This window comes from Edaphobacillus lindanitolerans, assembly GCF_900156305.1.
In the GTDB taxonomy this organism is placed as follows: Bacteria; Bacillota; Bacilli; order Bacillales_A; family Planococcaceae; genus Bhargavaea; species Bhargavaea lindanitolerans.
Genome location: NZ_FTPL01000001.1, coordinates 575,679 through 632,396, shown reverse-complemented (window position 1 = coordinate 632,396; position 56,718 = coordinate 575,679). Strand labels below are relative to the sequence as shown.

Below are 56,718 nucleotides of genomic sequence, written 5' to 3'. Positions count from 1 at the left end.
ATACAAATCACCTTTCAATCCGAGATGACAGATCTATTTTTGAAACCGTTTTTATACCGTCAGTATAAGTCTATTGTAACGGTTATACTCGAGTTCTACAATTTTTTCGGAAGACCGATTCTTTTTTTCTTGCAATGATTGGACTGTCGGTATAAAATGAATTTCATGTTTGATTCGTGACCCGTAACAACGGATCAATCTTGGAAACGGAGGAACGTAAAATTGAATCAGCAAGCACTACAAAATAAAATCCCGTACGGAATGGTTGCCATCCTGTTCCTCGGGGCTTTCGTCTCATTTTTGAACAATACGCTGCTCAACGTTGCACTGCCGGTCATCATGGAAGAGTTCAAGGTGAACCCGGCGCAGGTACAGTGGCTTACCACCGGATACATGCTCGTCAACGGGATCCTGATCCCTGCGAGTGCATTCTTTATCCAGAGATTCACCAACCGGAACCTGTTCCTGACCGCGATGACCCTCTTCACGATCGGGACGCTGACCGCGGCGCTCGCCCCGAGCTTCGGTTTCCTGGTGGCGGCACGCATGATCCAGGCGTCCGGTTCCGCGATGATGATGCCGCTGCTCATGAACATCATGCTCGTTCTCTTCCCGATCGAAAAGCGCGGGACGGCCATGGGCTTCTTCGGTCTCGTCATGATCACGGCGCCGGCGCTCGGGCCGACGCTTTCGGGCTACATCGTTGAGCACTACTCCTGGCGCGTGCTTTTCTGGATGGTGCTTCCATTTGCCATCCTGGTCATCCTCGCTGCCGCGCTCAAGCTCCGGAACATCATGGAGACGCGCGATGTGTCCCTGGACCTGTTCTCGCTCGTCCTGTCGAGCATCGGCTTCGGCGGACTGCTCTACGGCTTCAGCATGGCGGGGGACAAGGGCTGGGGGAGCCCGCATGTGTATCTCACCATCCTGGTCGGCGCTGTTGCGCTTGTCGCCTTCATACTCCGCCAGAACAGCATGCAGGCACCGCTCCTGAATTTCAAGATCTATAAATTCCCGATGTTCGCGCTGTCGTCCGCGATCATGGTCGTCGTCTCGATCGCCATGTTCTCCGGTATGCTCCTGACACCGCTCTACGTCCAGAACGTCCGCGGCATTTCGCCGTTCCATTCGGGACTCCTCATGCTTCCGGGCGCTGTCGTCATGGGGATCATGTCGCCGATCACCGGCCGCCTGTTTGATAAGTACGGACCGCGCCTGCTGGCGATCAGCGGCCTGCTCATCACGACGGTCACGACCTTCCTGCTGAGCCGCCTGGCGATTGACTCGACTTACTTCTATATCATGGCCGTTTATACGGTCCGGATGCTCGGGATGTCGATGGTCAACATGCCGATCATGACAAACGGCCTGAACCAGCTGCCGCAGATCATGAATCCGCACGGGACCGCGATGAACAATACACTCCAGCAAGTTTCCGGGGCCATCGGTTCCGCGTTCCTGATCACGATCATGAACAAACGCACAGAATCGGAAGCCGAATCACTCGCCGCCGATGCGTTGAAGCATGTGTCCCCCGACACCACCCCTGACCAGATTGCCGCCCTCAAAGCGGAAATCGGCCAGCAGGCGCTGCTGCACGGGATCAACTTCTCCTATTTCGTCTGTGCCATCATTGTCGTTATTGCTCTTGTCATGACATTCTTTGTCAAACGGGTTCTTCCGCCGACAAGTCAGCAACAGGAAGCGCAGAGCAAAAATCCGGATTCCGGACCCCAAAAAAACGCAACCGCGACCGAGTGAACCCGGTCAGCCCGCAAGCCAATCGGCCTGCGGGCTTTTTTATGCTGTGAAGTTTCTAACAGAAAGTTCATAATTTTATTGAAGGATTTCACGATCGCTTGTCGAAATAGTCACAATGAAAGCGGTTTCAAGAGAAAGGGGAAATGTGAGGATGAAACTTGAGAATTACATCAACGGTTCCTTCCAGGAAGCAGCCGGCGGGGAATATGCGGCTGTCCTGAATCCTGCAAACGGCGAAACACTGTGTGAAGTCCGCCTGTCCGGCCGGGAGGACGTCGACCGGGCTGTCGAGGCGGCAAAAAAGGCACAGAAACAGTGGGCACTCGTCCCCGCTCCAAAGCGTGCGGACTACTTATATGAAATCGGCCGTCTCATGAAGGAGCGCAAAGAGCATCTGTCGCAGGTGCTGACGAAAGAGATGGGCAAGGTGATCGAAGAAGCCCGCGGTGAGGTCCAGGAAGGGATCGACATGGCCTATTACATGGCAGGCGAGGGACGCCGCCTGTTCGGCGAGACGGTGCCGAGCGAACTGCAGGACAAGTTCGCGATGAGCGTCCGTGCGCCGATCGGGGTCGTCGGATTGATCACTCCGTGGAATTTCCCGGTTGCCATCGCCACGTGGAAATCGTTCCCTGCGATCGTGGCGGGCAATACGTTCATCTGGAAGCCGGCAACCGAGACGCCGATGATGGCCTATGAAATGGCGAAGATCTTCGAGGAAGCGGGTCTTCCGGCCGGTGTTGCGAACATCGTGTTCGGCAGCGGATCGGATGTCGGCACAGCGATGATCGAGCATCCGGACGTCCGGGTGATCTCGTTCACCGGCTCGACTGAAACAGGCCGCCATGTGGCCGAGCTCGGCGGACGCCACCTCAAAAAGGTATCGCTTGAGATGGGCGGAAAGAATGCGGTCATCGTCATGGATGATGCGGATCTCAGCCTGGCAGTCGAAGGGATCCTCTGGAGTGCGTTCGGCACGGCCGGACAGCGGTGCACGGCATGCAGCCGGGTGATCGTGCATAAAGATGTGAAGCCGGAACTTGAACAGCGGCTGCTGGAAGCGATGAAGGACCTGACGATCGGCGACGGGCTGGACGAGTCGGTGAAAGTCGGGCCGGTCATCAACAAAAAGGCACTCGAGAAAATTGACGGCTATGTCAAAATCGGCCGGGAAGAAGGGGCGCGACTGCTTGCCGGCGGCAATATTCTCGACGGAGCGGAACTGGCGGACGGCTGCTATTACCAGCCGACGCTCTTTACAGACGTGAAGTGGGACAGCCGCATCGCACAGGAAGAAATCTTCGGTCCGGTCATCTCGCTCATTGAAGTCGGCAGCCTGGACGAAGCGATCGAAGTGAACAACAGCGTCACTTACGGTCTTTCGAGCTCCATCTTCACACAGGACGTCAACCGGGTGTTCCGCGCCCAGCGGGATCTCGACACGGGGATCGTCTACGTGAACGCAGGGACGACCGGTGCGGAGATCCACCTGCCGTTCGGCGGCACGAAGGGGACGGGCAACGGCCACCGGGATTCCGGCGTGGCGGCGCTCGACGTGTTCACCGAATGGAAGAGCATCTACGTCGACTACAGCGGAAAGCTGCAGCGGGCACAGATCGATACAGACTAACACTTGTGGTATCAAATCGGAAAGAACCGAATCTGAAAGGGGAGAAAAAGAGATGAAAGTAGTCGTACTCGGAGCAGGATTGATGGGAAAAGAAGCAGCGCGGGACCTGGTGAAAAGCGAGAAAGTCGAGAAAGTGTGGCTGGCGGACCTGCATGTCGCCCAAGCGGAAGAATTCGCTGGGCGGCTCCAATCGGACAAGCTGGAGATTCTGCAGCTCGACGCAACCGATGATGCCCGGCTCAAGGAAGTGATGTCGCTCGGCGACGTCGTCATCAATGCACTGTTTTACACATTCAACGAAAAAGTCGCCCGTACCGCAATCGAAGCAGGCGTCCACTCGGTCGACCTCGGCGGGCATATCGGCGGGGCAACGGATGCGGTCCTCGACTTGTCCGAAGCGGCGGAGAAGAAGGGCATCACCCTGATTCCGGATCTCGGAGTCGCACCCGGCATGATCAATATCCTGACAGGCTACGGTGCGGGGAAGCTTGACCAGGCGGAGTCCGTGAAGCTGTATGTCGGCGGAATCCCGGTCGATCCCGAACCTCCGCTCAACTACAGCATCGTCTTTTCCCTGGAAGGCGTGTTCGACCACTACACGGATCCGTCCCATGTGATCCGGGAAGGAAAGTGGCAGGAAGTGCCGTCGCTGAGCGAACTCGAATCGATCACCTTTGACGGCTACGGCGAAATGGAGGCATTCCATACATCGGGCGGGACATCAACCCTGTCAAAGTCGTTCCCGGATCTCGACACGCTAGAATACAAGACAATCCGCTACAAAGGCCATGCCGAGAAGTTCGGGCTCCTCGTCGACCTCGGCCTGCTCGGGCGGGATGCGGAAGTGACGGTCGGGGGACAGACCGTGAAAGTCCGTGATGTGATGAGGGAACATCTGTCGCCGCAGCTCAAGCTCGGAGACAAGAAAGACGCCGTTCTGCTCCGTGTGATCGTCCGGGGCAAGAAAGATGGCCATGATGCCTGTTATGAATATGACCTGATCACGGAAAAGGATCCTGAAACGAACGTGACCGCGATGGCGCGGGCAACTGCCAACACCATCTCTGTTGTGGCCCAGATGATCGGAGACGGGACGATCACAAAACGAGGCGTGCATCCGCCGGAACTCATCGTGCCGGGCGGCCCGTACATCGAGGAAATGAAAAAACGCGGCGTGAACATCGCCGAGATTTCTTCCGAGGAAGCCGCGACGGTCTGAGCGCCTGCGGCAAAGTGAAAGGGGGAACTGAGGTTGGATTTCGGATTTTCTGAAGAACAGGAGCTGCTGAGAAAAACTGCACGGCAGTTCACGGATGACGAGATCATCCCGCATATCGCAAAATGGGACACCGAAGGCGGGTTTGATCCGAACCTGTGGAAGCGGCTCGCCGACATGGGCTTCATGGGCGTCTGCATCCCGGAGGAATATGGCGGCAGCGGAATGGACTACAATTCCCTCGCCGTTCTCTGTGAGGAACTGGAGCGGGGAGACACCGCGTTCCGGACGGCCGTGTCGGTGCACATCGGCCTGAACTCGATGTCGCTGCTCCAGTGGGGAAATGAAGAACAAAAGCAGAAGTATCTCGTGCCGCAGGCGAAGGGTGAAAAGATCGGCGCTTTCGGACTCACCGAGCCGGGCGCCGGATCTGACGTCGCCGCCATGTCGACAACCGCCGTCCGCGACGGGGACCATTATGTGCTCAACGGCCAGAAAACGTGGATCTCGCTTTGTGACGTGGCCGATCATTTCCTCGTATTTGCGTACACGGACAAATCCAAAAAGCATCACGGCATCACCGCATTCATCGTCGAGCGCACGATGCCCGGCTTTTCCTCCAAGGCGATCAAAGGGAAATACGGCATCCGGGCGGGCAATACCGGAGAGCTGTTCTTTGAAGACGTGCGCGTGCCGGCGGAAAACCGGCTCGGAGAAGAAGGCGAAGGCTTCAAGATCGCCATGGCCTCTCTTGACAACGGCCGCTTCACGGTGGCGGCCGGCGCCGTCGGCCTCATCCAGGCCTGCCTGGAAGCGAGCGTGAAATACTGCCACGAGCGGGAAACATTCGGAAAGCCGATCGGCAGGCACCAGCTCGTCCAGCAGATGATCGCCAACATGGAAGCGGGCTACCAGATGAGCCGACTGCTCGTCTACCGCGCCGGCGAACTGAAGAATCAAGGCATCCGCAACACCCGCGAGACGTCCCTCGCCAAATGGCAGGCGTGCGACTTTGCAAATAAAGCCGCCGACGATGCCTTCCAGATCCACGGGGCCTACGGCTACTCGGACGACTATCCGGTCGCACGTTTCCTGAGGAACTCCAAAGCGCCGGTCATTTATGAAGGCACGCGGGAGATCCACACGGTCATGCAGGCGGAATATGTGCTCGGCTACCGTGAAGACAAGAAGCTCAGCAAGATGCTGCCGGCATGGACGCCGGATGCATGAGTGACGGGGCTCTCCGAATCTGGAGGCCCCGTTCTCTTATTAAAACCGGCGGGCCTGGAAGGCCAAACTCTCCTTAAAACCGCCTTATCCGCCATCCAACTGTCCCGGACAAAAAAAGCCTGCCCTAATAGGGCAGGCTTTGTATTTGATTCAGAAGAAGTAAAGCCCGATCGAAATGACAATGCCGCTCAGCAAAAGGACAAACACGCAATACCCCATGATGTCCTTCGCCTTCAGACCGGCGATCGCGAGTGCAGGAAGTGCCCAGAACGGCTGGATCATGTTCGTCCAGGCATCGCCCCATGCGATGCTCATCGCGGTCTTGGCGTAGTCGGCGCCCATCGACTGGGCTGCGTCGAGCATGATCGGTGCCTGGACCGCCCACTGGCCGCCGCCGCTCGGGACGAAGAAGTTGACGATGCCCGCCGCGTAGAATGTGAATAAGTTGAATGTGTGTTCGTTGGAGATCGACACGAACGCATCCGAAATGACGGCAGCGAGCCCGGAAGCGGTCATCATGCCCATGATGCCGGCATAGAACGGGAACTGGATAATGATTCCGCCGGTCGTTTTCACGGCATTCGCCACCGCTCCGAGGAACCGTCTCGGTGTGCCGTGGAAGATGATGCCGAGGATAAGGAAAATCAGGTTGACGACATTCAGGTTCAGGTCAAACCCGTTGCGCACGAAGTGGTTGGCGAGATAGACGACGCCGAGCGCACCGATGAGCATCGATAGGAGCACGCTGTCTTCCATCCGGGATGCCGGTGTTTTCTCTTCCGGAATCTCGACGTCGATCGGGTCTTCCAGCTTTGCGGGATCCACGGTGACCGCATCTTCCGGTTTCGGCATCATCCAGCGGTTCAGAAGCGGGATCGTGATGAAGAGGATGCCGACAATGAACAGGTTATACCCGGAGAAGATGGTCTGCGATGCCGGCACGATGCCCATGATCGATTCGAACGGATGGTCTGCAGTTGCGATCGACAGCGGAATCGATCCCCCGAGGCCTCCGTGCCAGACGACGAATCCGGAGTAGGCACTGGCAACGAGCAACCGGTAGTCGACGCTCGTCACTTTCTTTGCGATCTCCTTGGCGAACAGTGCCCCGATGACTAGTCCGAAGCCCCAGTTGATCCAGCTGGCAATGATTGAAATGACGGTCACGAGGATGATGGCGGAACCCGGGGATTTCGCCATTCCGGCGAGTGAGCTCAAGAGCCGCTTGAATACCGGGCTGTTGGCGAGCACATGGCCCGCCACGAGGACGATCACCATCTGCATCGTGAAGGAAAGGAGTCCCCAGAAGCCGTCACCCCAGTGTACGACCATATCGAGCGGTCCGGAGTCGGTGAGTCCGAGTCCGAGAAGGAAGACGATGAGTGTCAGTACGGCAACAAATATGTACGGATCGGGCAGAAATCGCTCCATGAGTGCATTGGAGAATCTGGTAAGCGTTTTCATTTTTTGTAACCCCCTTTACTTTTTTCAGAAAACATTTCCCCATTAACCAATGTAACGGAACGGCGGGACGGGCGCCATCCCCTTTTCAGAATTTATTCGTCAAAAGGACTTTGCATGAATGAAACTCTTTTGGCGGAAGCGCGGACTAATGGAAAAGGGAGGGGTATTGTATGAACCGAAGTAAAAAGGCGGCATGGATTGCGGGGGGATGCGCCGCCGTGCTCATCGCCGTGCTGGCAATCGGTGCACGGATGGAGCATACGGTCGGCGTGAGTGCCTCGCCGGTCGCGCTGAGCGGAGAGCCTTGGCAAGTCGTGTTCGGCGAGCCGCTGGACGGACGGGCAGGCAAAAACGGAAACTTGAGAATCACGGGGGAAAGCGGAATTCCGGTGGATGCGGACATGACCATCGAGGGGAATCGGCTCGGCGTTGCCGGACTCAAGGAGGGGACATATACGCTCCACGTAAAGCGGTCTGCTTTTGCTGGACTGTTCGGCGGGAAGCCTGCCGTAAAAAGCGTCAAGTTCAATGTGCGGGATGTCATCGAACCAGTTGCATCGCTTGCTGAACTGGAAGATCATTTCCGCAGGATATCTGCGAGCCGCGAGAAACAGGGTTTGTTCGGAATGACGATTGAGTCGTCTTCTTCGGAGGATAAGGCGGCTGAATCGAGCGGTGGCGGGATGGACGGCCACTCGGAGACGAACACCCAGGTTGAGGGGGTGGATGAGGGGGATATCGTCAAGACCGACGGTGAATACTTATATGCGGCAACCGGCGGGGAAGGCGTGCGGATCACGGACATCCGGAATCCGGAGAAGCCGGTTCAGATCGCCGAACTGCCGGGCAGCCAGGAATTCATGCCGATGGAGCTGTATCTGGACGGTGACACGCTCGCCGTGATCGGCCACCGGTATTTTGACCTGCCGATCCCGAAAAGCTTCGAGGGCGGCGAGAAATCCGCGGGGAGCATCATGCCGGCCGGCGGGACGGCAGTCACCGTCCGCCTGTATGACGTGGGCAATCCGGCAAAGCCGAAGCTGCTGCAGGAAGCGGGTTCGGAGGGCTGGTATCTCAGCTCGCGACTGACCAACGGCATTCTGTACATCGTCACCAATGTCCAGCAGATGGGATGGGCGATCGAGGAAGGCCGTGATGTCCGCCCGTTCACTTATGATACCGGAAAAGAGCGGAGCCTCAGCCCGATGGAAACCGGGGATATCACCATCCTGCCGGGTACCGACGGGGATGCCTACAGTGTGATCACATCGATCAGCCTCGAAGGAGACAAGGCCGGTTCCGTCAAGACGAAGGCCTATCTTGGCAGCGGAAGCGGGCTTTATATGTCGAAGGAGCATCTGTACATCACTTCCTCCACATTTGGCCCCTGGCTGATGAGAGGGGACGGAACGGACCTGTCCTCCACGTCCATCTTCAAGTTCGGACTGGACGGGACCGACGTCCGGTTCCTCGCATCCGGAGAAGTGTCCGGAAGGCCGCTCAATCAGTTTTCGATGGATGAGCACAAGGGGTACTTCCGGATCGCCGTCACGGAGGGGGATATGTGGGATGAACAGCGCCCATCCGAATCGGCGATCCATGTGTTCGACGCGAAGATGAAGGAAACCGGATCGGTGGGCGGGCTGGCGCGCGGAGAACGGATTTATTCTGCACGCTTCATGGGCGACCGCGGCTATGTCGTCACGTTCCGGGAAACGGACCCGCTGTTTGCGCTGGACCTGAGCGATCCGGCCGCACCGAAAGTGCTCGGCGAGCTCAAGATTCCAGGGTTCAGCAACTATCTCCATCCGCTTGGAAAAGACCATCTGATCGGGTTCGGCGAGCATACGATCGTTACAGGCGGCACCGACGGCAAGGAACCGGTGGTGCGCACCGCGGGCATGAAGATTTCCCTGTTCGACGTCTCGGACATGGCCAATCCGAAAGAACAGGCGACCGAAATCATCGGCGGCTCGGGCACCCACTCCGACATCCAATATGACCATAAGGTGCTGTTTGAACATAAAGGACGCAATCTCTACGGATTTCCGGTCATGATCTATGAAGAGAAGGGGAAGGAAGGCGAGCTCTCCTATGAAGGCGGAGGCGCACTCATCTATGAAATCACTCCGGAGGGCGGCATCGTCAAAAAGGGGGACCTGACGGAGAAGTCATACAACGACATGGGGTATGAAGACTATGACTCGATCATCCAGCGCATTGTCTGGTCGGGGAATGCCGCCTTTGCGGTCACGGCAAAAGACGTCACCGCCTACTCGCTTGACGGCTTCGACGAACTGGGTTCGACGGGGAAGTGATTGCCGGCCTGACGGCATCGGCAGGACGAGTGGGCGGCTGCCGGAAATCCGGGTCTGGATGCATTCACCCCTCTGGATGAGACGGGGGCCACGGGCTGTTATTGCCACTGAGTTTAGAATCGCCTGAACCTTGCCGGTCTTATTGAGTTTTGGACAGCTTTCGGATACGATGAGAAAAATGCACACAGGACGGACGGCGATGGGTTCATGATCATTGATTCAACAGAGGAGCTGACAGTCGAATGCTGTCTGCTGGCGGGGAGACTGATGATGGAGGCGGGAGCGGAGACGTATCGCGTCGATGATACGATGGCCAGGATGGCCGCTTCCCAGGGCCTGACCGGAGCCGATTCGTTCACGACATCGACCGGCATCATTTTCTCTCCCGGCGGCAACCGCCACGTGAAGCTCGCGAGCATCCGGAAGAGGGCGACGGACCTCGAAAAGATCGCACGGGTCAATTCGGTCTCGCGCGGCCTTTCCTCGGGGGAGATTCCCCTCAAGGAAGCCTATCATGAATTAAAGCGGATCGAACGGGGAGACTTCATGTTCCCGTTCTGGCTGCAGCTGCTCGCGGCGGCGGTTGCGAGCGGGAGTTTCCTCATCCTGTTCGGGGGGCACTGGCTCGACATTCCGGCCGCATTCATCGCCGGAGGCCTCGGCTTCTTCGTATCCGAAACGTTCCACGAGAAAACACGGGTCAAGTTCTTCTCGGAGTTCACCGCTTCCGCTGTCGTCGGCCTGTTGTCCCTGGCGGCGGTCCGGACCGGATTCGGCGGGCAGCTTGATGTGATCATCATTGCGGCGGTCATGCCGCTCGTCCCGGGTCTCCTGATCACGAACGCCGTCCGCGATCTTATGGCCGGGCACTTCATGGCGGGGCTGGCGAAAGGGGCGGAGGCCTTCCTCACCGCATTTGCAATCGGGGCCGGCATTGCGCTTGTCCTGAGTTTCCGGGGGGTGGCGGCATGATCTGGGCGATCAACGGCATCTGCAGCTTCATCGCCTCCGCCATGTTCGGCATCATCTTCAATTCACCGAGGAACCGGCTTCTTCACTGCGGCTTCGTCGGCCTTGTCGGCTGGCTTGCCTATCTGGCGGCCCGCGACCTGCTTCTTGGAGGGGACACGGTCAAGGCGTCATTCATCGGGGCATTTGCCGTGGCAGTGGTGGCGCACCTGTTCGCAAAGAGATACCGGACCCCCATGATCATCTTCAGTGTCGCCGGCATCATCCCGCTCGTTCCGGGCGGGACGGCGTACAACGCGATGCGGAACGTGATGGAGACGCACTACGACGTGGCGACCGTCCATGCGATGGAGGCGTTCATGATTTCAGGCTCAATCGCGATGGGGCTCGTGTTTGCGGAAGTCATCATCCAGCTGGTGTTCAAAAGAAGAGCGCGGGCAGTCTGACAGAAAAAGCGCCGCTGCATGGGATCCTGTCCATGCAGCGGCGCTTGTTTCAGTTGTTTTTGCTTAGTGCCTGTTCTCTGAGCAGGGCGGTCAGCTGCTCGGCCGGCATCGGACGGCCGGTATGGTAGCCCTGGACCGCATCGCATCCGCTGTCCGCGAGCGCTTTGTAGACTTCTTCATGTTCGACCCCTTCGGCGACTACGAAGAGGCCGAGCGAATGCCCGAACCGGACAAGCCCGTCCACGATCCTGCCGACTTTGTCGTTCGTCGGGAAGGATGCAATGAATTCCTCGCCGAGCTTGATCTTCTGGATCGGGACGGTCTGCATATACCGGAACGAGGCATAGCCGGTCCCGAAGTCATCGAGCGCAAACGAGATCCCGTCGTCATGGAGCAGTTTCAGCTGGTGCATGATTTCACCTTCCGCCTCGGCTTCAAATGCGAACTTCTCGGTGATCTCCAGTTCGAGGAGAGAGGGCGGACAGGAAGTGCGCTCGAGGATATCCCGGATCTTGGTGACCATGTCCCCGGCCCGGAATTCACGGACCGAGGTGTTGCAGCTGACGGTGACACCGAGCCCTTCCTGTTTCCAGGAGGCGGCCTGCCGGGCGGCAACCTCGATCACATGGGCACCGAGTGCGGAAATCAGGCCGGCATCCTCCGCCACCGGGATCAGTTCCGAAGGCGTCACATTCCCGAGGTCCCGGTCTTCCCAGCGCACGAGCGCTTCTGCCGCGATGATCCTGCCGGTCGTCATGTCCAGCTGAGGCTGGAAGAATGCCTGGATGGCCCCATCCTCCAGTGCGGCCGGCAACTTTTGTTCGATGCGGAGCCTCCGGGCGACTGTCCGCTGTTCGGGTTTTGACAGGGAGGTGATCAGTCCGCCTCCGTCCCGCATCGCCCGGTGCCGGGCAATGGACGAGGCGCTGAGGAGATGCTTGAATGACTGCTGGTCATCGGGGAACTTGGCGATGCCGCCGCTCACCTTCACCGGAATGCCGGTGATGTCCGACTGGATCGGATGCTCATCGAGGAACTGCAGGAAACCTTCGGCAAACCAGCTTCCGAGCGGAGTCAGGATGGCGAATTCATTCATCCCGATCCGTGCGAACCGGCTGTTGCGGAAATATACTTTCATGCCGTGGACAAACTCATCGAGAATCCGTTTCTCCGCTTCCTTGTCTCCGGGGTCGAAAAGAGAATGGAAGTTTTCGATCGCCAGATAGACAAAGGTGAAGTGGCGGTTCTTATGGATGAGCTGCTCGGCTTCTTCGGTCAGTTTATGACGGTTCATGAGTCCTGTATCGGGATCCGTGTAGGCGATGGACTCGAGTTTCTCCCGCAATGCCCGTTCTTCCGTCCTGTCCGCCTCAATCATGAGGGTGTACAGATGCCGGGATCCGGAAAATACCGGTATGGCGGTGAGGGAGACCCAGTACGGCTCTCCGGCTTTCGTCACCTGCAGGATATCCCCCTGCCAGGGACGTCCGGCGCGCAGCCGTCTCCAGACTTTCAGTACATCGGCTTTGCCTTCCTTCGTATCGGGGAACATGATCTTGAACGGCTTGCCGAGCACCCGCTTCGGTGTCCACCCGCTCTTTTCCAGGAAGCGTGTATTTGTTCCGAGCACCAGGCCTTCGGAATCGATCTTGTAAATCATGAATTTCTTGTCAAGGCCGTCCAAAAGGCTGTCGAATGCACTCTGATCCTGGTCGGCGGTCATTCTGGTGTCAACCTGTCTGTTGTTGTCCAATCTACAAACCTCCCGTACAAGTTGGATCGATGGATCATAATGGTTCATATATGACCTCTAGTATACGGCAAAACCGAATGGGGTCGTAAGGGTCAAAGTACCCCAATTCGTCGGGAATCGGCAGAATGCCTGCGTCTTTGACGAATTCAGACAACTCCGGACAGGTGCTTTGTGTAGAATGAAGAGAGAATTTGTCTTTTTGGGCCGGACGGATCTGCATACAAAGACCGAAGGGGGGAGTGCCGGATGAACCGTCTGAAAGGGATCGGTATGATCGTTTCCGGAGCCGCCCTCTGGGGAGCGACGGGCCCGATGATGGAGTGGCTGCTTGCAGAGAAGCCGATCGAGGTGGCGCCGTTCATCGTGGTCCGGCTGCTCGTCGCAGGGGTCGCCTTGCTCTTCATGCTGAACCGGCAGGGGAAACGGGTCACGCTCGTCTGGAGGCAGAAGGCGTGGGCGCGGCAGCTCGTCATTTTTGGGATCATCGGGATGCTCGGTGTCCAGTTCACTTTTCTCAAGACGATCGAGGCAAGCAATGCGGTCATCGCGACGCTGCTCCAATTCCTCGCCCCGATATTCGTCATCCTGTTCGTCACCTACAGCCAGCGCAGATGGCCGCCGGTCTATCAGATGCTCGGCATCTTCGTCACACTCGGCGGGCTTGTTCTCCTTCTGACGAACGGCTCCTTCTCGGCGCTCCAGGTGACAAACGGAGCCATCGCCTGGGGCGTGACGCTCGGCTTCACGTTTGCGTTCTATACGCTGTATCCGGCCAGGCTCATGCATGAGTACGGCGTCATCCAGACGGTCGCCTGGGCGATGGTCATCGGCGGGTCGGCATTGTTCATGTTCCAGCCTGCCGCCGTGTTCCGGATGCTGCCGGAGCTGCTGGATCCGACCGTCGCGGTCATGCTGCTGCTCATCATCGTCTTTGCGACGGCCGGATTCATCCTGCTGCTCGGAAGCACAAGATTCATTTCGCCTGTGGAGACGAGCATTCTGTCCAGTTTCGAACCGCTCACCGCGATGATCGTGTCGATGTTCTGGTTCGGCCAGATGCTCGGGAAGTGGCAGCTTGGCGGTGCGCTTGTCATGCTGGTCGGAGTTGTCTGGCTGTCGGTCGCGGGCAGCAAGGCGGCCGAAGTGGAGGCGGACCCGCCGAAAGTGGCGTAGCACAAAACGGTCCATGGAATCAATCAAGCCGGTCCCGGGGAGGCTGTCCCGGAACCGGCTTTTCTGAATTTATTCCTTGATCTCGGTTAATTCAATCGGTCCTTCCGCGCTCACGGAAACCCCGTCCGGGACAGTCAGCAGATAAACCGGCGACTCCCAGGAGCTCCACGACCCGGAACTTCCGCCTGCCAACAGCGGAACCGTCAGGAAAGACGCATCTATGCGGGAAATATCCACAGACTGATAATCTCCCAGAGCCAGCTCTCCGGCATTCTGATCCAGAACCGGGGGTTTCGGAGCAGTGGCGGCCGATAAGTCATAGCCGTCCATGAGCAATTGTGCGCGGTACGCGGTGACGGTCAGTTCGCCGGGAGTGCCTCTTCGAACGACAATCGACGCCATGGAATCCCAGCCTCTGCCGCTTGGGTTTCGGAGTGTCAGTTCGTTCCCTCTATACGGAAACGTTTTCTCAAAGGCGATTTTCTCTTCAGGAACGGCTTCCGGACGGCCTTCGTCCACGACAGTCTCATAGATGTAGGGCGGTTCATCGGACCCTTCCCCGATGTAAGGAAAAGCGGCTTTGGAGCCGGCAAATGCAAAAGCGGAGATGCCGCCGATGATGAGTACCGCCATATAGGCGAGAAACAGCCGGTTGATGAGCCGGCCGTCCGGTGCCGGAATTCTCTTCCTCAGCGGGGCGGCCAGCAAGATCAGGATGACAATGAAGAAAAGCAGTGAAAGGTTGATCATGCGCCTGCCTCCTGCCTGTTGGAAGAAATGACGGCAATCGCGAATAGAATTGCGGAAGCCCCGGCCGCTTTGATCAGAAGCAGGGCGGCTTGTTCATTGCCGAACAAGAAATGGGCGAAGCGGCCGAGCAAATGCCATCCGGTGTCATCGAGCACTCCGAGGAAAATCAGTCCGAGCAGGAAGAGACCGATGACGAGCAGTCGGGACAGTCCGAGCAGCGTGCCGATCAGATAGCCCAAGCCTGCCGCCAGCAGGGCATACGACAGCAGGACGGTGAACATGATGAGGGCATGGCCCGAAAGTCCCCATGGCCCGAATTCTGGAAGCAGAACTTCACGGCTGCCAAGCAGGGGGATCAATAAAACCGTCAGGCAGGCCAGCACCGCCGTCAGGGAGCCGGCAAGGACAATGAGTGCCAGATAGCCGATGTTCCCGAAATGGCGTGTCAATCGGTCGTTGGCGAAAACCATATCGGATTCAAAGGAATCCCTTCCGGTGAGATACAGGGGAGCGAGAAAGGCCCAGGCCAGGGTCAGCACGATGATGATGTCGCTGTTGAAGTTCTGGATGTGAATATTGAGATTGCCGAAAGCATTGCTGCTGTCATCCGATGAGGAAATGGAGAACAGCATCCCGGCCAGCTGCAGGGCGAGCAGGGATCCGACAATCCCCGGCCGTGAGGCGAGATTGCGGGTGATCTGACGGACGGCGGCGTCCTTACGGCTTAACCTTGCGGGCTGTATCAGCGTAGACACGGTCGATTCCTCCTTCCATTCCGCCGGTGAGGGCGATATAGGCATCGTTCAGGGACAGGGAAGACACGGTGAGGCCGGCTCCGGACGGTGCAAACAGGGCAGTGCCCGGCTCCATCTCGATGACCGTTTCTTCCATGCCGGGCAGCGACTGCCGGCGGGAGAGGACGCGCAGCCCCTCGGTTGCCGCACCGACTGCATCGGCCTTGCCCGAAATCCGTTTGAAGCGTTCTTTAAACGCATCCGCTTCTTCGTGAATGAGCAGCCGTCCTTTATCGATGATGGCCACTTCCTCGAACAGGTCCTCCAGCCCCTGGAGCTGGTGGCCGGATACGACGATCAGCCTCGGTGCCTCGATGAATTCCTTCAGCAGGACGCTCGTCAGGTCTTTGCGGACTGCCGCGTCCATGCCGTTCAGCGGTTCATCCAGGAGCGTAAGCGGGCAGCGGGCAGTGAGGCCTGCAATCAGGTTAAAGGTGTTTCTCATCCCTTTCGACAAAGAGGCGTGTTTCATGAAGGAAGGGAGGGTGAAGTAGTCCATCAGCCTTGTGGCCAGGCCGCGGTCGAAATTCGGGTAGGCTCGGGCGAGCTCATCGATAATCCCGCCGAGTGTCAGGGTATAGGGGAAGCGGGTATCTTCCGACAGATAAATCGTGTTCGCCGATGCGAGCAGGGAATTGAACACCGGCCCGCCGAATGCCCGGACATCTCCGCCTGTCGGTTTAAGGAAGCCGGCCGCCAGTTTCATCGCTGTCGTCTTTCCGGCCCCGTTGCGCCCGAGCAATCCGACGATTTTCTCGCCTTCAAGCGAGAGCGTCAGGTCCCGAAGGGCCGTTTTGCCCTGAAACCGCTTTTCGGCTTTTTCGAATTCCAATTGAATCATTCCATTCCCTCCATTTCCTCTTTGATGAGTTCAATCAATTCCTCGTCTGTGATGCCGAGGAGCCGGCTTTCCGTTACCGTTTCCCGGATCATATCAAGCAGCGTCCCGCTTCTTCTTTTTTTCATGATCGTTTCCTTGGCACCCTCCGCGACGAACATGCCGAGACCGCGTTTTTTGTACAGGATTTTTTCTTCGGACAACAGGTTGAGTCCTTTCGCGGCTGTTGCCGGGTTGATGCCGTACAGTTCGGCGAGCTGGTACTGGGAGTAGACCTTCCCGTTCTCAGGGAATGATCCGGCGATAATGCCTTCTTCGATCCAGTCCGCAACCTGGCGGTAGATCGGTGAGCTGCTTTCCGGATTGATCTTCAGGGGACTCCCCTCTTTCTGCATGGGTGCATTACTGATGTAATGTACTATACATCAAGTGCCAGGCAGATGCAATCCGGGAATTGCGCAAAAATTCCTCCATCCGGCTGTCCGGGTGCCCGAAAATATGGCATAATGAAGGTCGGCAATTGATTCGTAGGACGAAAGAATTTGGGGTGAACGCTGCGTGAAGACTGTCTTTTCCTATGCAATGAAATACAAATGGCCGATCGGCATTGCACTCCTGCTCATGCTGGTCGAACTCGGGGTCGAGCTGATCCAGCCGCTCGTCATCCAGCGGATCATTGACGATGGGATCCTGAAGGGAGATTCCGGGACTGTCTGGACCTGGGGCGCCGTCATGGCCGGGCTTGCACTGGCCGCATTTTTATCGGGCGTGACGAATTCCTATTTTGCCGCACACGCTGCGCACAGTTTCGGGTTCGACCTTCGGGTGGCCCTGTTCAAGAAGATCCAGTCATTTACGATGTCGACGTTCCTCCGGTTTCCGCAGTCTGGTCTCCTGACAAGGATGACGAGCGACATCACCCAGGTGATGAACGTTCTCTACATGAGCCTTCGGATCATGCTGAGAGCACCGCTTGCCGCAGCCGGTGCGCTCATCATGTCATTCATCGTGAATCCGAAGCTGGCGTTGTTCCTCATGATCGGCGTGCCGTTCCTCATCGTGTTCCTCGTGTTCATGGTGCGCAGGGGCGTCACGATGTTCGGGATGGTCCAGCGCCGGCTGGACCGGGTGAACCGGGTCGTCCAGGAGAACCTTCAGGGAGTCCGGCTTGTGAAGGCTTACTTGCGGGGAGCCTATGAATCGTCCCGGTTTGCGAAAGTGGCGGATGCGCTGAGGTCGGATACGGTGACGGCCGTCCGGCTCATGGAGCTCATCCTTCCCGTCCTGCTGTTCGTCATGAATGCGAGCCTTCTTGCGGTTCTCTGGTTCGGGGCTTCCCAGGTCCGGGCCGGAGACGCACAGGTGGGGGAAGTGGTGGCGATCGTCAACTATGCACTCCGGATGACGGGTTCATTCTCCATGTTCTCGTTCATCATCGTGGCTTATTCCAGAGCCAAGGCGTCTGCGGAAAGGATGGAGGAAGTGCTCCTGGCGGATGGGGGATCAGAAACGGCGGAGAGCGGCACCGGGGAAATGCCTGCCGGTGATCTCCGCTTCGAACATGTTTCCTTCAAATATGAGGGGGCTGAAAAAGGAGTCCTTCATGATGTCAGCTTCCATGTCCGGCCGGGCGAAAAGCTGGCCATCATGGGGGCGACCGGCGCCGGCAAGTCCACGCTGCTGAACCTCATCCCGAGGTTCTTTGCCCCGACGGAGGGCCGGATTCTCATCGATGGACGGGACATCGCCGCCTGGCCGCTGAAAGATCTGCGGGATGCGATCGGCTATGTGCCGCAGCAATCGATGCTGTTCACCGGTTCGATCCATGAGAACCTCGGCTGGGGCGATCCGGAGGCGGGCCTTGATGAATTGGAGGAAGCCGCACAGAAGGCCCAGATCCATGATTCGGTCGAGCGGTTCCCTGATCAGTATGGGACCCGAGTCGGACAGAAGGGGGTCAACCTGTCGGGCGGCCAGAAGCAGCGGCTGTCCATCGCCCGTGCGCTTGTGCGCCGTCCGTCCATCCTGATCCTGGACGACAGTACATCCGCCCTCGACGTGAAGACGGAGGCCGCTCTTTGGGAGGCGCTTGAGGAAGAGCGGGCGACGATGCTTGTCGTCACGCAGAAAATCGGCACGGCTGCCGGTGCGGACCGGGTCCTTCTTATGGAAGAGGGACGTGTGGCCGGATACGGGACGCACGAGGAACTGCTCGGTCAGTCGGAACTGTACCGGCAGATCGTCGAGTCGCAGGCACAGCACGACGGGGAGGTGGACGCCGATGCCTGAATTCCTGAGAAGGCCGTTCGGCTATGAGCCGATCCTGAAAAAGGAAGACCTGAAAAAGCCGGCGCGCAAAAAAGGGGAGCGGCCGGACAATTGGAAGGGTGTGCTTGTACGGATCTGGAAGCTCGTTGATGAGCAGCGTGCACTTCTGATCTCCGTGCTGGCGCTTGTCGTCGTCTCTTCCGGACTGTCGATCCTCGGTCCGTATCTTGTCGGCCATATTGTCGACAATTACATCGTGGCCGGCCAGTTCGGCGGCTTCGGAAAAATGGTCGCAATCCTGCTCACTGTTTATTTAGGCCTGTCTGTGTCGATGTACCTGCAGAGTTTCTGGATGATCGGCATCTCCCAGCAGGCCGTCTACAAAATGCGGTCCGGGCTGTTCAGCCATTTCCAGCGGCTGCCGGTGAAATTCTTCGACCGGCGCCAGCACGGCGAACTCATGAGCCGGATGACGAACGACATCGAGAATGTCAGCCAGACGCTGAACAACTCGTTCATCCAGGTGTTCTCAAGCGTCCTGACGCTCGTCGGAACGGTCATCGTCATGCTGTCCCTGAGCCCGCTGCTCACACTGCTCACGATGACGATCATTCCCGCCATGTTCCTGGCGGTCCGGTGGGTCACCCGCCGGACCGGCCGGCTGTACAAGGCCCAGCAGAAGGCAGTCGGCGAATTGAACGGCATGATCGAAGAATCGGTATCCGGTCAGCGGATCGTCAAGGCATTCTCGCAAGAGGACCGCGTGATGGAGGAATTCATCGAGAAGGGTGAACAGCTCCGGCGGACCGGCTTCTGGGCCTTGACGTACGCAGGGTTCATCCCGAAAGTGATGAACCTGCTGAACAACGGCGCGTTTGCCATCGTTGCAGGCGTGGGCGGAATTCTGGCGTTGCGCGGCGACGGCATCGTCACGATCGGGACAATCGTCATCTTCACCGAATATGCCCGGCAGTTCACGCGTCCGCTGAACGATCTTGCGAACCAGTTCAATACCGTCTTGTCCGCAATCGCAGGTGCGGAGCGGGTGTTCGCCATCATGGACGAACCCGCGGAGCGGGATGATGCGACTGAGTATGGTGACAAGGTCCTTAAGGGGGATGTGGAGTTCCGGAATGTGTCGTTCGGTTATGACGTGGAGAAGAGCGGCTACACGGTCCGGGACGTGAGCTTCCGGGTCCGTCCCGGTGAGGCAGCCGCATTTGTCGGTGCCACCGGGGCAGGAAAGACGACTGTCATGCAGCTGCTCGCAAGATTTTACGACCCGGACGAGGGACAGATTCTGATCGACGGTATTCCGGTCGCGGATCTGCCGCGCAAAACGCTTCGCAGCCAGATGGCGTTCGTTCTGCAGGATCCGTTCCTGTTCGAGGCCAGCGTGATGGAGAACATCCGGTACGGCCGGCTTGATGCCACGGATGACGAAGTGATCGAAGCCGCGAAGCAGGCGAATGCCCATGACTTCATCATGAAACTCGACGACGGCTTCCACACGGTCCTCTCTGCAGACGGCGGCGAGATCAGCCAGGGGCAGAAGCAACTTCTGTCTATTGCCCGGGCGCTCGTCGCGGATCCTGTGCTGCTGCTGCTCGATGAAGCGACCTCCTCGATCGACACGGTCACGGAGATGAAGATTCAGGAGGCTCTGGAGCGACTGATGGAAGGGCGCACGAGCTTTATCATCGCCCACCGGCTCAACACGGTGAGGAAGGCCGATCTCATCTTCGTCATGCAGGACGGCCGCCTCGCAGAATCCGGCCCCCAGCAAGAACTGATCGAAAGCCGCGGACTGTACTACCAGATGCTCAAAGGTGACGAAATCGGCGGAGAAGAGGATGAATGAAAAAGCCCGGAGCTGGGGATGCTCCGGGCTTTTCGGTATGCATGAAGGCATGGGCAATGGCGGGAAGGTTTCGGGCCATTTCTGCAACAACGGGCCGAAACAAGAAAAAATGCGGAAACCCCGCTAGTTTGGCATTCTTGCCCGTGTTGCCGGCAGAGTGATACAATGGGGGAAAGCCGCAAAAGCAAAGAGTGATCAATGATGATTCGTGTCAATCTTACCGGAAAATCAAATCTAATTGAAACCCCGACCCCTTGACTGGAAACCAGTCAGGGGGTTTTGTTGCACATGAGAAAGAATCAGACGGGAGTGCAGATTCATGAGTCAAGTCACGGGTCCCAATACGTTTATCACGGGCTGGATCAGCCTGATCAGCAACATCATCCTGACGGTGCTTAAGATTGTCGTCGGCACCATCTTTCACAGCCCGGTTCTTCTGGCAGACGGCTACCACAATGCCGGTGATGTGGTGGCAAGTGCCGCGGCATTGACATCGATGCGCATTTCCCAGCGGCCGGCGGATGAGGACCATCCGTACGGACACGGCAAAGCCGAGGTCATCAGCTCGGCCATTGTGGCCATCATTCTTGGACTGGCGGCGATCTACATAGCATACGAATCGGTGTCCGCCTTTTTCGCGGAACCGGAAAAGGCCAGTGTTATCGCGTTCGCCGCAGCGGTGATTTCACTTGTATGGAAACAGGTGCTATATATCTACACGCTTAAAATCGGCAGGCAAACAAGCAGCAAAGCGCTGATTGCCACCGCCTACGATCATCTCGCGGATGTCTATGCATCGCTGGCGGCTGTGCTGGGGATCGGCTTGGCGCTCGCCGGTGAATACTACCATGTGACCATCCTCGGATACGGCGACCCTGTTGCAGGACTGATTGTGACTGCACTTGTGTTCAGGCTGGCGTTCGGCATGGGGAAAGAAGCGCTGGACATCCTGATGGAAAAAAGCGTCAGCCAGGAAAGGCTCGACAGTTTTGCCTCTCTGATCTTTACGATTCCCGAAGTGAAACGAATCGATCGCCTGCGTGCCAGGGACCATGGGCACTACGTGCTGGTGGATCTTCGCATCAGCATCTGCGGAGGGAAAACGATACAGGAAGGCCACGACATCATTCGGAAGATAAAGAAAACGATCATCGAACATCATCCGGATGTAGATGAAGTCCTGATTCATTTGAATCCATGGTACGAGTCTGAGAATTGACCGGAATCCGCGTGGGGAATGACGCTTTCCGGAGAATCGGCAAATACAAAAAAACGCATGCGCAATGCATGCGTTTTGCGTCGGCCAAGGCTAATCTCCGGCAACGGCGGCCTGACGTTTTTTCTTTGGCCTGAATCCGCCGAGGAGCAGTTTGCCGTACGGGACGAATTTCTGCAGGCCGATGGAGACGAGAATCGGAAGGACGAGCCCGATTGCCGTGAAGCCGATCAGTCCGTAGGTGAAGAAATCGTTGAGCACGATGTCGGCAAAAATGTGCAGATACATAACCGAGATCGAGTGGTTTTCGATTTTTTGAAGCCAGGTGAGCGGTATTCTGGCGGTAAGCCGCTGGAACAGCCCGATGAGCACGATTGTGCAGGAAATCGGGATGATCAGATCCAGGAAAAGATGGTCATAGCGCAGGAACTTCATGCTGAGCCGGTAGTCGAACACGCCGGTTGCATCGAGCAGAAGGCAGGCGGCAACGGTCACGATGCCTGCAACGAACCATTTTTTCGAGATTTCCATCCAGAATTCTTTCAGGTAATAGCCGATCCCGAAGTACACGGCAGCCATGAGCGCGACGTCAAGATTCCATGGAAGCGGGATCTGCTGGGCTGCTTCGACCGTGCCTCCGCTCAGCGCATACTTGGCAAACAGGCTTTCCGCGTGGGCCGCAAGATAGAAGCCGGCCATGACGGCAATCTGGACCTTTCGGCTGAGATGGCGTGTGATCGCAGTGAAGATGACGAACACGGCAAACAGGGTCGTGACGAACCAGAATACGCCGTAGGCGCCTCGGACGAACCGTCCTCCGATCACAAGTGACCACAGATCATTCAAGTACCAGTGGATGTCCGTATTCCCATACCCGAGCTCCATCCCATACCGGATGACCGTGATGACGAGCAAGAAAAACAGATATGGGACAATCAGCTGCATGAAGCGCTTCAGGATGGATTCGCCTGCCTCGGTACGGCTTTTCGCTTCTTTGAAAAACAGGCCGCTGATCAGGAAAAAGGCGGGCATATGGAACCAATAAATATATTTGGAAAGCGGAAAATCCAGTTCTCCGGGATAGTGGCCGATGACGACGAGGATCATGAGGAACCCCTTCGTGACATCCACCCAGGTCAGTCGTTTCTTTGCCATGATGCAGGACCTCCAGATGTCGGGTCTAGAATATGGATTCAATAATAGATTACCGGAAAAGGAGTACGTTAAACCGGCAAATTAGCGGTAATGAAGGAATAATACGGGCCGAGGTCCTGTTTTTGCCGGCAATAAACCCGTGCAAACGGCGGTGTGCCGCCTTTGCACGGGTTCTGTGGTTCCTTATTTATTTTCTTCGATTTTCATCTTTTTACCGTCATCGAACTCCACTTCCAGGTCAAATTTCGAGTAATCCTGCACATCGAGCGCCCGGAGGACATTCTTCTTCACTTTTTCTTCGCTCATCTGCTGATCCAGAAGGATATCCTTGAAGAGTTTGTCGAGTTCGTCGATGGCCTCTTTCTGATTCCGATCGTTGTCATAGTCGACGCCCTGGATCGTATTTTTGTAGTCTGCTTCGAACGTCCCGTCTTCCTCGGTCTTGTAATCCGCATCAATGGCGTCTTGACCGTCCACGTCGATTTCAAGATCAAAAACCTTAAATCCGTAGCCCTGCTGGGTCTCCTCGTACCCGTCGTGGCCTTTTCCGCCAGCCGGGTTGTCGCCCGCCGCGCTATTGTCCGGCGCTTCCTCCGTCGTGTTTCCGGTGTTTTCGGTCGTGGCGGAGCTGTTGTCATTTTCGGTGTTGTTTTTGTCCCCGCAGGCTCCGAGGACAAGCGTACCCGACAGCAGTGTGAGGCCGAGAAGTCTGAATTTCATGGTTGCACGTCCTTTCATTGTCCCTTTGCCTTTATCTTGCCTAAATCGGCGGATTCTAAACCGGGCCTGATGGCGGCAACAGATCAAATATGCGATAATCAACGCAAACTCCGGACAATCGGTCCGGCGGGAGGTTGAGGGGACATGGAAATCTTTGCGCATCGGGGAGCATCCGGCACAAGGCCGGAAAACACGATGCCGGCATTCAGGAAGGCGGCCGAACTTCCGATTGCCGGCATCGAATTCGACATTCACCTGACGGCTGACGGAGAGCCGGTCGTCATCCATGACGAGACGGTCGACCGGACTACAGACGGAACCGGGTGGGTGAAGGACATGACATTTGCCGAAATCCGGAAGCTGGATGCCGGATCCTGGTTCTCCGCAGAGTATGAAGGCGAGCGCATCCCGTCGTTGCGCGAAGTCCTGGAACTGTTTCACGGGACGGCGCACCGGCTGAACATCGAGTTGAAATCAGATGTACTCCCTTATCCGGGAATGCGCGAAAAAGTGATCAGGCTTGTCAGGGAATTCGGGCTGGAGGAACGGGTCATCCTTTCTTCCTTTGACCATGTAACGATCAGGGAGGCAAAAAGGGAAGCACCGGAAATCGAGACGGGTGTCCTGTTCATGGAAATCTTGGCCGATGCCCCGGGCTATGCAGCCTCGATCGGCGCGGACGCCCTGCATTCCGCCATCCCGTATGCGGTCAGGGAACCCGGCATTCGTGCGGCTGCGACAGGTTCCCTGATCCGGGTTTTCACCGTCAACAGCCGGGAACATGCCGAATGGCTCCGCCGTTCGGGCGCCCGTGCGATCTTCACTGATTATCCGGAAGAAATGGCCCGTCTGTTCAGCGGGGATTGAATGAACAAGGGCAGTGCGGCTCCCAGCCGGCTGCACTGCCAGATTCTTATGGGATCAAGCAAGATGAAATCCGGTCACCAGACCGCCCGGTGTTCTTCCGAGGAGCCGAGCAGTTTGACGATGTGGAGATTGATTTGCGGCTCTTCCATCCGCAGCCATCCGCTGTAGTAGCCGATGAGCTGGTGCACATCCGAGCGGACGAGCCGGGCATCGGTGACGGCGGCACGCTCGAAGAACGGGGTGAAGGTCAGGTCGACCGTGTCCGAGAATTTTGTCCGGATTCGCCACGGCTTCATGTAATCGTCCGGATCATAGTCAAACAGGACGTCTTCGCTGATTTTGATCATCTTGCCGTCGAGGAATACCGCGTTTTCCGTCATTCCGGTCCCGTCGGTCCACTGCCCGCCGAAGTTCAGGGCAATCCGCCTCCGACCGTACCGCTGTGAAGCCATCGACCAGTTCCAGATTGTCTTGCGCGGCCAGATCCCCCGTCCGAAGTCGAGGACTGCAAAGCTTTCGTCACGTGTGAGCTCGTAGCGGCGGTCGCCGATTGTCACAAATCCCTCGGCGGGCAGAAGGTGATGCTTCGCGGTGAACTGGAACTGTTTCCGGTTCCAGGGGACGACGACATTCAGTGACTCATCGCCGGGCAGATGGGTGATCAGCAGATCAGCATGCAGCAGCTCGCCGTCAAAATCAGGCACGGTCACGAGAAGACGGGTGTTCCCCTGGACGTGAAGCATTTGAATATTCAGGTCCGGGTTCGAGAACGAGACATTCCCGAGCACCTCATCGGGGAGGAACACATTCCGGCCGATCGGAATGGTGACGGTTTTTTCGTAAAAGCGCTGGGTCTCATAATGGAGGATGTAGACGAAGCAGACGGCAGCGTAGTCCAGGTGGCTCACAGTCGCCGAGAACAGGATCTCATCACCGTACACGCACCAATAATTCCATCGCTTTTTCTTCAGATAGTTTTTAGATAGGTTGCCGGTGATGATCGGGCTCCGGGCGAAGCCGATTGCATCGGGATTGACTGTGCCATCCGGGTTTGAAAGCCGGACAGGTTCCGTAATTTCACGCTCTGCGTGCTGCATGGCGACCACCTCAATTTCCTTGTTGTCAACGATTCATTTGTCTGGTATACTCTTCATTGTACCAAACATGCGGGGCATTAGCTCAATTGGGAGAGCGTTGCGCTGGCAGCGCAGAGGTCAGGGGTTCGAGCCCCCTATGCTCCATCAGAAGAAGCCGCCGGATTCTCGTTTCACGGGAGTCCGGCGGTTTTTTGCTTTGCTTAATGTGCGGATGCCCAAACAAACCGGACCGGGACTTGCAGACATCTTCCTCAGGCAGGGGAGGGCCGCCCCATCAATCCGAATAGCGGCCTTGACGGCCGCATACGCTGATACGGAGGAGGTGCGCTGCTGGCCACCTATGACCGGGAAGCGGCAGTCGCTTATGCGAATCGCTGGTGGGACGACTATAATCCTGAATTTCCGAAGTTCGCGGTCGACTGCACGAATTATATCTCTCAATGCCTGCTCGCGGGCGGTGCTCCGATGAGGGGCTACCCGAACCGTGGAAACGGCTGGTGGATCCGGGGTGGGAACTGGAGTTTCAGCTGGAGCGTGTCCCACTCGCTCCGGTGGTATCTTGCGGGTTCAAACCGGGGGCTCACGGCAAAGCGGGTCGGGTCGGCCGGGGAGCTCGAGCCCGGAGATATCATTTCGTATGATTTTGAAGGGGATGGCACGTTCAACCATACGACCATCGTCACCTCGGTCGTCGATGGCGTTCCGTATGTCAATGCGCATACGTACAACGTAAAGGGAAGGCACTGGGCTTACAAGGACTCCTATGCATGGCGACCGGAGGCAACCTATGTGTTCTGGAAGATCAACGACAGGTTCACCTGAAACAAACCGCTTCTGCCGGAATGGCGGAAGCGGTTTGTTCGGGATGCGGTTGTGCTTTGTGATTGGGCCGTTATCAGTCGAAGTCGTACCAGATGGCGGCCATCGTTCCTTCGCCGGCATGCGCGGCAAGGACCGAGCCGATGTCTCCGGCTTCGATTTCGAGATCCGGCATCTCCGCCTGCATTTTTTCTTTGAGGCGGGCAGCCTCATCCGGGCTGTTCGCATGCATCAGGCGGATCTTCCTGCGTCCGGCCCGGTAAGCGGTGCCGACTTGGTCCGCGAGATAACGGAATGCCCGTTTCTCGGAGCGCACTTTGTCGATGACCTCCAGCCTGCCTTCGGGCGTGATCTGGATGATCGGTTTGATCTGGAGCATGCTGCCGAGATAGAACTGGACGCTGCCCATCCGTCCTCCTTTATACAGCTGGTTGAGCCGACCTATATAGATGAATGATTTTGCGGTGCCCGCATGGGAGGCGACGGCATCGGCAATCTCGTCACGATCTTTTCCGTCCGCCTGCAGGTTCATGCCGAAAAGGACGAGGCCTGTGATGCCGTATGACACCGAGTTCGAATCGATCACACACACATCGAATCCGCTCATCCCGGCACCCGAGACGGCGGATGCATGGGTGCCGCTCAGCACCGAAGCGAGCGTGATGCAGATGCCGCGCTCATACCGGCTGTCCAGGTGCTCGAAAAGCTCTGCGTATTTGCCGGCGGAAGGCTGAGAGGTTTTCGGAAAGTCCTCGGACGTGCGGATCATCTCATACAGCTGCTCCGGACGCAGGTCAATGCCGTCGATGTACTCCCTGTCCCCGAAGTGGACGTTCAGCGGCACGACATACAGGTCCGGATGATTGGCCAGCTCGGGCGGAATATGGGCGGTACTGTCCACAATCCATGCCAGCTTCTTTTTCCCCATTTAAACTCCCTCCAATATTTACCCCTTTTATTATCAATAAAATAACATACGGATGAAGCCGGAGATTCATGTAAATAAAGAAAGACCGATGTTATATCCATATAACATCGGTCTTTTGCATCGCATAAAGCTATTGGGACTGAAGCATCAGCGGGTGATGGCTGTCCGGAAATCTTCCCGGTGGCGCAGGAGGACGAGGGAGGCCGAGAGGAGCAGCGGCCAGGCATCGCCAAGCTGTCCGGTAAACAGGAGAGCGAGCGTCCAGGCGGCGAACGCACCGGGCATGGCGAGGACGGCGTTCCGGGCCGGTAACCATGCCGCAGCCGCCCCTGCAATGAACCCGGCCATCGCGGAAGGCGAGAAGAAGAGGGCTGCCCCGATGAATGTGGAGACGCCTTTTCCGCCCGTTCTCCCGGAAAGCGGAAAGATGTGTCCGATGACTGCCATCAGGCCGCCTGCCGCACCCAGGACTTCCGGCAGTCCGAGGAGCCTGCCGGCCAAAACGGCGATTGCCCCTTTTGCAGCGTCGGCCAGGAATACCGAAAGAAATGCGGCCCGTCCGAACAATCTGCCCGCATTCCTGGCACCGGGATTCCCGCTTCCGGCTTTCCTCGGATCCGTCCCTTTTGCCCGTCCGATTGCAACGGCCGCGAGCAGCGTCCCGGCGAGCCAGCAGGCGGTCAAGTATACCGCAGTTTTCATAATCATCGAACACACCCCCGTCGTTTGCTATAATCATGGGGACCAAAGAGAGAAGGAGAATGTTGACCTATGAACCCAACATCCAGATCCATGAGTGTCCGCGAAGCCGTCACGGAGCGCCGTTCCATCAAAAAATTCAACGGGGAGACCGTATCCCGTGAAGCGATTATGGAAATCCTGTCCGATTCACGTTTTGCACCGAACCACGGAAAGCGCGAGCCATGGCGTTTTGTCGTCGGGGCGGGAGAGAACCTGAAGGATATCCAGGAACTGATCCGGGAATTCGCCCTTCCGGCGTGGCGGGAAATGTCACCGGAGGCACTTGAGCTGCAATCCGGAAAATTCATGAACCCGGGTGCCATCCTTTTTGCGATCGTTCCGATGGATGCCCGCCAGAAAGAACGCCTGGAGGACTATACGGCCATCGCCGCATTCATGCAAAATGCCCAGCTCCTCGCGTGGGAGAAAGGGATCGGCACGTGCATCAAGACACCGGCCTACCTCGATCATCCGAAATTCCGCGAAGCGCTGGGCGCAAAAACGGGGGAGCGGGTCATCGCCATGCTGCAGTTCGGTCATTACGACGCGTTGCCCAAAGAATGGCCCCATACTCCGATTGAAGACAAAGTGACGTTTTATTCAGCTGCTGGCAGCGCATCCGATACTTCGAAATAATAATCTCCGATCACCCGGAGCCCTTTATCGAAGTTCTCGAGATGGAAGTGCTCGTTCGGCGCGTGGAAGTTTTCGCTGGAAAGGCCAAAGCCCATCAAGACGACCGGCAGGCCGAGAATCTCGTCGAACGCGGCAACGATCGGAATTGAGCCGCCGCCGCGCGTGTAGGCGGTCGGAACCTGGTAAACCGCTTCGAACGATTTGCCCGCTGCCTGGATGGCCGGATGGTCATAAGGCGTCAGGAACGGCTTTCCTTTGTCAAATTCCGTGACGCTGAGCTCCACGCCCGCCGGCTTGTGCTTCTCGATGTGCGCGCGCAGCTTCGCAACTATTTCATCCGGATCCTGGTCCGGAACAAGCCGGCATGTGATCTTGGCTCCCGCTTCGGAAGGGAGGACGGTCTTGATGCCTTCGCCGGAAAATCCGCCGAAGATTCCGTTGATCTCAAGTGTCGGCCGGATCCATGTGCGTTCCATGTAAGAATAACCCGGTTCACCGAAGAGCTCATTCACGCCGAGCTCTTTTTTCAATGCCTCTTCGTCAAAACCGAGCTTGGCGTATTCAGCACGCTCTTCCTCGGTCGCAGGAAGGACGTTCTCGTAGAAGCCGTCGACCGTGATCGTGCCCTCTTTGTCCCTGAATGAAGCAAGCAGTTCGACGAGCGCGTCAATTGCGTTGCGCACGCCTCCGCCGTACAGCCCGGAGTGGAGGTCGCCCTTGGCTCCTTTCACATCGATCTGTACACCGGCAAGGCCGCGCAGTCCGTAGCATACTGCCGGCTGGCCGGGTCCCTGCATGCCTGTGTCGGAAATGACGATGACGTCTGCGGCGAGCTTGTCTTTGTGATCCGCGACATATTTCGGCAAGTGCGGGCTTCCGATCTCTTCTTCGCCCTCGATGCAGAATTTAACATTGACCGGCAGGGTGCCGTTCGTCTTGAACAGGGCCTCGACCGCCTTCACGTGCATGAACACCTGTCCCTTGTCGTCGCTGGCTCCCCGTGCGTACAGTTTGTTGTCCCGGACTTCAGGCTTGAACGGCTCGCTGTCCCAAAGATTGAGCGGGTCCACCGGCTGGACATCATAGTGGCCGTAAATGAGCAAAGTCGGCTGTCCTTCGGCATGGAGCCAGTCCGCGTACACAACGGGATGTCCCGGCGTGTCATCGATGGTGATGTTCTCGAGGCCGGCTGCTTTCATCGAGCCTGCAAGCCATTCGGCCGCTTTTCTCATGTCGGTTTTGTGTTCCGACAGGGAGCTGATGCTCGGGATGCTGAGGAAATCCTTCAGTTCGGCAAGATGGGCTTCCCGATGTTCATTGAAATAACGGTCCAATTCTTTGAGATGATCCATGTGAACACACTCCTTCTATTTTCGCGGGATTCTAAAATCCAGTATAACAGAAAGGGCAGAAAGCGGATTCAATTGACTTTTTTGAGGGAAGTATTGTGGTATGATGGTAAGAAGTAATTTGAATACACCGTAAACTCGGCTCTTCAGCCACGGGAGGAATCGCTTTTGTTTATTATCTTGGGTGTTCTGCTGTTCCTGTCCTTCTTCTTCTCGGGCAGCGAAACGGCACTGACCGCAACGAACAAAATGAAAGTGCAGCTCCGCGCCGATCAGGGCGACCGGAAAGCGGAAAAGCTCCTGAAACTGATCGACAAACCTGACCGTATGATTACATCCATACTGGTCGGCAATAATATTGTCAATATCCTCATGCCGACACTCCTCACGGCGATTGCCATCGATAAAGGCTGGCAGGTCGGCGTGGCCACAACAATCCTGACCGTCGCGCTGATCATCTTCGGGGAAGTCCTGCCGAAGACGATTGCAGCGACGTTCTCTGAACGGACCGCCTATTTGGTTTTCCCGGTCATCCGGACGCTCGTCGTCGTCCTTTCACCGCTCACTTATTTGCTGTCCCTCTTCACGAACGTCTTCATCCGGATCATTTCCCGCGGTGCCGTGACCGAGGCGACCCTGACGAAGGAAGATCTCCGCTCAATGGTGGACATCGCTTCGACTGAAGGGACTTTTGAAGAAATGGAATCGATGCGGCTGAAGGGGATCCTCGATTTTCCGGATAAGGATGTATCTGATGTCATGTCGGCGCACCGGACGGAAGTGGTCGGCGTACCGCTGGATGCGACCTATGAGGAAGTCCGGGACACGATCCTTGATCACTGGTACACCCGCTATCCGGTTTACGTAGAGAATATGGACAACATCGTCGGTATGTTCTACTCGAAGGCGCTCATCGAATGGTCGATGAAGCCGGAGATGAAGCTGGAAGACATCATGGACCGGGAGCCGCTGTTCGTCGTCGAGACATTGAGCGTCGAGCGTGTATTCAGGATGATGCTCATGAAGAAAAAACATATCGCCGTCGTGCTGGACGAATACGGCGGCACACTCGGGATCGTCACCCATGAAGACATCATCGAGGAAATGATCGGACAGGATATCGAGGATGAAACCGACCAGGAAGAAGAAGTGCTCGTCTACGAGATGACCGACTCCAGGCTGGAATGCTCCGGCCGGCTGGAATTGGATGACGTGATGGACTCGTTCCGCAAAGAAATGCCGGGAGACCACGAAACCGTCGGCGGATTCGTTCTCCAGCAGCTCGGTCACATCCCCGAGCCGGGGGAGAAATTCACGACCGGTAACCTGGACATCATCATCGAAGAGATGGACCGCAACCGAATCACCCGCATGCTCATTACGAGACGCAGCGGCGAACGGGAAGAGGCTGCGGGAACGGAAGAATGAAAAAAGCACCCGGCGAGGGTGCTTTTTTCATTGGCCGAAACGAGTTTGACCTAAACGGGCGGTCTGCAATCAGATGTGCAAAATCGCTTGATTTCAAAAAGATGCTCTCACATACGGTGGCAATGTCATGCCAGATCCGCATGCTTACAGTGAAAAATCCCGGGATTCCGGGGTTTTTCATGATGCCGGCCAAAGCTTTCTCCGACTCTTACACCTTTGTAATGTATCTGAAAGAGAATCCGATGGAGTGCAAGGCAGCCGGTGTAGGACAATGAGGACAACAACGATACAACGAACGGAGGGATCGGCAATGGCCGGTCAAAAAGTTGAACTCATTTACGAAGAATATGAACGGTTCATTTATCATCTCTGCCTGAAGCTCACGCGCAACAAGGACGAGGCGGAGGACCTCATGCAGGACGTCTGGCTCAAAGTCGTGCGCAACGAAAAAGCGCTTGAGGGCGTGGATCACGTGAAGGCTTGGCTGACGACGATCTGCATGAATACATTCCGCGACCGTTACCGCAAGACCGTCCGCCGCAGCCAGCATGTAATGGAGCAGCCGGACACGCTGGATGTCCCGATCCTCGACCTCGTGCCTTGTGCAGGGCCTACCGCGGAAGATCTGCTTGAACGCGATGACCTGCGTGAAATCGTCCAGTCGAAGCTGGGCGAACTGGACGTCATCTACCGGAAGACCGTGCTCTACTTTTATGTGAATCAGTATTCGCTGATCGAAATCGCCGATCTGATGAAAGTGTCGATCGGCACGGTGAAATCCCGCCTGTTCCGGGCGAAGCAGCGTCTGAAAGAAATGATGCTACTGGACGAAACCGCCGTCGGATATGTCGGCGCCTGACAAACTGAATCCCGACCGCAGCCGCGAATGCCCGCGGCTGCGGTTTTTGTTTTTCCGGATGCAGATAGGACGCAGGACATTCCGGCAGGTTCCGCCGGAATCAGGAGAAACGGCGAAACTTTCCTGTTGCCCGCATCTTTCTTTCCCCCGCCGGTTTTCGGCTTCGTGCGGGAAGGGTATGAAAGACCTAGACAGACGGGAGGCGTGTGCCGATGGGCAAGCAGAGGAAAAAGGAGTGGGGGACGCGGCGACGGATCGTGACGATACTGCTCTGTGTGTTCGTCCTTTTATATATCGGCGTTTTTTTGTGGCATACATATAAGCCGCTCCCTGCCGGCACAAGCTATGAAGGACAGCTTCACCGGACCGACGATGTGGAGATGCTGACGGATCTGACGTTTTCACAGACAGAGTCGAAAAAAGGGATGCGGCATGAGAACGGAATTTTTGATGAGGTGTTCGCGATGATCGACCGTGCGGAAGAGTTTATCGTCGCGGACTTCTTCCTCTACAACCGGTATTACGACGAGCAGGAGGATTTCCCGGAGCTGGCCGAGGAGATGACGGAAAAGCTGGTGCAGAAGAAAAAAGAGAATCCCGGCATGCCGGTCATCCTGATCACCGACCCGGTCAATACCGGATATGGCTCCTATGAGACAAAGGAGCTGAAGGAACTGGAAGAGGCGGGTGTGGATGTGGTCATCACGGAACTTGATCCGCTTAGGGACTCGACGCCGCTTTATTCGGGTGTCTATCGGATTTTCTTCCACTGGTTCGGAGAGAAAGGCAAAGGCTGGCTGCCGAACCCGATGGCGAGCGAGGCGCCGAAGATGACGGCCCGTTCCTATCTGAAGCTGCTGAACGTGAAGGCGAACCACCGAAAAGTGATCGCGACGGAAGAAGGGGTGCTCGTCAACTCCGGCAATCCGCATGACGCGAGCGGCTGGCACGGCAACGTCGCGTTCAAGGCGGACGGCCCGGTGATCAATGATGTGCTGGAAGCGGAAGAAGCCGTTTCCCGCTACTCGGGCGGTCCGAAAAAATTCCCCCGTGCAAAGGTGAAGGAAGATGCTGACGGCCGGTACGGCGTACAGTACATCACCGAATCCAAAATCCTGGACCATGTTCTCGAAGACATCGGCAAGGCGGGAAAAGGCGATGAAATCTGGCTCGGAATGTTCTATATTGCAAACCGGGATGTCATCGGGGCGCTCTATGATGCCGCGGACCGGGGCGCGGAAGTACGTCTCGTGCTGGATCCGAATGAAAATGCGTTCGGCAACAAGAAAACCGGCCTGCCGAACAAGCCGGTCGTGGATGAAATGCTGGAGGAATCAAACGGCAAGATTCAAGTGAAGTTCTACAACACGGTGATCGGCCAGTACCATACGAAGCTGGTCTACGTGAAGACCGATGATATCGCCGCGATTTCGAGCGGGGCTGCCAACATGACGGACCGGGCGCTTGAAGACTACAACCTGGAGTCGAATATCCGGATCGAGGGAGAGCCGGACGCCCCGCTGTTTAAGGAGATGGATGCCTACTTCAACCGTCTTTGGACGAATGAGGACGCGCTCTTTACGGTTGCTGCAGAGGAAAAGCTGGACGGACTCTCGCAGCTGCAGCGGGTCATCTATGCGCTTCAGGAGCTGCTGAAGCTGACGACATACTGAACTGTCCCATTAAATTCAGGAGAACGCAAAAACGGCCGGCACACCGGGATGGGCGTGCGGGCCGTTTTTATCCGAGATCATCGAGCTGCCGGTTCAGGCCGGCCAATCGTTCTTCCATGGCGGCCAGCCGTTCTTCCGCCTTGGCGATCTGGTCACCGTGGCCGGTCGATTCGAGCTTCTCGATATCTCCCTGCAGGCTGATGTAGTCCATTTTCAGCTCTGCGATCTGTGATTCCAGGGAACGTCGATCCATGAGGAACGCCTCCTTGTCAAACGAATTGTATCATATCGTGCGGGGAGGCGTCTCGCCCGTCAACGGTCCAGTTTTTTTCGCGGCGGGTATTCAAGATAGTAAAGCACAGCCTCGCTCACCGCCCCGATGCCGTCCTCGACGCCGAGCGCGTCCTGGCGGGAGACCGCCCGCTTCCGGCGAGGTTCATGGAGCAGAAATTCCATGACGGCGTTGAGCAGCATCGACTGCTTCACCTTACGTCCGAGGCCGAGCGGCAGGAAGCCGTTGTCTTCGGACGGGAACGCGTGCGCCAGCTCATCCTCATTCTGGGCGAGCACGATGCACGGAATGCTGAGGAATGCGACATCATAGGGAATGTGTCCGGACGAACAGATCACGATGTCGGCTGATGCCAGTTCCTCTCCATAATCGTACGGCATCCGCTTCACGGTGACATTTTTCCGGCTGAGCGCCATCATCTGCAGGACGTCGGCGGGATGGGCATATGCCTCTCCGAGAAGGACTGTCACTTTCAGCGGGATGTGGAGCTGTGTCAGGTGCCGGAGCGTCCGGCGCGACAGGTCCCCGGGATCTTCGGGTCCGTGGGTGACGACAATATGCGGAAGGTCCCCCGGTGAAGCCTTTTTCGTGCCGGCACGGCGGTGGCGCAGCAGGGACGGGTCAGCGATGAATCCGGCGGGCCCGTTGACGACGTTCGGCGGCGATTCGCCTCGGGGTTCACGGTATAGCGTCTGGAAGACGAGGTCCGCCTCCGCGGATCCGTCCCCGTCATCGTCAAAGTGGATGATGGCAGGGACGAGGCTGCGGAGTTCCGCCACTTCCGCCGGATCGGAGCGCCGGTCGTCTCTTAGCAGCACATCGGGCCGGAGGCGTTCCACCGCCTTGATGAGCGCATTCCGGCCGCCGATCTTCTCGGTCCGGAATCCGGCCTCTTCCGCGTTCGGAAGAGGATGGCCGGATAGGAAGACGACGTCGATTCCGGCTTCTTTCAGCGACTGCGCAATGCGGACGGCGCGCCTCGCCCGGTAGCCGGAAGGGGCCAGTGGATCCGTACAGTGCAGAACGGCGGTCTTCTTTGCTTGTCCGGTCAAGGTCTTCACCCTTTCTGACTTAGAAACTGTGTTCCTGTCCAACATATGGGACAGGCCGGCGGATTATGAGGCGCACCGCTGGAAGTCGGCATGGAATATGGTAAACTGGTAATTATTTTTGGAATCCGGGGAAAGGAGGAACCTTCTATGTTCGGTTCATTTCTGTTTGACGTGATGGCGATCGGCGCACTCGGGATCGGCTCCCAGTGGGTGGCCTGGAAACTGAAACTTCCGGCCATCGTCGTCATGTCCGTGGCGGGTCTGCTCGTCGGCCCGGTGTTCGGGCTCATCAATCCACAGGAGGGGCTCGGGAACTTTTTCTCTCCGATCATCTCGATTGCCGTGGCGATCATTCTTTTCGAGGGGAGCCTGAACCTGGACTTCCGCGAAATCAGGGGCTTTTCCAAGCCCGTCGGCCGGATCGTCACCGCCGGGGCGTTCCTCGCCTGGATCCTCGGCTCGCTCGCCGCGCATTTTGTCGCCGGTCTGAGCTGGGAAGTCGCATTCGTCATCGGCGGCCTGTTCATCGTGACCGGTCCGACGGTCATCCTTCCGCTGCTCCGGCAGGCCCGGCTGAAGCCGAGGGTCGCTGCCGTCCTGAAATGGGAAGGCATCGTCGTCGACCCGTTCGGCGCGCTTCTGGCCCTGTTTGCGTTCCAGACGATCCGCTTTATCGGCGGGGATCTCTCGGGTTCGGGGATCCTCATATTCTTTGCCGCATCCCTCTTCGCAGGAATCCTCGGCTGGTTCATCGGCTGGATGCTCGGCCGGACGTTTGAACGGGACGGGGTTCCGGAGTTTCTGAAGTCTCCGGTTCTGTTTGCAGCCGTCCTGTTCGTATTCGTCCTTTCCAATGAAGTGATGGATGAGACGGGACTGCTTGCGGTCACGGTGATGGGGATGACGATGGCGAACATGCACTTGTCATCAATCGAGGATATCCGTCATTTCAAGGAGAACGTGACCGTGCTGCTCGTTTCCTACATCTTCGTCATGCTGACGGCATCTCTGCACATCGACACGCTGCTCGGCATCTTCAATCCCCGGATCATCGCGTTCGTTCTCGCGACGCTGTTCCTTGTCCGTCCGATTTCGATCTGGCTGTCCACCATCGGCACCGATCTGACGAACCGGGAGCGTACGCTCATCAGCTGGATTGCGCCGCGCGGGATCGTGGCTCTCACGGTTTCCGGATATTTTGCGTCAATCCTTCTGGAGCACGGATATGAGGATGCCGAGCTGCTGACGGCGCTCACCTTCGCGCTCGTCTTCGGGACAGTGCTCGTTCACGGGTTCACGCTGGGGCCTCTTGCGAGGAAACTGAACCTCGTCGCTTCCGACTCCTCGGGAGCCCTGATCATCGGGGGCGGACTGTTCAGTGCGCAGCTTGCCAAGTCGCTGAAGGATGACGGCAAGCCTGCCGCCATCATGGATGATACGTGGCATGACCTGTCCGAAGCGAGAAAACTTGGGGTGGATGTGCTGCCGGGAGATGTCCTGTCCGAGCAGATCGACTACCGGTTTGACCTGACCCCGTATCAATATATGCTCTCCATGACCCACATGGACTTGTACAATGCACATGTGTGCAGCGACTTCGCCCATGATCTCGGCCAGGATGCGGTATACCGTGCAGGCCTGAGAGGGGATCCGAAGAGGTACGGGGTGGAGGGAGTCCGGCTCGTTCGCTCGCCGGGCCGCTTCCTGTTCGAACCGGCGCTTCCGGTTGCCGTCCTCGACGCGCGCATCCGTGCGGGCCATGTGATCCGCAAGACGCCGATCACCGAGCGCTATACGTATACACAGTACTTGCGGGAGCGGGACGAAAGCCCGGTGCTCCTTTATATCCTGAGGAAAGACGGCGGGATCGACATCTATTCGCCGGGCAAGGAAATCGGCGCGGAAGCGGGCGACACCGTCATCTCACTGGCTCCGCCGGACAAAACGGTCGACAAGGTGAAAGAGCGCCTTGAAGGCGCCGGCGACGGCAAAGTGACCGCCGATCGCAGCGAAATCGAGCGGAAGCTGACGAACGGAGGGAACGGCGGAGGACCGAAAGCACCTCTGCCGGGACCGGCTCCTGATTCTGCGTTAAAGTGAACAACCTGCACGGCCGGAGAGTGGATTGGATTCACTCCCGGCCGTTTTTTTGTCGGCGTCTGTGAATCCGGTCTCTTAATTCACGGAATCGGTCACTTCGATGTCTCAATCGGTCTTCTGAGCAGCGGGAAAGAACGCTGAACATAAAAACAGTCACTCCGTTTCGGCGGCAGCGGAGCCCTCCGGTGAAATCCGGCCCCCGGTCTTGTATAATTCAACTGTATGAGAGGAGTTGCAATACTTTGTCCAAATCATTGGTACTTGCTGAAAAACCGTCCGTTGCCCGGGACATCGCCCGCGTGCTCGGATGCAACCAGAAAGGCAACGGCTCGCTTGAGGGGCCGAGCCATATCGTCACGTGGGCGCTCGGCCACCTCGTGACACAGGCTGACCCCGAACAGTACAGCCCGTCATATAAAGAGTGGAAGATGGAAGACCTGCCGATCCTTCCCGATCCGTTCAAGCTTGTTCCGATCCGGCAGACAACCAAGCAGTTCAATGCCGTAAAGGCGCTGCTGAACCGGGTCGATGTCAAGGAAGTCATCATCGCGACGGATGCCGGGCGTGAAGGGGAGCTTGTCGCCCGCTGGATCCTTGAAAAAGCGAAGACCAAGAAACCGATCAAGCGGCTCTGGATCTCGTCTGTCACCGACAAGGCGATCCGGGACGGATTCAAGCACCTCAGGGACGGCCGTGAATATGACAATCTGTTCCGTGCGGCGGAAGCACGCGCGGAGGCGGACTGGGTCGTGGGGATCAATGCGACGCGGGCCCTCACCGTGAAGCACAACGCCCAGCTGTCGACCGGACGCGTCCAGACGCCGACGCTCGCGATGATCGCCGAGCGGGAGCGCCAGATCAACGAATTCAGACCGAAATCGTTCTACGGCGTCCAGGCGCTCACCGATTCGGGCCGGTTCGGGTGGGCAGGCGGAAAATCCGGCGACGGCCGGACGTTCGAGCGGGGCGAAGCGGAAGCGCTGCTCAACAAGCTCGACCGTCTGCACGAAGGAACGATCACGGAAGTGAAGCGTACGCCGAAGCAACAGCCTGCACCGCCTTTGTTCGACCTGACAGAACTGCAGAAGGAGGCGCACAAGCGGTGGGGCTGGTCGGCGAAGGAAACATTGAATACGCTTCAGGGACTGTATGAGACGCACAAGGCGGTCACTTATCCCCGGACGGATTCCAAGCACCTGACCTCCGACATGGCCTCCACGCTGAAAGAGCGTCTGGAAGCGGTCCGGCTCGCCCCCTACCGGAAAGACGTGGCTGCCATCATGCGGTCCGGCTCGCCGAAACCGCAGAAGGGCGTCATCGACGACGGGAAGGTGAGCGATCACCACGCAATCATCCCGACGGAGGAACCGGCCGTACTGGAACGGATGAGCGACGGCGAGAAGCGCCTGTTCGACCTGATTGTCAAACGGTTCCTCGCCGTATTCTCCGGCCCTTACCGTTACGAAGCGGTGACTGCGGTCCTGGAGGCCGGCGGCGAGCGGTTCCATGCAAAGGGCCGGACGATCATGGACGAGGGCTGGCGGGCCGTATACGGGCTTGACGCGGAGGAAGACGACGACAAAAAGCTTCCGCCGTTCGAGAAAGGCGAGAAGCTCGGAATCCGGGCATTCTCGATGACCGAAGGACAGACTAAACCGCCGGCCCGGTTCAACGAAGGAACGCTGCTCGCGGCCATGGAGAACCCGGCCCAGTTCATGGCGGGCGAATCAAAAGACCTGATCCGGACGCTCGGGGAGACCGGCGGACTCGGAACGGTGGCGACCCGGGCGGACATCATTGAAAAACTGTTCAATTCGTTCGTCATCGAAAAGAAAGGCCATGACATTTATACGACGTCCAAAGGCCGCCAGCTGCTCGAGCTCGTCCCCGAAGACCTGAAATCCCCGGCGCTCACCGGCGAGTGGGAGCAGAAGCTGACGAAAATCGCCAAAGGCGAGATGCAAAAGAAGGCATTCATGAAGGAAATGACGGATTTTGCGCGCAGTGCCGTCTCCGAAGTGAAGTCCTCCGGCAAAAAGTTCAAGCATGACAATGTCACCGGCAAGATGTGCCCGGACTGCGGCAAGCCGATGCTCGAAGTGAACGGCAAGCGGGGCAAGATGCTCGTCTGCCAGGACCGTGAGTGCGGCCACCGCCAGCGCGTCTCCCAGCTGACGAACGCCCGCTGCCCGAATTGCCACAAGAAGCTTGAACTCCGCGGCGAAGGGGAAGGCCGGATCTTCACCTGCAAGTGCGGATACCGGGAAAAGCTGTCCGCATTTGAAAAGCGCAAGGCCAAGTCCAACACCGGCAAAGCATCCAAGCGGGACATGCAGAAATACATGAAGACACAGGAAGAGCCGGCCAACACGGCCATGGCCGAAGCACTGAAGAAACTGCTGGAGAATAAGGACTGACGAGAGAGGAGCCGCGGTATGGGGAAAAAGGACAAGGTCCAAAAAACAAATGCCGCCCGGCAGCTTGACCGGATGAAGGCAGATTATGAACTGATCGAATATGCTGTGGAAGACGGCCTGAACGACGGCATCTCCGTAGCCGAGAAGACGGGCCAGGATCCCCGTCTCGTCTATAAGACGCTTGTCTCCACGTCGGGGGCGGGGAAGTATTTTGTGTTTGTCATTCCGGTCGAGAAAGAGCTGGACCTGAAAAAGGCAGCGAAGGCCGCGGGGGAGAAGCGGATTGAAATGCTCCATCTGAAGGACCTGACCGACGTGACGGGGTACGTCCGCGGGGGCTGTTCGCCGCTCGGCATGAAAAAGCCATTCCCGACATTCATCGATGATTCCGGGAAGGCCCTTGAACGAATGGTGGTCAGTGCGGGCAGACGGGGACTCCAGATGAAGCTGGAACCGAAGGTGCTGGCAGCGGCGGCGGATGCGGAATTCGCCCCGCTTGTGAAATGACCCGTATTCCGGCCGGGCTACCGGCGGAGGAAGGGAGATGGGCGATGCACCGGACTTTGATATGGCGATGGGCGTTCTTTTTCGTCGGCCAGCTGATCCTTTCTCTCGGCATCACGATGACGATCAAGGGTGAGAAGCTCGGCATCGGACCGTGGGATGTGCTCCACGTCGGCCTGTTCCGGAACTTCGGCCTGACGATCGGTTCCTGGTCGATCATCACCGGCCTCATCATCGTCGGGGGGACGGCGGCGGTCCTCCGTCGCTGGCCGCAGATCGGGACGTGGCTCAACATGCTGCTCATCGGCCTGTTCATCGATTTCTTTTACTGGCTCATTCCCGATATTTCCACGATTGCCGGCCAGACGGCAATCTTCGTTGCGGGGACGGGGGTCATGGCGGCTGGGGTCGGCATGTATGTGTCACCTGGGATCGGTGCCGGCCCGCGCGACACGCTCATGCTCATCATCACCGAGAAGACCGGCTGGAGCGTGAAGACGGTCCGGACCGGCCTGGAAGTGACAGTCGCCGTCGCCGGCTGGCTGCTCGGCGGCCCGGTCGGCATCGGGACGGTGCTGATCGCACTGTTCCTCGGCCAGCTGGTCCATTACACGATTCCATGGTTCCGGAATGTGCTCGCCAAAATCAGTGCATCAACGGACGGAAACCTGAATCGCCGCGAGACTCCGGCAGAATAAACATTGCGTACGGCCTGCCGATCCGGCGGGCCGTACTTTTTTTCCCTTCATCCGCATATACTGTCCCGTCAAAGAGGAAAGGATGATCCGCTTGAACGGGACAATCACTTCATTCATGGGTACGGCATATACGGGCAACGGCATCGTCCACAATTATGCGGAACTGCTCGGCAGGGCCTCGAAGGCCGTCCTCCTGAAAGCGCCGCCGACGGGTGCCCTGTCCGGCCTCCTGCGGGAGATCGGGGTCCATTATCTTAAATCAGGCTATGATATCGAGCTGTTCCATGATCCGCTCACTCCTGACGGTGTCGATGCCGTCTGGGTGCCGAAACCCGGATTCCTGTTTGTCCAGGCTTCCCGGCCGGTCGCGCTCGAACCCGCCCACATCGGCGGCCCGCACCGCGTTGTGACGTTCTATGACAGTTACGACGAAGACCGGCTCCGCCTCCAGAACGGCTTCATCCGGGAGACGGCGGAGAAAGGGGAACAGGCACTCGCGAAGATGCTCGCCTCCATGGACAAAGCGAAGAAACTCCACGACGAAATGGAGAAAGCAAACCAGCGCCGCATGTCGTGGGAATTGGCGGATGCGCTCGCCGGCAGCCTGAAGGAAGAACTGTTCGGCAACATTTCATTGAATAAACCGGCGTCCGTCTCCAACCGGTACATCGGCACGCTGACGGCCGGCGGCGCGCGTGACCATTTCCCGAATGTCACGAAGGGCCTGGACCGGAGGCTGCTGATCAAAGCTCATCCGGGAACCGGGAAATCCACGATCATGCGGATGCTCGGCAAGGAAGCGGAGGCCCGCGGATTCGACCTCCTGTACGGCTGGTGTGCGCTTGATCCAGGCAGCATTGATCTTCTCGTCATCCCGGAACTGTCTCTCTGTCTGTTCGACGCGACAGAACCGCATGTATACAACCCGGAACGCGAAGGGGACCGCATCATCGACATGGTCGGAATGTGCCGTGAGGACGCCGCCGCCGAGAAGGAATCGGCAGAATCCGAGGAACGCTACCGCGGTCACATACAGGATGCCCGTGCCTGGATGGGCACCTACGCCGAAACGGTCCATGCGGTACGCGCCCGCATGGACAGCGCCATCGACCCGGAAAAATGGGCGGTGAACGTCGCGCGTGTGAAAGACCAGCTTTGATCGAAAGTGTGCGGCTGCCCGGGGGATCCCCGGGCAGTTTTTTTATAGTCGCGATCGGCTGCGAATCCGGCGCTTCAGGTGGATCGGCCGCGAAAGAGCTCCGGTCGGTCGTGAACGAGCGCTGACCGGCCGCGAATTTCACAGCGTCCGATAAATCGGTCGCTAAAGAGTTGCGATCGGCCGCGAATCCGGCGCGCCAGGTGGATCGGTCGTGAACGAGCCGCGGTCGGCCGCGAATTCTCCGATGCTCTCTCCACGATCCGCCGGCCACCCGGTGAACCGCCACCCGGTGAACCGCCGCCCCGGCCCCGGCCTTCCATTCCAACCGGAATTTGATAAAGTGGGGGAAGGCGGATTACAGGGAGGGATGGGCCATGGCGTGGCTGTATGTGTTGTTTGCGGCAATCATTGAAGTGTTCTGGGTGGTCGGGCTGACCCATTCCGATTCGGTGCTCGAATGGACGGGGACGGTCATCGCGATCATCCTCAGTTTTTATTTCATCATCAAGGCGTGTGAGCATCTGCCGTCCGGGACGGTGTACGCGGTGTTCACCGGCTCCGGGGCCGCTGCGATCGTCCTCGTCGATATTCTCGTGTTCGGCGAGCCGTTTGCACCGGTGAAGCTCATCTTTATCGGGCTCATCCTGGTCGGCGTGGCGGGCATCAAACTGACCGATGAGCCGGGCAAGCGGGAAGGGGGCGGTCAATGATGGCCTGGTTTTACTTGTTCCTTGCGAGCTTGGGGGAAATTTTCGGCATGATGATGATCAATCTGTACCTGGCGGATAAAAGAGGGTGGCGTCTCATTCCGGTCGTGCTCGTGTTCAGCTTCGGGTTCCTGTTCCTGTCGCTCGCAATGCGGGACTTGCCGATGGGGACGGCCTATGCCATCTGGACAGGGTTCGGCGCGGCGGGTGCCGTACTGGTCGGGATTTTGTTTTTCCATGAGCCGGCGGGCTGGAAGCGGCTGCTTTTCATCTCGCTGATCATCATCGGTGCGGCCGGACTCAAGCTGTTCGGATGACCGCTGCCGTAGGTGCACCGGCTTCCACTATGTTAAAATGGGGGCATCAATGCGTTTTGAAAGGAAGATCTGCCTTGGCAAAGATTCTTGACCAATTTCTCAATGATCATCTGCAGGAGCTGAAAGATGCAGGGCTGTATAACGTCATCGACCCGGTGGAAGGTCCGAACGGGCCGACGATCACGATCGGCGGCAAGCAGCTCATCAATCTGAGTTCGAACAACTACCTCGGCCTTGCTACGGATGGGGACCTGAAGAAACTCGCGAAGGACGCGATCGACAAGTACGGCGTCGGCGCGGGGGCCGTGCGGACCATCAACGGCACGCTCGACATCCATGTAAAACTCGAGGAGAAGCTCGCCGAGTTCAAGGGGACGGAGGCGGCGATTGCCTATCAGTCCGGCTTCAACTGCAACATGGCGGCCATTTCCGGAGTCATGGACAAAAACGACGCGATCCTGTCCGATGAACTGAACCATGCCTCCATCATCGACGGCTGCCGCCTGTCGCGCGCGAAGATCATCCGCGTCAATCACCAGGACATGGACGACCTCCGCAAGAAAGCGAAGGAAGCGACGGAGTCCGGCCAGTTCAATAAAGTCATGTACATCACTGACGGTGTTTTCTCGATGGACGGCGACGTCGCCAACCTGCCGGACGCAGTCCAGATTGCGAAGGAATTTGACCTCATCACCTACGTCGACGATGCACACGGCTCCGGCGTCATGGGCGAGGGCAAAGGGACCGTCAAACATTTCGGCCTTGAGCGGGAGATCGATTTCCAGATCGGCACCCTGTCCAAGGCAATCGGCGTGGTCGGAGGATATGTCGCCGGGAAACAACAGCTCATCGACTGGCTGAAAGTCCGTTCCCGTCCGTTCCTCTTCTCCACCGCAATGACGCCGGGTGATGTTGCGGCAGTCATCGGGGCGGTCGACAAGCTCCTCGAATCGAGCGAACTCGTGGACAAGCTGTGGGAAAACGGCAATTACCTGAAAGAGGGGCTCAAGAAGCTCGGATTTGACATCGGCCATTCCGAAACGCCGATCACCCCGTGCATCATCGGAGAAGAAAAGCTCACCCAGCAGTTCTCGAAGCGCCTGATGGAAGAAGGCGTCTACGCGAAATCGATCGTCTTCCCGACGGTTCCGCAGGGCACGGGCCGCGTCCGCAACATGCCGACGGCCGCCCATACGAAAGACATGATTGACCAGGCGCTCTCCATCTACGAGAAGGTCGGCAAGGAACTCGGCGTCATTAGCTGAGGAGGGAAACGATGGGCAAACGCGACGAAGAACAGATCCAGCTGTTGCATCCGAAAGGGGAAACCGCCGGAAAAATCCTCACCCGACGTTACGAAGCCATCCGCAAAGCGATCCTCGAAGAAGTGGACGCAAATGGGGAAATCTCATTCACCGATCTGACCGAGCGGGCACCGAAGCGGATCTCCCACTTTGACGGCAAGACCACGTGGTATATCACGGCCGTCAAACTGGACCTTGAAGCCCGCGGAGAACTCGAGCGGTTTGAACGGGAAGGGGAACAATGGCTGAGAAGACCGAATAAGTGAACGATGAGAAAAAGGGCATCCGGGGAAACCGGATGCCCTTTTTGCCGTTCCACCGGAATCCGCCCGGATGCCGCACCCGTCACTTCGCAGATCAAAAAAATCCCCCGCTTCCGCAGGGGATTTGGTTCAGACCGGCCGGCGCACTTCTTCCGCGAAGACTGTGATGATTTCGCCGTCGCCGAGCTCCACATCATATTGGACGATCTCTTCATTGTCCCGGACGCCGAGGATCAGTCCGCGGCGTCCGTCCTTCAGCTCAACAGCAGTGTTCTCGACAAGTTGCATCATCGATGATCCCTCCTGTGATAGATTGAAGCTTTCCGCCATCTTTCTGAAATTGTGGTGAAGCAGATAATGCTGGATGCCGACAGATGCGTCTTCGGCATATTTGGCCTCTTTCCGGAATTCTTCCGGGTTTCCCTGCTTCTTTGCGATGACTGCATAGATCGTGTGCTTCATCCATTCATCGGTGATCTTCCCGGCAATGCGGCCGGCCTCGTCAAGATCACCGTTCAAAGCGGTCCCGTAGGCATAATAGTAGGACCGGAGCGGCCCGGGGTTAATCTTGCCTGCGTGGGCGAGGACTTCATCGCCGTCCCCTGAATGGACGCCGAGCAGCGCACTGTACACATGCCGGGCATCTCCGCGCGAACTCTTGTCGATGATGGTCCGCAGGGAATTCCGGATCTCCTCGTCCGTTCCATGCCCGATATTGTAGGCATAGTTGAAGATCGGCTTGCGGTAATTCCGGAGCAGGAAGCGGTCGATCGCGCGCAGGTTCTGCGACTTGTAGACCGTGTGGAACGTCGGCACCGTCGTCACGGCCATATACACTGCCACGATGACGAGCAGGATCAGCCAGAACGGCGCCCGGAGCAGGAAAAGGATGAACGCGGCAGCCGACAAGACGACCAGCAGGATCAGAAAATGAACAACGGCATTCAAAACGGCACCTCTGTTTTTTCTTTATTATACCAATGGCGGGCAAGCAGTGAAAGGAAACTGTTGTTGTGCTTTTGGCGGCGACATTCTATAATGGAGAACATAAAAGGCGAGTATTCTCAATGATTTATCGCAATATAATGTACGCCCTGAAAATACAAATGGATTTTTGAGGAGTGATTCTATGAAGAAGATCATGGTGACCGGTGCACTTGGCCAGATCGGTTCGGAATTGACCGGGAAACTGAGGGACCTTTACGGCGCCAACAACGTCCTGGCGACGGACGTCCGCGAACCGGCGGACGGTCAGGACGGACCGTTCAGGCAGCTGGATGTGACCGACGGGGAACGCATGCAGGAAATCGCCAGGTCGTTCGGGGCAGACACGCTGATCCACATGGCGGCGCTCCTGTCCGCAACAGCCGAGCAGAAACCGCTCCTGGCCTGGAACCTGAACATGGGCGGCCTCGTGAATGCGCTCGAAACAGCCCGCGATCTCGGACTCCAGTTCTTCACGCCGAGCTCGATCGGCGCTTTCGGACCGACAACGCCGAAGCGCGACACGCCGCAGGATACGCTCATGCGTCCGACCACGATGTACGGCGTGAACAAGGTTTCCGGCGAACTGCTGTGCGACTATTACTACTCGAAATTCGGCGTCGATACGCGGGGCGTCCGCTTCCCGGGCCTGATCTCGTATGTAACGCCTCCGGGCGGCGGCACAACCGACTACGCCGTCGACATCTACTACAAGGCGCTTGAAGAAGGCCGCTACACGTCCTTTATCGCGGAAGGCACCTATATGGACATGATGTATATGCCGGATGCCCTCCAGGCGATCGTCGACCTGATGGAAGCCGACCCCGGGAAGCTCAAGCACCGAAATTCGTTCAACGTGACCGCGATGAGCTTCGAACCGTCGCAGGTGGCCGAGGCGATCCAAAAGCACATTCCCGGCTTCAAGATGGACTACGCCGTCGACCCGGTCCGCCAGGCGATTGCCGACAGCTGGCCGGACTCGATCGACGCGACGGCAGCGAAGGAAGAATGGGGCTTCGAGGCGAAGTACGACCTCGACTCGATGACCGCCGAAATGCTCGAAAAACTGAAAGTCAAACTTGGCAAGTGAAACCCTTCAAACGCCGCCGGGCAGTATCCGGCGGCGTTTTATATTTGCCGGTGAAAGCGGCCATTCAATTCTGTATGATGAAAGGAAAGGGGGATCATCATGGGAGCTTATCACATCCGGCCTGCCGGCAAGCCGGCGGCCGTTGCAGACTTTCTCGAGCGCCTCAACCGCATGCCGTCCAGCCATATCGGCTATTGCGGGGAAGATCGGGAAGAAATCCTGCAGACGCTTGAAGACGACTTTTCGGATATGGGGTTTGACAAGTCATTCTGGGTGGCGGAAGAAGGGGGCATCACGATCGGAGCACTCGGCCTGGATATTGACGAAGAGAGAAAAAGCGCAGAAGTGTGGGGACCGTTCGTCGCACCGGGCCGTCCGTTCAAAGAGGTTGCCGAACGTCTCTGGAAAGAGGCGGCCGAATCGGTTAGTGGAATGGCCGGCCGTTTCGAGTTCTTTCTGAATGAAGAAAACACAGATGCCGCAGCATTTGCGGAACGCCTCGGCGCTGTCCGGACCGGCCGGCATGTCGTGCTTCAGGCGGAACGCAGAGGATTCCGGGCTGTGGACGAGCCGGCTTTCCTCTATGACCGCCGATACGAAAATGCATTCAGGGAATTGCATGAAACGGAGTTTCCGGGCACTTATCTTTCCCCGGATGAACTATTGGACGGGCTGGACGGCAGCAACCGGTTGTTCGTCATTCCGGATGAACAGAGGGGGATCAAAGGATACGTCTACGTGGAGGCAGTGCCCGTGCACGGGGAAGGCACGATTGAATTCATTGCCGTGTCGCCGGAGCACCGCCGTCAGGGCGTTGCCACCCGGCTGCTCAGGACGGGGCTTGCCGGACTGTTCGACCATGAGAAGATCGCCAGCATCCGGCTGGCGGTGGAAGGAGGCAATGAGGCCGCACTCGGCCTGTATGAGGCTGCGGGATTCCGCCCCGTCCACCGTCTGACCGCGTGGAAATTGGAAAGATGAAAAAGCCGGCAGCCCGATGAGGGTGCCGGCTTTTTGATTCAGAAAAGCAGATGCGCGATGACCGAGATGATCGGCAGCGCGATGAGCGTGCGAAGAAGGAAGATGACGAACAGCTCAAAGATGTTCACAGGGATCTTTGTGCCGAGGATCAGTCCGCCGACCTCCGACATGTAAATGAGCTGGACGACCGAAATGGCAGCCACGGTAAAGAGTGTGACCTCCGATGTGATCGTACCGTCTGCAAGGATCGACGGCAGGAACATGTCGGCGAATCCGATGATCATGAGCGGGGCTGCCGAGGCGGCTTCAGGAATTTGGAGAAGCGCCAGATAAGGCTCGAACGGCTTGCCGATGATCTGGAAGAGACTTGTATACTCGGCGAGAATGAGGGCGATCGTTCCGAACGCCATGACGACCGGAATGACGCCGAACCACATGTCAAAGACGTTTTTCATCCCGTCGGAGAAAGTCCGGCCGAGATGACGGTTTTTCTGCGCGGTTGACAATGCGTTCTCCAGCCCGTGGGTGACGGCATTGTAGCCGGGAGGAACCTGTTCCTCTTCGCCTGTGAATTTGCGGCCGTCTATGTATTCCTCTTTCTTGCGCGAAAGCGGATAGATCCGGGGCATGATGAGCGCCAGGATCAGACCGGTCAGGACGACCGTGCCGTAGAACGGGAGGAAGTATTTTTCCATACCGACCGTTCCGATGATGACGATGGAGAATGTGATCGAGACGACGGAGAATGTCGTGGCAATGATCGATGCTTCTTTTTTCGTATAGTGCCCTTCCTGGTACTGCTTGTCCGTCAGGAGGACGCCGATTGTCCCGTCACCGACCCATGAAGCGAGCGCGTCAATGGATGAACGCCCCGGCAGCTTGAAGAGCGGGCGCATGATCTTCACCATCATCGTCCCGAAGAACTCGAGCAGGCCGAAGTTCATGAGGAGCGGCAGAAGCAGGCCGGCGAAGATGAAAATCGTGAAGAGGAATGTGACGAGTCCGTCTGCCGGATCGAGCAGCAGACCGCCGGTATTTTTGCTCCATACGGCCTCCGGCCCGAGCTTGAGCGCGGTCAAGACTGCGAAGATTGCCCCGAGTACCCGGACGACCGTCCAGAACACTGTCACTCCGAACAGATTCTCCAGGAAGCTGCGTTCTTCCGGTGCTTTCTTCGGTGCGAACAGCATGATTACCGAACCGAGCGCAGCGATGCCGAGCACCGCGACTGCCACCCACAGGATGACCGGCGTGATGATTGCGGCCAGCCAGTTGGCGAGCACCGCGATCGGGACGATCCAATCGCCGCCGTATTTGATCGGCACCATGAACAGGAAGACGCCGATGATCGACGGGATCAGAAACCAGGTCCACGTCGATGCACTGAATTTCTTCATTTTCTCTTTTCCCCCATCAAATAATTTATCCGGAACACTGTGTTGATGGAATACATAATAATTCACTTTAATGAATAAGTAAATACTCCATATAAAGTTCGGGAATTCAGTTTATTCCGGACATGAAAAACCCCCTCTCCAAAGATATCAAGGAGAGGGGTCGGCGTCAAAATGTTTCTTCAAAATCATCGTGCCAACGATAACTATAAAATTTCTCTTTTGCAAAACGTTCGATCGCTTCGGAATCCCCGTCGGCCAGTTTCTTCTCCATTTCTTTCATCATCCACACGGTCTGGGATGCATGGGCATTCAGCGTGTTAATCTTCCGGTCCAGCATCGCCGTCACATCATGAATGACATCCGGCTCGCCGAGTTCATCCGCCGTTTCGTTTGCGAAGGCGACAGCGTACAGCTTTGGCCGGTCCGCTTCGGGAACCCGGCGGACTGCACGGACGACCGCACGGGCCGTCGCCTCGTGGTCGGGGTGGACGGAGTAGCCCGGATAGAATGTGATGATCAGCGACGGATTCGTTTCGTCGATCAGATCCGTTACGAGCTGCACCATTTTTTCATCGTCCTCAAACTCCACGGTCTTGTCGCGCAATCCCATCATGCGCAAGTCCTCGATTCCCATCGCTTCACAGGCGGCGCGCAATTCGTTTTTCCGGATTTCCGGCAGTGTCTCCCGTGTGGCGAACGGCGGCATGCCGAGGTTGCGGCCCATTTCGCCGAGCGTCAGGCAAGCATACGTCACCGGCACGCCCATCTGGATATACGTTGATATCGACCCCGATACACCGAACGCCTCATCATCGGGGTGCGGAAAGACGACGAGGACATGACGTTCCTTCTCGATTTGCATTGCGGTTCATCTCCTTAATAGGCAAATGGCGTCTCGCTCAGTTCGAGTGCGACGGCAAGCTTTCCGCTGCTGTCGAGCCCGGCCATGAGCAGGCGTCCATATTCGTCGACTTCATAATGAGTGATGCCCTGTGCATACACCCATCCGTACGGCAGTTTCAATCCGACCCGGTGCGGAGAATCTCCGACCACCTTGCCGAGCTCGTAGCGAACCTGCACGTTTCGGATGAACGCACCGGCATTGAAAAAGCCTTCGTTGAAATGGGCCGCATACGAACCGTTCGTCGTCTCGAGATGGAGGTACACCTCTTTGCCGGCAAACGAGTCGATGTGGCGCTGCAGTTCCTCCCGGTTCACTTTTTCCATCGGTCATTCAGCCCTCCCTGATAACTTTCACTTGATTAAGTATAGAGAACATCCCCGGTGATTGCGATTTCCGCGCTCGGGGAGCGGGGTCAGAATCATCTGCGCGGAGCGTGTGATGCGAAGAACACCCGCGCGAATATCACTCATTGGTTTATAGTATCCGCCGCCGGGTGGCCCGCGCCGGGCGGAGGGGCAAGGATTTCACAAGTTTTCCCGTGATGGGCAAGAGTATTCCCCGGATTGCCCTGAGCCGTCCCTTGTTGATCCGATTCAATAGAAAAACGGCCGGACATACGAAGGCCCGGCCGTTCCATTCAATTCATTCAGATCTCCGTGACGGTCACTTCGGGTGCGCCGAACTTGTTGTATGCACCGTGGAGGACGGGACCGACATACTGATTGAGCTGCCAGCCGTGCCGGATGGCGGCCGCCACGAATTTCTTCGCCCCGAGGACAGCATCATGGACGTCCAGGCCGTTGGCGAGATTCGCCGTGATGGCGGCTGCGAACGTGCAGCCGGCACCGTGGTTGTAGGTCGTGTCGACTTTCTCCGTTTCGAGCAGGAGGTATTTTTCCCCGTCAAAGTACAGGTCTGCGGCTTTGTCGTGCCGGAGGTGCTTGCCGCCTTTAACGACTACATGCTTGGCGCCGAGTTCGTGGATCTTCGCGGCTGCCGCCTTCATGTCGTCGATCGTCCGGAGAGGGGCGAGGCCGGACAGGAAACCGGCTTCGAGAAGGTTCGGAGTGATCACTTCCGCAACCGGGAGAAGATGCTCGATCATCGCGTCCACGACGCCCGGGTTGAGGACTTCGGATTCGCCCTTGCACACCATGACCGGATCGATGACGACATGGGGGGTGCCTGCGCGGCGGATGCCTTCGCCGGCCGTCTCGATGACTTCCTCGGTACTGAGCATCCCGGTCTTGAGGGCGTCGATGCCGACGGAGAGCGCTGTTTTCAGCTGTTCCTTCAGAACGTCGATCGGCAGTGTGTAGACGCCGTGGCTCCAGCCGTTGTCCGGATCCATCGTCGCAATGACGGTGACGGCCGTCATGCCGTACGTTCCGTGCTCCTGGAACGTTTTCAGGTCAGCCTGGAGGCCGGCTCCGCCGGATGTATCTGAACCTGCAATGGTGAGTGTCTTTTTAAGTGCCATGATGGAAGACTCCTTTTCAATGTGAAGTTCTTGTTACATTGTAACAGGAATCTGCCGGATTATCGAAATTTCTGCAAAGGAAATACAGCCGTGACCGCACGGCCATAAGCGTTTTTTCGGCAGGAATCGGGTAATATTAATAGAATCAGAGAATGATAGCCGCCGGAGGGCGGGAAAGGAGGCGGATGATGCCGAAACCGAATGAAAAACGCGGGGGACGGCCCGGCAGTGAAGAGGAGTCGGCCGTGACGGTCGATGAAGTATGGGACGGACCGGCAACGAAAACCGGCGCCAAGGACGGCAGCGGGCGGAGGCGGGCATTCAAGACTTTCCTCTGGATCGCCGTTCCGCTCCTGGCGCTCGTCCTGATCCTTCCGATTCTTGCCCTCCGGCTGCTCGCCGGCGGAAGCACGTTCATGGAACAGAAAGGGGCGGTCGTCCAGCGGGTGCAGGAATTGAAAGAGCTTGCAACTGCGGAGGCGTACACGAAAGTGATCATCGAGCGGTCGGACAACGAGCTGTTCGGGCAAAGCATCGGGATCGACATCCCGGGCACAAAACGCAATCTGCTCGTTGTCCTGCCGGGCTCGGTGAAGGCCGGCATCGACTTCGGGAAGGTCGGGGAGAAAGACATCCGGGTCGACCAGGAAGCCGAAACCGTCCGGATCGAAGTGCCGAAACCGGAATTTCTCGGGAAACCGGAGATCCGGTTTGATGAAGCGCAGATTTATTCCCAGGAGGGACTGTTCCGTGCGAAGGCGGATATCCGGGAAGGATACGACCTGGCAGAGGAGGCCCAGTCGCTCATCATCAAAGAGGCGACTGAGCAGGGCGTGCTCGAAACGGCAAGGAAGAACGCGGAATCCACGCTGAAGGAAATGTTCTCGTTCGCGGGGTATGACGTCGAAGTGACATTCAAGGAGTGATGGCCGTTGGTGAAGGATATTCTGAACAATGACTGGCAGGGGGAACTCGAACGGGAGTTCATGAAGCCGTACTACCGGCAGCTCCGTGAATTTCTGAAGTCGGAATACGGCAGCAGGGAGATCTACCCGCCGATGCATGACATCTGGACCGCATTCGAACTGACGCCGTATGAAGAAGTGAAAGTGGTCATCCTCGGCCAGGATCCCTATCATGGCCCGGGGCAGGCTCACGGGCTGAGCTTTTCGGTGAAGCCCGGCGTCCGCAAGCCCCCGAGCCTGCGCAACGTATTCAAAGAATTGAAGGCGGACATCGGTTGTGAAGAACCGGAGGACGGCACGCTCACCGGATGGGCGCAGCAGGGCGTCATGATGCTGAACACGGTGCTCACCGTCAGGGCCGGAGAAGCAAACTCCCACCGGGGACACGGCTGGGAGACGCTGACGGATGAAGTGATCATGAAGCTGTCCTCTCGGGAAAAGCCGGTCGTCTTCGTCCTCTGGGGGAAGCCTGCCCAGCAGAAGAAAAAGCTGATCGATTTGTCTAAACATACGGTGATCGAATCACCTCACCCGAGCCCGCTGAGCGCGAACCGCGGATTTTTCGGCAGCAGGCCGTTTTCGAAGGTGAATGAACAGCTCAGAAAATGGAAAGAAGATGAGATCGACTGGTGCCGGACGAAAGCATGAAGCCCGTCCGGCTTCCGCTTGCGTTTGTCACGAAATTGTGCGCGCCATATCGGCCAAAGCATGATAAAGTGGAAACCTGATGGTAAGGAGGTGGATCGGATGGTGCCGATCGAACGGATTCTCGAAGAGATGGAACGGCAGATGTGCGAAGCGAGGAACGCATCGGGCGAAGCCCAAAGACGTGAGGCGCTGGCGGCGGTCCGGTCGCTCGCGGATGTCGCACTCGGGGACCGGCCGGTCAGCCGGATGCCCGAAGTGAAGCCGGTGCCGCTGTCTGTGCCGCACGCAACGATGCCAAACACACAAGGAACAGCCCAGGCCGCTCCCGTTGTGCCTCCGAGGCAGGAGGAAGACGGTGCCAACGGCCATTCGATATTCGATTTCTGATGGCACAAGACCGGCAGCCGCTGCTGCCCATTGTGTTTCCGCAACGTGACAAAATCTATCGACCAAACAGACAGGAAAGAAGGGGAAATGAGTGAAGTTCTTTCTGATTGCCGGCGCGATCAATGCGCTGATCTCAGTCGCGGCCGGGGCGTTCGGTGCCCATGGCCTGGAAGGCAAGCTGAACGACCATTATATGAGCGTCTGGGAAAAGGCGGCCATGTACCAGATGTACCATGCCATCGGCCTGATCATCATCGGTGTGCTCAAACACCCGTCGCTGCTCGGAAACGCGACCCAGCTCAGCTGGGCCGGCTGGTTGATGTTTGCCGGGATCATCCTGTTCTCCGGCAGCCTGTATGTGCTTGCGCTTACGCAGATCGGCGTGCTCGGCGCGATTACGCCGCTCGGAGGCGTGGCGTTCATCATCGGTTGGCTCATGGTGGCGATCGCTGCCGCAAAATACATGGGATGATGGACTTCCCCGGAAATGAAAAAGGACATCCGTCCGGCTTCGGCCGTCGGGATGTCCTTTTTTCATCTTGGCTGCTGGTCGAAATAGTTGAGTTCCTCATCGAATTCGGCGTAATCGAAGTAGATCATCGGGAACAGGAACCGGTGATCGGTCCGTGCTTCCCGGAGGATCACGTGGTCGCGGCCTGCCGCTTCAACGAACCCCCGGATCACCTTCGTAGTCGTGCCCCGCTCGCCGTGCTCAAATGAGAAGTGGAATGTACCGGGCTGGCCGCGGTTGAGCCGCAGGATATTCTCGATATAAGACTCTTCTCCCCTGGCGGGCGGGCGTCCCGCAGGAAGCGTCACCGGGGGCGGCACCGTCTGCTGAGGCATGGCCGGCTGCATCGGCACCGGCCGGATATTCGGATTCCAATAATACTGGACCATCTGGCTCCACCTTTCGTTTGCTGATTAGACTTGCGGGCAATCACTCGAGGACGGAGAATAGAAGCAGTGCGACTTGAAGCGCCCGGTGTTCCACTGGTCATACCACTGAGCCGGGCAGTCTCCGGAAGGCTCGAAGAACCAGAGCGAGCGTGTTGCCGGATGGAAGCGTTCCCCGGCGATCACGCGACGGGCACGACGGATATCCTCGTCGCGCGCCCGCTGGTAGAAGTAGCCTTTCGTCGTCGCCTCGAATCCGCCGGGACTCTGGAACACCATCTGCTGGATCGAGCGGATATCCTTAAAGTCCAGACAGTCGGCGCGAACGCGGTTCACACCCACATTCCCGACCATCAGCATTCCGAGGTCGCCTTCGCTTTCCGCTTCGGCCCGCATGAGCCGGGCGAGCAGCTGGACTTCTTTGTCGGTTGCCTGGACCACCGCCATCGCTTGACCTCCTCGGAATGACTATATGAGCGGAAGGCCGGGTACATTCCTGTATAGCGACAGAAATCGGAAGGGAGCGGGAGGACCGTGGCGATCGATAATACGGTTTACAGGTTCATGCAGCGGTATGACAACGGGGAACTGAAGGCGAAAGACGGGCTGGAAGACTATTTTGCCGAGTATCCGGAGATTTTTGGGGAATACTTCCCGGCACACTGCCCGAAGACGGACGAACGGCTCATCCGGGCAATCGAGCAATACCCGGTAAAGGTCGGGGACATCGGGAAGGCGGGGGAGCGGCTGCCGGAAGAAATTGAACGGGTGGAAGAGGCTTACCGGGAGCTGACCGGGGTCGACACGGACATGGATCATCATCTGTTCGTCGGCACATTCGGCTCGAATGCGTTCATCGGCGGGGATAGAAAGACCGACGCCTACTATGCACTTGAAATGCTGTCGCCGGATCCGGATGACCTGCGCACCGTCGCCGCCCACGAAACCGGCCATGTCGTCCAGTACCGGATGTCCGCAAAAGCGGGCGGGGACAAATGGTGGCAACATGTGGATTGGGGCCATCCCGCTGTGACGCTTTTGTCGGAAGGCGGAGCAGTCTATCTGTCCCGTCTCGCCGTCCCGGGCCTGGACCAGCCGACGTATACGTCATTCGGGGCGCTGCCCGAAGAGGGGTACGGCTTCTTCATGGCGAACAAGCGCAAGCTGAAAGACCGGTTCCTGGATGACATGGTGAGCGGCTGGGACGAAGAAAAAGAGAAAGAGTGGTTCCGGTTGTCCGGCGGAGGACGGCTCGGCTTTTCCCGGCTCGGCTATTGCCTCGCCTCGGAATTCGTCGAGCACCGGGCCGGCCTGCGGGGCATGGACCCCGCACTCACCGACTGGGACCGGATGACGCTGGAGGAGGAAGTCCGGGACTATCTGAAGGAATAAGCGGGGCGACAAAAAAACGGGCAGCCGCACAGGGCTGCCCGTTTTCATCCGGATTTATTTCACATCGAAGAAGGCTTGACGGTCTTCGCCCTGGAGAATCGTCCCGACAAAGAATGAACCGAACACGCCGTAGCGTGCGCTCACTTCGTCAAACCGCATTTCATACACGAGCTTCTTGAACTGGAGGACATCGTCCGAGAAGAGGGTGACGCCCCATTCGTAATCGTCGAATCCGACCGAGCCGGAGATGATCTGCTTGACCTTGCCGGCATATTCGCGTCCGATCATTCCGTGGCTGCGCATGAGTTCGCGGCGGCGGTCCATGTCGAGCATATACCAGTTGTCTTCGCCTTCGCGCTTTTTGTCCATCGGGTAGAAGCACACATACTGGGAGCGCGGAAGTTCCGGATAGAGACGGCCGCGGACATACGGGTTCTGGTAAGGGTCTTCGTTCGATTCCTTGGCCAGATAGTTGGAGAGCTCCACAACAGAGACATAGGAATAAGACGGGATCAGATAGTCGGTGATCGCCAGTTTATTGAACTCTGCTTCGAGTTTCTGGAGTTCGTCCATTGTCGGACGGAGAATCATGAGCATGAAGTCTGCTTTTTGGCCGACAATTGTATAGAAGGCATGGCTGCCGGTCTTCTCGTCGTCCGCTTTCTGGAGCTTGTCGAGGAACGCCATGAATTCGTTGGTTGCGGCTTTCCGTTCTTCTTCGGGCAGCGCCTTCCACGTGGCCCAGTCGACCGTGCGGAAATCGTGGAGCACATACCAGCCGTCAAGGGTGATTGCTGCTTCGATCATATGAATGACACTCC

The 56,718-nt window shown here is 57.6% G+C and carries 57 protein-coding genes and 1 tRNA gene (1 of these 58 cut by a window edge); 35 read left to right on the top strand and 23 right to left on the bottom strand.

What is annotated here, in order from left to right:
* On the bottom strand, position 1 holds a 1-nt sliver of the coding sequence (locus B0B07_RS03040; RefSeq protein WP_076756881.1) for a TetR/AcrR family transcriptional regulator. It extends 899 nt beyond the left edge of the window; a 1-nt sliver of its 900-nt coding sequence is all that appears in the window; its start codon straddles the left edge of the window (only 1 of its three bases is visible, at position 1); its stop codon lies off the left edge, out of view.
* 260 nt (positions 2–261) lie between these two features.
* Here B0B07_RS03040 and B0B07_RS03035 point away from each other — a divergent pair, with 260 nt between their 5' ends.
* The 4 genes from B0B07_RS03035 to B0B07_RS03020 all read left to right on the top strand — a co-directional run bounded on the left by B0B07_RS03035 (position 262) and on the right by B0B07_RS03020 (position 5,837).
* The gene (locus B0B07_RS03035) at positions 262–1,761 is read left to right on the top strand and encodes a DHA2 family efflux MFS transporter permease subunit (RefSeq protein WP_076757484.1); all 1,500 of its coding nucleotides are present in this window, start codon (positions 262–264) and stop codon (positions 1,759–1,761) included.
* Between the two features lie 151 nt (positions 1,762–1,912).
* Complete coding sequence (locus tag B0B07_RS03030) at positions 1,913–3,391, top strand: aldehyde dehydrogenase family protein (protein ID WP_076756880.1); 1,479 nt, start codon at positions 1,913–1,915, stop codon at positions 3,389–3,391.
* Positions 3,392–3,443: 52 nt separating this feature from the next.
* Positions 3,444–4,610, top strand: coding sequence for a saccharopine dehydrogenase family protein (locus tag B0B07_RS03025; protein WP_076756879.1), 1,167 nt, complete (start codon positions 3,444–3,446; stop codon positions 4,608–4,610).
* Between the two features lie 33 nt (positions 4,611–4,643).
* Positions 4,644–5,837 (top strand): acyl-CoA dehydrogenase family protein, encoded by a 1,194-nt coding sequence (locus B0B07_RS03020; RefSeq protein ID WP_076756878.1) that lies wholly within the window; start codon positions 4,644–4,646, stop codon positions 5,835–5,837.
* Between the two features lie 150 nt (positions 5,838–5,987).
* On the opposite strand, the gene B0B07_RS03015 is transcribed toward B0B07_RS03020, so the two are convergent.
* A complete protein-coding gene (locus B0B07_RS03015; RefSeq protein ID WP_076756877.1) occupies positions 5,988–7,301 on the bottom strand; it encodes a short-chain fatty acid transporter in 1,314 nt (437 codons plus the stop codon).
* Positions 7,302–7,471: 170 nt separating this feature from the next.
* Between B0B07_RS03015 and B0B07_RS03010 the strand changes: the two genes are divergently transcribed.
* From B0B07_RS03010 to B0B07_RS03000, 3 genes are all read left to right on the top strand, one after another.
* Positions 7,472–9,619, top strand: coding sequence for a beta-propeller domain-containing protein (locus tag B0B07_RS03010; protein ID WP_076756876.1), 2,148 nt, complete (start codon positions 7,472–7,474; stop codon positions 9,617–9,619).
* Positions 9,620–9,826: 207 nt separating this feature from the next.
* Entirely contained in the window at positions 9,827–10,591 is a 765-nt protein-coding gene (locus B0B07_RS03005) for a threonine/serine exporter family protein (protein WP_076756875.1), read from the top strand.
* The gene (locus B0B07_RS03000; protein ID WP_076756874.1) at positions 10,588–11,034 is read left to right on the top strand and encodes a threonine/serine exporter family protein; all 447 of its coding nucleotides are present in this window, start codon (positions 10,588–10,590) and stop codon (positions 11,032–11,034) included. Before B0B07_RS03005 ends, B0B07_RS03000 begins: the two co-directional genes overlap by 4 nt.
* Before the next feature lie 49 nt (positions 11,035–11,083).
* Here B0B07_RS03000 and B0B07_RS02995 read toward each other — a convergent pair whose 3' ends face one another.
* Positions 11,084–12,787, bottom strand: a complete 1,704-nt coding sequence (locus tag B0B07_RS02995; RefSeq protein WP_076756873.1) for a putative bifunctional diguanylate cyclase/phosphodiesterase — start codon at positions 12,785–12,787, stop codon at positions 11,084–11,086.
* Between the two features lie 246 nt (positions 12,788–13,033).
* Between B0B07_RS02995 and B0B07_RS02990 the strand changes: the two genes are divergently transcribed.
* Entirely contained in the window at positions 13,034–13,960 is a 927-nt protein-coding gene (locus B0B07_RS02990; protein WP_076756872.1) for a DMT family transporter, read from the top strand.
* 69 nt (positions 13,961–14,029) lie between these two features.
* On the opposite strand, the gene B0B07_RS02985 is transcribed toward B0B07_RS02990, so the two are convergent.
* Genes B0B07_RS02985 through B0B07_RS02970 form a run of 4 tightly spaced genes read right to left on the bottom strand, consistent with a single transcriptional unit; the run spans position 14,030 to position 16,737 of the window.
* On the bottom strand, positions 14,030–14,710 hold the full coding sequence (locus tag B0B07_RS02985) for a hypothetical protein (RefSeq protein WP_076756871.1): 681 nt from the start codon (positions 14,708–14,710) through the stop codon (positions 14,030–14,032).
* Positions 14,707–15,465, bottom strand: coding sequence for a hypothetical protein (locus B0B07_RS02980; protein WP_076756870.1), 759 nt, complete (start codon positions 15,463–15,465; stop codon positions 14,707–14,709). Before B0B07_RS02980 ends, B0B07_RS02985 begins: the two co-directional genes overlap by 4 nt.
* Positions 15,428–16,345, bottom strand: coding sequence for an ATP-binding cassette domain-containing protein (locus B0B07_RS02975; protein WP_076756869.1), 918 nt, complete (start codon positions 16,343–16,345; stop codon positions 15,428–15,430). Before B0B07_RS02975 ends, B0B07_RS02980 begins: the two co-directional genes overlap by 38 nt.
* Positions 16,342–16,737, bottom strand: a complete 396-nt coding sequence (locus B0B07_RS02970; RefSeq protein WP_076756868.1) for a GntR family transcriptional regulator — start codon at positions 16,735–16,737, stop codon at positions 16,342–16,344. The genes B0B07_RS02975 and B0B07_RS02970 overlap by 4 nt, the downstream gene beginning before the upstream one ends.
* Before the next feature lie 163 nt (positions 16,738–16,900).
* On the opposite strand from B0B07_RS02970, the gene B0B07_RS02965 reads away from it, so the two are divergent.
* The 3 genes from B0B07_RS02965 to B0B07_RS02955 all read left to right on the top strand — a co-directional run bounded on the left by B0B07_RS02965 (position 16,901) and on the right by B0B07_RS02955 (position 21,690).
* Positions 16,901–18,631, top strand: a complete 1,731-nt coding sequence (locus B0B07_RS02965) for an ABC transporter ATP-binding protein (protein WP_076756867.1) — start codon at positions 16,901–16,903, stop codon at positions 18,629–18,631.
* A complete protein-coding gene (locus B0B07_RS02960) occupies positions 18,624–20,471 on the top strand; it encodes an ABC transporter ATP-binding protein (protein WP_076756866.1) in 1,848 nt (615 codons plus the stop codon). The genes B0B07_RS02965 and B0B07_RS02960 overlap by 8 nt, the downstream gene beginning before the upstream one ends.
* A gap of 319 nt (positions 20,472–20,790) precedes the next feature.
* On the top strand, positions 20,791–21,690 hold the full coding sequence (locus tag B0B07_RS02955) for a cation diffusion facilitator family transporter (RefSeq protein WP_076756865.1): 900 nt from the start codon (positions 20,791–20,793) through the stop codon (positions 21,688–21,690).
* A gap of 90 nt (positions 21,691–21,780) precedes the next feature.
* Here B0B07_RS02955 and B0B07_RS02950 read toward each other — a convergent pair whose 3' ends face one another.
* Together B0B07_RS02950 and B0B07_RS02945 are read right to left on the bottom strand one after the other, a co-directional pair.
* Complete coding sequence (locus B0B07_RS02950) at positions 21,781–22,842, bottom strand: acyltransferase family protein (RefSeq protein ID WP_076756864.1); 1,062 nt, start codon at positions 22,840–22,842, stop codon at positions 21,781–21,783.
* Positions 22,843–23,025: 183 nt separating this feature from the next.
* The gene (locus tag B0B07_RS02945; protein ID WP_159438412.1) at positions 23,026–23,562 is read right to left on the bottom strand and encodes a YusW family protein; all 537 of its coding nucleotides are present in this window, start codon (positions 23,560–23,562) and stop codon (positions 23,026–23,028) included.
* Between the two features lie 144 nt (positions 23,563–23,706).
* On the opposite strand from B0B07_RS02945, the gene B0B07_RS02940 reads away from it, so the two are divergent.
* On the top strand, positions 23,707–24,429 hold the full coding sequence (locus tag B0B07_RS02940) for a glycerophosphodiester phosphodiesterase (RefSeq protein WP_076756862.1): 723 nt from the start codon (positions 23,707–23,709) through the stop codon (positions 24,427–24,429).
* Positions 24,430–24,503: 74 nt separating this feature from the next.
* On the opposite strand, the gene B0B07_RS02935 is transcribed toward B0B07_RS02940, so the two are convergent.
* Positions 24,504–25,526 (bottom strand): DUF2804 domain-containing protein, encoded by a 1,023-nt coding sequence (locus B0B07_RS02935; protein WP_076756861.1) that lies wholly within the window; start codon positions 25,524–25,526, stop codon positions 24,504–24,506.
* Positions 25,527–25,597: 71 nt separating this feature from the next.
* Here B0B07_RS02935 and B0B07_RS02930 point away from each other — a divergent pair.
* Together B0B07_RS02930 and B0B07_RS02925 are read left to right on the top strand one after the other, a co-directional pair.
* A tRNA-Ala gene (locus B0B07_RS02930) sits at positions 25,598–25,670 on the top strand.
* A 183-nt stretch (positions 25,671–25,853) separates the two neighbouring features.
* Positions 25,854–26,348 carry an amidase domain-containing protein gene (locus B0B07_RS02925; RefSeq protein WP_144264273.1) on the top strand — a complete coding sequence of 165 codons (495 nt, stop codon included), beginning with the start codon at positions 25,854–25,856 and terminating at the stop codon, positions 26,346–26,348.
* 73 nt (positions 26,349–26,421) lie between these two features.
* On the opposite strand, the gene B0B07_RS02920 is transcribed toward B0B07_RS02925, so the two are convergent.
* Positions 26,422–27,273, bottom strand: a complete 852-nt coding sequence (locus B0B07_RS02920; protein WP_076756859.1) for a DegV family protein — start codon at positions 27,271–27,273, stop codon at positions 26,422–26,424.
* 147 nt (positions 27,274–27,420) lie between these two features.
* Positions 27,421–27,981, bottom strand: a complete 561-nt coding sequence (locus B0B07_RS02915) for a glycerol-3-phosphate acyltransferase (protein WP_076756858.1) — start codon at positions 27,979–27,981, stop codon at positions 27,421–27,423.
* 63 nt (positions 27,982–28,044) lie between these two features.
* Between B0B07_RS02915 and B0B07_RS02910 the strand changes: the two genes are divergently transcribed.
* On the top strand, positions 28,045–28,650 hold the full coding sequence (locus B0B07_RS02910; RefSeq protein ID WP_076756857.1) for a nitroreductase family protein: 606 nt from the start codon (positions 28,045–28,047) through the stop codon (positions 28,648–28,650).
* On the opposite strand, the gene B0B07_RS02905 is transcribed toward B0B07_RS02910, so the two are convergent.
* The gene (locus B0B07_RS02905) at positions 28,611–30,002 is read right to left on the bottom strand and encodes a dipeptidase (RefSeq protein WP_076756856.1); all 1,392 of its coding nucleotides are present in this window, start codon (positions 30,000–30,002) and stop codon (positions 28,611–28,613) included. The genes B0B07_RS02910 and B0B07_RS02905 overlap by 40 nt on opposite strands.
* Positions 30,003–30,167: 165 nt before the next feature.
* Between B0B07_RS02905 and B0B07_RS02900 the strand changes: the two genes are divergently transcribed.
* From B0B07_RS02900 to B0B07_RS02885, 4 genes are all read left to right on the top strand, one after another.
* The gene (locus B0B07_RS02900; RefSeq protein ID WP_076756855.1) at positions 30,168–31,427 is read left to right on the top strand and encodes a hemolysin family protein; all 1,260 of its coding nucleotides are present in this window, start codon (positions 30,168–30,170) and stop codon (positions 31,425–31,427) included.
* Positions 31,424–31,702, top strand: coding sequence for a hypothetical protein (locus B0B07_RS02895; protein ID WP_076756854.1), 279 nt, complete (start codon positions 31,424–31,426; stop codon positions 31,700–31,702). Before B0B07_RS02900 ends, B0B07_RS02895 begins: the two co-directional genes overlap by 4 nt.
* Before the next feature lie 35 nt (positions 31,703–31,737).
* The gene (locus B0B07_RS02890) at positions 31,738–32,286 is read left to right on the top strand and encodes an RNA polymerase sigma factor (protein WP_076756853.1); all 549 of its coding nucleotides are present in this window, start codon (positions 31,738–31,740) and stop codon (positions 32,284–32,286) included.
* A 212-nt stretch (positions 32,287–32,498) separates the two neighbouring features.
* A complete protein-coding gene (locus B0B07_RS02885) occupies positions 32,499–33,959 on the top strand; it encodes a phospholipase D family protein (protein ID WP_076756852.1) in 1,461 nt (486 codons plus the stop codon).
* A gap of 67 nt (positions 33,960–34,026) precedes the next feature.
* Here B0B07_RS02885 and B0B07_RS02880 read toward each other — a convergent pair whose 3' ends face one another.
* A complete protein-coding gene (locus B0B07_RS02880) occupies positions 34,027–34,212 on the bottom strand; it encodes an SE1832 family protein (RefSeq protein WP_076756851.1) in 186 nt (61 codons plus the stop codon).
* 59 nt (positions 34,213–34,271) lie between these two features.
* Positions 34,272–35,303 (bottom strand): hypothetical protein, encoded by a 1,032-nt coding sequence (locus B0B07_RS02875; protein WP_076756850.1) that lies wholly within the window; start codon positions 35,301–35,303, stop codon positions 34,272–34,274.
* 147 nt (positions 35,304–35,450) lie between these two features.
* Here B0B07_RS02875 and B0B07_RS02870 point away from each other — a divergent pair, with 147 nt between their 5' ends.
* The 9 genes from B0B07_RS02870 (at position 35,451) to B0B07_RS02830 (ending at position 44,775) form a co-directional block, all read left to right on the top strand.
* On the top strand, positions 35,451–37,403 hold the full coding sequence (locus B0B07_RS02870; RefSeq protein WP_076756849.1) for a cation:proton antiporter: 1,953 nt from the start codon (positions 35,451–35,453) through the stop codon (positions 37,401–37,403).
* A 242-nt stretch (positions 37,404–37,645) separates the two neighbouring features.
* Positions 37,646–39,820, top strand: coding sequence for a DNA topoisomerase III (locus B0B07_RS02865; protein WP_144264272.1), 2,175 nt, complete (start codon positions 37,646–37,648; stop codon positions 39,818–39,820).
* Positions 39,821–39,838: 18 nt separating this feature from the next.
* The gene (gene ybaK, locus B0B07_RS02860) at positions 39,839–40,327 is read left to right on the top strand and encodes a Cys-tRNA(Pro) deacylase (protein WP_076756848.1); all 489 of its coding nucleotides are present in this window, start codon (positions 39,839–39,841) and stop codon (positions 40,325–40,327) included.
* Between the two features lie 44 nt (positions 40,328–40,371).
* Positions 40,372–41,022, top strand: a complete 651-nt coding sequence (locus B0B07_RS02855; RefSeq protein ID WP_076756847.1) for a YczE/YyaS/YitT family protein — start codon at positions 40,372–40,374, stop codon at positions 41,020–41,022.
* A gap of 82 nt (positions 41,023–41,104) precedes the next feature.
* The gene (locus tag B0B07_RS02850) at positions 41,105–42,181 is read left to right on the top strand and encodes a hypothetical protein (protein ID WP_084186514.1); all 1,077 of its coding nucleotides are present in this window, start codon (positions 41,105–41,107) and stop codon (positions 42,179–42,181) included.
* A 374-nt stretch (positions 42,182–42,555) separates the two neighbouring features.
* Positions 42,556–42,891 carry a DMT family transporter gene (locus B0B07_RS02845; RefSeq protein WP_076756846.1) on the top strand — a complete coding sequence of 112 codons (336 nt, stop codon included), beginning with the start codon at positions 42,556–42,558 and terminating at the stop codon, positions 42,889–42,891.
* On the top strand, positions 42,891–43,205 hold the full coding sequence (locus tag B0B07_RS02840; RefSeq protein WP_076757481.1) for a DMT family transporter: 315 nt from the start codon (positions 42,891–42,893) through the stop codon (positions 43,203–43,205). Before B0B07_RS02845 ends, B0B07_RS02840 begins: the two co-directional genes overlap by 1 nt.
* A gap of 74 nt (positions 43,206–43,279) precedes the next feature.
* Entirely contained in the window at positions 43,280–44,470 is a 1,191-nt protein-coding gene (locus B0B07_RS02835) for a glycine C-acetyltransferase (RefSeq protein ID WP_076756845.1), read from the top strand.
* 11 nt (positions 44,471–44,481) lie between these two features.
* Positions 44,482–44,775, top strand: a complete 294-nt coding sequence (locus B0B07_RS02830; RefSeq protein ID WP_076756844.1) for a DUF6958 family protein — start codon at positions 44,482–44,484, stop codon at positions 44,773–44,775.
* Between the two features lie 126 nt (positions 44,776–44,901).
* On the opposite strand, the gene B0B07_RS02825 is transcribed toward B0B07_RS02830, so the two are convergent.
* Positions 44,902–45,720: a hypothetical protein gene (locus tag B0B07_RS02825; protein ID WP_076756843.1), complete on the bottom strand. Its 819-nt coding sequence runs from the start codon at positions 45,718–45,720 to the stop codon at positions 44,902–44,904.
* Positions 45,721–45,901: 181 nt separating this feature from the next.
* On the opposite strand from B0B07_RS02825, the gene B0B07_RS02820 reads away from it, so the two are divergent.
* Both B0B07_RS02820 and B0B07_RS02815 read left to right on the top strand, forming a co-directional pair.
* Positions 45,902–46,846: an L-threonine 3-dehydrogenase gene (locus B0B07_RS02820; protein ID WP_076756842.1), complete on the top strand. Its 945-nt coding sequence runs from the start codon at positions 45,902–45,904 to the stop codon at positions 46,844–46,846.
* Positions 46,847–46,945: 99 nt separating this feature from the next.
* Positions 46,946–47,827, top strand: coding sequence for a GNAT family N-acetyltransferase (locus tag B0B07_RS02815; protein ID WP_076756841.1), 882 nt, complete (start codon positions 46,946–46,948; stop codon positions 47,825–47,827).
* A gap of 38 nt (positions 47,828–47,865) precedes the next feature.
* On the opposite strand, the gene B0B07_RS02810 is transcribed toward B0B07_RS02815, so the two are convergent.
* The 4 genes from B0B07_RS02810 to thiD form a co-directional block, all read right to left on the bottom strand.
* Positions 47,866–49,224: a YjiH family protein gene (locus tag B0B07_RS02810; protein WP_076756840.1), complete on the bottom strand. Its 1,359-nt coding sequence runs from the start codon at positions 49,222–49,224 to the stop codon at positions 47,866–47,868.
* A 166-nt stretch (positions 49,225–49,390) separates the two neighbouring features.
* On the bottom strand, positions 49,391–50,086 hold the full coding sequence (gene bshB2, locus B0B07_RS02805; protein WP_076756839.1) for a bacillithiol biosynthesis deacetylase BshB2: 696 nt from the start codon (positions 50,084–50,086) through the stop codon (positions 49,391–49,393).
* Between the two features lie 14 nt (positions 50,087–50,100).
* A complete protein-coding gene (locus B0B07_RS02800; protein ID WP_076756838.1) occupies positions 50,101–50,451 on the bottom strand; it encodes a YojF family protein in 351 nt (116 codons plus the stop codon).
* 323 nt (positions 50,452–50,774) lie between these two features.
* Positions 50,775–51,608 carry a bifunctional hydroxymethylpyrimidine kinase/phosphomethylpyrimidine kinase gene (gene thiD, locus B0B07_RS02795; protein ID WP_076756837.1) on the bottom strand — a complete coding sequence of 278 codons (834 nt, stop codon included), beginning with the start codon at positions 51,606–51,608 and terminating at the stop codon, positions 50,775–50,777.
* Between the two features lie 188 nt (positions 51,609–51,796).
* On the opposite strand from thiD, the gene B0B07_RS02790 reads away from it, so the two are divergent.
* From B0B07_RS02790 to B0B07_RS02775, 4 genes are all read left to right on the top strand, one after another.
* A complete protein-coding gene (locus B0B07_RS02790) occupies positions 51,797–52,534 on the top strand; it encodes a DUF4230 domain-containing protein (RefSeq protein ID WP_084186513.1) in 738 nt (245 codons plus the stop codon).
* A gap of 6 nt (positions 52,535–52,540) precedes the next feature.
* The gene (locus tag B0B07_RS02785; RefSeq protein WP_076756835.1) at positions 52,541–53,221 is read left to right on the top strand and encodes a uracil-DNA glycosylase; all 681 of its coding nucleotides are present in this window, start codon (positions 52,541–52,543) and stop codon (positions 53,219–53,221) included.
* Positions 53,222–53,320: 99 nt separating this feature from the next.
* Positions 53,321–53,608: a YwdI family protein gene (locus B0B07_RS02780; RefSeq protein WP_076756834.1), complete on the top strand. Its 288-nt coding sequence runs from the start codon at positions 53,321–53,323 to the stop codon at positions 53,606–53,608.
* A gap of 91 nt (positions 53,609–53,699) precedes the next feature.
* Complete coding sequence (locus tag B0B07_RS02775) at positions 53,700–54,080, top strand: DUF423 domain-containing protein (protein WP_076756833.1); 381 nt, start codon at positions 53,700–53,702, stop codon at positions 54,078–54,080.
* Positions 54,081–54,142: 62 nt separating this feature from the next.
* On the opposite strand, the gene gerQ is transcribed toward B0B07_RS02775, so the two are convergent.
* Both gerQ and B0B07_RS02765 read right to left on the bottom strand, forming a co-directional pair.
* Positions 54,143–54,508, bottom strand: a complete 366-nt coding sequence (gerQ, locus tag B0B07_RS02770; RefSeq protein ID WP_076756832.1) for a spore coat protein GerQ — start codon at positions 54,506–54,508, stop codon at positions 54,143–54,145.
* Between the two features lie 24 nt (positions 54,509–54,532).
* Positions 54,533–54,952, bottom strand: a complete 420-nt coding sequence (locus B0B07_RS02765) for a cell wall hydrolase (protein ID WP_076756831.1) — start codon at positions 54,950–54,952, stop codon at positions 54,533–54,535.
* Between the two features lie 87 nt (positions 54,953–55,039).
* On the opposite strand from B0B07_RS02765, the gene B0B07_RS02760 reads away from it, so the two are divergent.
* Positions 55,040–55,897, top strand: a complete 858-nt coding sequence (locus B0B07_RS02760; protein WP_084186512.1) for a DUF2268 domain-containing putative Zn-dependent protease — start codon at positions 55,040–55,042, stop codon at positions 55,895–55,897.
* A gap of 54 nt (positions 55,898–55,951) precedes the next feature.
* On the opposite strand, the gene hemQ is transcribed toward B0B07_RS02760, so the two are convergent.
* Positions 55,952–56,704 carry a hydrogen peroxide-dependent heme synthase gene (gene hemQ / locus B0B07_RS02755; protein WP_076756830.1) on the bottom strand — a complete coding sequence of 251 codons (753 nt, stop codon included), beginning with the start codon at positions 56,702–56,704 and terminating at the stop codon, positions 55,952–55,954.
* Between the last annotated feature and the right edge of the window lie 14 nt (positions 56,705–56,718).

Excerpts from the sequence above, each read along its gene's own strand:
- B0B07_RS02915 (WP_076756858.1), bottom strand. The coding sequence starts at position 27,981 with ATGATTATGAAAACTGCGGTATACTTGACCGCCTGCTGGCTCGCCGGG.
- B0B07_RS02830 (WP_076756844.1), top strand. The coding sequence starts at position 44,482 with ATGGGCAAACGCGACGAAGAACAGATCCAGCTGTTGCATCCGAAAGGG.
- B0B07_RS02910 (WP_076756857.1), top strand. The coding sequence starts at position 28,045 with ATGAACCCAACATCCAGATCCATGAGTGTCCGCGAAGCCGTCACGGAG.
- B0B07_RS02820 (WP_076756842.1), top strand. The coding sequence starts at position 45,902 with ATGAAGAAGATCATGGTGACCGGTGCACTTGGCCAGATCGGTTCGGAA.
- B0B07_RS02765 (WP_076756831.1), bottom strand. The coding sequence starts at position 54,952 with ATGGCGGTGGTCCAGGCAACCGACAAAGAAGTCCAGCTGCTCGCCCGG.
- B0B07_RS02840 (WP_076757481.1), top strand. The coding sequence starts at position 42,891 with ATGGCCTGGTTTTACTTGTTCCTTGCGAGCTTGGGGGAAATTTTCGGC.
- B0B07_RS02810 (WP_076756840.1), bottom strand. The coding sequence starts at position 49,224 with ATGAAGAAATTCAGTGCATCGACGTGGACCTGGTTTCTGATCCCGTCG.
- B0B07_RS02940 (WP_076756862.1), top strand. The coding sequence starts at position 23,707 with ATGGAAATCTTTGCGCATCGGGGAGCATCCGGCACAAGGCCGGAAAAC.
- B0B07_RS03035 (WP_076757484.1), top strand. The coding sequence starts at position 262 with ATGGTTGCCATCCTGTTCCTCGGGGCTTTCGTCTCATTTTTGAACAAT.
- B0B07_RS02890 (WP_076756853.1), top strand. The coding sequence starts at position 31,738 with ATGGCCGGTCAAAAAGTTGAACTCATTTACGAAGAATATGAACGGTTC.
- B0B07_RS03015 (WP_076756877.1), bottom strand. The coding sequence starts at position 7,301 with ATGAAAACGCTTACCAGATTCTCCAATGCACTCATGGAGCGATTTCTG.
- B0B07_RS02895 (WP_076756854.1), top strand. The coding sequence starts at position 31,424 with ATGAAAAAAGCACCCGGCGAGGGTGCTTTTTTCATTGGCCGAAACGAG.
- B0B07_RS02985 (WP_076756871.1), bottom strand. The coding sequence starts at position 14,710 with ATGATCAACCTTTCACTGCTTTTCTTCATTGTCATCCTGATCTTGCTG.
- thiD (WP_076756837.1), bottom strand. The coding sequence starts at position 51,608 with ATGGCACTTAAAAAGACACTCACCATTGCAGGTTCAGATACATCCGGC.
- B0B07_RS02935 (WP_076756861.1), bottom strand. The coding sequence starts at position 25,526 with ATGCAGCACGCAGAGCGTGAAATTACGGAACCTGTCCGGCTTTCAAAC.
- B0B07_RS02850 (WP_084186514.1), top strand. The coding sequence starts at position 41,105 with ATGATCCGCTTGAACGGGACAATCACTTCATTCATGGGTACGGCATAT.
- B0B07_RS03010 (WP_076756876.1), top strand. The coding sequence starts at position 7,472 with ATGAACCGAAGTAAAAAGGCGGCATGGATTGCGGGGGGATGCGCCGCC.
- B0B07_RS02780 (WP_076756834.1), top strand. The coding sequence starts at position 53,321 with ATGGTGCCGATCGAACGGATTCTCGAAGAGATGGAACGGCAGATGTGC.
- B0B07_RS02845 (WP_076756846.1), top strand. The coding sequence starts at position 42,556 with ATGGCGTGGCTGTATGTGTTGTTTGCGGCAATCATTGAAGTGTTCTGG.
- B0B07_RS02855 (WP_076756847.1), top strand. The coding sequence starts at position 40,372 with ATGCACCGGACTTTGATATGGCGATGGGCGTTCTTTTTCGTCGGCCAG.
- B0B07_RS03030 (WP_076756880.1), top strand. The coding sequence starts at position 1,913 with ATGAAACTTGAGAATTACATCAACGGTTCCTTCCAGGAAGCAGCCGGC.
- B0B07_RS02950 (WP_076756864.1), bottom strand. The coding sequence starts at position 22,842 with ATGGCAAAGAAACGACTGACCTGGGTGGATGTCACGAAGGGGTTCCTC.
- ybaK (WP_076756848.1), top strand. The coding sequence starts at position 39,839 with ATGGGGAAAAAGGACAAGGTCCAAAAAACAAATGCCGCCCGGCAGCTT.
- B0B07_RS02800 (WP_076756838.1), bottom strand. The coding sequence starts at position 50,451 with ATGGAAAAAGTGAACCGGGAGGAACTGCAGCGCCACATCGACTCGTTT.
- hemQ (WP_076756830.1), bottom strand. The coding sequence starts at position 56,704 with ATGATCGAAGCAGCAATCACCCTTGACGGCTGGTATGTGCTCCACGAT.
- gerQ (WP_076756832.1), bottom strand. The coding sequence starts at position 54,508 with ATGGTCCAGTATTATTGGAATCCGAATATCCGGCCGGTGCCGATGCAG.
- B0B07_RS02945 (WP_159438412.1), bottom strand. The coding sequence starts at position 23,562 with ATGAAATTCAGACTTCTCGGCCTCACACTGCTGTCGGGTACGCTTGTC.
- B0B07_RS02975 (WP_076756869.1), bottom strand. The coding sequence starts at position 16,345 with ATGATTCAATTGGAATTCGAAAAAGCCGAAAAGCGGTTTCAGGGCAAA.
- B0B07_RS02990 (WP_076756872.1), top strand. The coding sequence starts at position 13,034 with ATGAACCGTCTGAAAGGGATCGGTATGATCGTTTCCGGAGCCGCCCTC.
- B0B07_RS02955 (WP_076756865.1), top strand. The coding sequence starts at position 20,791 with ATGAGTCAAGTCACGGGTCCCAATACGTTTATCACGGGCTGGATCAGC.
- B0B07_RS02815 (WP_076756841.1), top strand. The coding sequence starts at position 46,946 with ATGGGAGCTTATCACATCCGGCCTGCCGGCAAGCCGGCGGCCGTTGCA.
- B0B07_RS02790 (WP_084186513.1), top strand. The coding sequence starts at position 51,797 with ATGCCGAAACCGAATGAAAAACGCGGGGGACGGCCCGGCAGTGAAGAG.
- B0B07_RS02880 (WP_076756851.1), bottom strand. The coding sequence starts at position 34,212 with ATGGATCGACGTTCCCTGGAATCACAGATCGCAGAGCTGAAAATGGAC.
- B0B07_RS02970 (WP_076756868.1), bottom strand. The coding sequence starts at position 16,737 with ATGCAGAAAGAGGGGAGTCCCCTGAAGATCAATCCGGAAAGCAGCTCA.
- B0B07_RS02960 (WP_076756866.1), top strand. The coding sequence starts at position 18,624 with ATGCCTGAATTCCTGAGAAGGCCGTTCGGCTATGAGCCGATCCTGAAA.
- B0B07_RS03025 (WP_076756879.1), top strand. The coding sequence starts at position 3,444 with ATGAAAGTAGTCGTACTCGGAGCAGGATTGATGGGAAAAGAAGCAGCG.
- B0B07_RS02905 (WP_076756856.1), bottom strand. The coding sequence starts at position 30,002 with ATGGATCATCTCAAAGAATTGGACCGTTATTTCAATGAACATCGGGAA.
- B0B07_RS02870 (WP_076756849.1), top strand. The coding sequence starts at position 35,451 with ATGTTCGGTTCATTTCTGTTTGACGTGATGGCGATCGGCGCACTCGGG.
- B0B07_RS03000 (WP_076756874.1), top strand. The coding sequence starts at position 10,588 with ATGATCTGGGCGATCAACGGCATCTGCAGCTTCATCGCCTCCGCCATG.
- B0B07_RS02920 (WP_076756859.1), bottom strand. The coding sequence starts at position 27,273 with ATGGGGAAAAAGAAGCTGGCATGGATTGTGGACAGTACCGCCCATATT.
- bshB2 (WP_076756839.1), bottom strand. The coding sequence starts at position 50,086 with ATGCAAATCGAGAAGGAACGTCATGTCCTCGTCGTCTTTCCGCACCCC.
- B0B07_RS02885 (WP_076756852.1), top strand. The coding sequence starts at position 32,499 with ATGGGCAAGCAGAGGAAAAAGGAGTGGGGGACGCGGCGACGGATCGTG.
- B0B07_RS03005 (WP_076756875.1), top strand. The coding sequence starts at position 9,827 with ATGATCATTGATTCAACAGAGGAGCTGACAGTCGAATGCTGTCTGCTG.